Genomic DNA, 57,671 nt, shown 5'->3' with positions numbered 1-57,671 from the left:
CTGCCGCAGCAGTGATCGTCCGCGCAGGAACTCGTTGGCGCGCAACGGCCCCATGCCTTCAGCCGCGGCGTGCTCGGTGGCGTCGGCGAAGCGGGTGTCGGTGGCGTGCGCCGGGAGGACGGCGACGTGGGCGGGGTGCAGCCGCGGGCCGACGGGCACCGCCAGCACGGGTGGGGTGAGCGACGTGGTCACAGCGCCAGCCCCACCCCGCGGTCGACCAGCACCAACGCGCCGTTGGCGCCGAGCAGCCGGTCGTTCGCGTAGTTCAGCGAGGCCGATCGCAGGTCGCGGAACATCCGCTCCAGCGGCAGCGGCGCGTCGCGCAGGTAGCCGTGCCGCAGGCCGACGACCTCGACCAGCGCGTCCACGACGGCGAACGAGCGTTCGGCGGCGTGCACCTTGAGGCCGTTGAGACGCAGCTGCACGTCCGGTGCCTCCGGGTCGGGCGCGAGGCCGGTGTCCCGCACGACCTGCGCGATCAGCGCGGCCGTGGTGTCGAGGTCGAGCCGCACCCTGGCGAGCCGGGCGCGCAGCAGGTCCGAGTCGAGGTCGAACTGCTTGCGGCCGGCGGGGCTGCGCACCAGTTCGAGCACGGCCCGCAACGCCCCGCGCGCGGCGCCGAGCCAGCACGACGCCCACGCGATGTGGCCGACCGGGACGAACGTGCGCAGCGCCACCTCGCGGAACCCTCCCGCGCCGCCGACGATCGCGCTCTCGGAGACCACACCGGAGAGCTGCAGCGGGCCGCTGTGCGTCCCGCGCATGCCCATGGGGTCCCAGGAGAAGCCTTCGGCGTGCCGCACGGTCAGCTGCGCGCGGTCGGCGTAGACCAGCGACACGTCGGCCGGCTGCGCGGTGTCGGAGTCCTTCATGGTGATCAGGAAGCCGTCGGCGTCCGAGCCCCCGCTAACGATCGGCGCGTCGCGCTCCAGGTGCACCCGGTCGCCTTCGCGGCGCAGCGGCGCGTGGGCGCTGAGGAGGTGGCCGCCCTTGACCTTCTCGCTCGTGACCGAGGCGACGTACACCTGTCCCGCGGCCAGCCGGGGCAGCAGGTCCGCCCGCAGCTCCGGGCTCGCGTGCACCGCCAGCGCCGCGACCTGCTGGCAGTGCATCGCCCAGATCATGCCCGTCGACAGGCATTCGCCGGACAGCTCGGCGGCGACGCGCACGAGGTCGTCCAGGCCCCCGCCGAGGCCGCCGTGCGCCGCCGGCACGAGCAGGCCCATCAACCCGCTGTGCCGCAACGCGTCCAGCGGCGCGGTGGGGAAGACGGCGTCGGCGTCCACCTCCCGGGCGTGCTCGCGCAGCACCGGCAGCACCGCCGCGACCCGGTCGCCGATCCCCTGCCGCGCGACCGGCGGGGCCTGTGTGGCGGTCACGACATCTCCGCGGCGGGCTCGTCCACGGCCGTTCCCACGGCCCGGCGCAGGCTTTCCGCGGTCGCGAAGGTGTCGCCGGTCATCATCTCGTCCGGCAGCACGACCCCCAGTTCGTCCTCCAGGTCGAACAGCAGCTCCACGGCCTGCATCGAGTCCAGGCCGTACTTCTTGAGCGGCGCGTCCCCCGGCAGTTCCGCGTCCTCCGGCAGGTTCTTCAGGTGCCGGCGCAGCACCGAGTCGAACTCGTTGTCTTCCATGACGGATCGTCCTTTCATCCACTGTGGACAGGGAGTTGCCCGGCACCGCGCACGAGACGCAGGCGTGACACGTCGAGCACGGAGTCGCCGCGCACCACCACTTCGGCGGGAGGTGTGTGGCCCAGGAAGCCGATCAGGCTCGCGGTGAGCCCGTAGGCACCGACGTTGGGCACGACGACGAGGTCGCCGGGCCGCACGGCGGGCATCCGCAGGCCGCGGCCGAGGGTGTCGAGCGGCGTGCAGAGCGGCCCGACCAGCGTCGCGGTCACCTCGCCCGGTTCCCGGCCGCCGACGGGCACGACGTCGGGCGCGAGCCGGGGCAGGCGGCGCAGGCCGGACATGCCGCCGAGGTGGTTGACGCCCGTGTCGAGCACGACGAACAGCTCTCCCTTGGAGCGCTTGACGTCCACGACGCGGGTGACCAGGACGCCGGAGTCGCCGACGAGATGACGTCCGGACTCGAACGCGATCCGCGGCGCGCCGTCGCGCCATCCGGGCAGCCGCCGGTCCAGCAGGGCGCTGAGCCGCGCGGCCAGCCCGGGGAACCGCGGTCGCACTCCCCGGTGCGCGTAGGGCGCCCCGAACCCGCCACCGAGGTCGACCTCCTCGAACCGCCCGAGCCGGCCTGCCAGGGAGGTGGCGAGGTCGACGGCCACCTCGAACTGGCGCAGCAGCGCGTCCTCGTCGACGAAGTTGCTGCCCATGTAGAGGTGCAGGCCGGTGACGGTCGCGGCGGCGTGGCCGAGGAACGACTCCGGGTCGGCGGCGACCCACGACGCGTCGGCGCCGAACTGGGAGGCCGTGCCGGTCATGGTGAGGCCGGTGCCCGCCACACCCTCGTCCGCGTTCACCCGCAACAGGCACTTCGCCTCGACACCGTGCCGCGCCGCGCTCTCGCCGACCGCGCGCAGGTCGGTGGGCGAGTCGACGGAGAACCGGGTCACGCCGAGGCCGAGTGCGTGCTCCAGCACCGCGGCGGACTTGCCGGGGCCGGTGAGCAGCACCTGGGCCGGTGGCACGCCCGCCTGCAAGGCCGCGTCGACCTCGCCGTCCGAGCTGACCTCGGCCCGGCACCCGAGGCGGGCCAGGGTGCCGACCACGGCGGGGTGCGGGTTGGCTTTGAGGGAGTAGTAGAGGACGGATGGGTGCGGCAGGGCTCGGCGCAGGTCGGTGTGTGCGGCCTCGACTGCGTCGAGGTCGTAGACGTAGGCGGGGGTGCCGGCCAGTTCCGCGATGCGTTCGGCCAGGGGTGTGGGGTGCGGGTCGGTGGAGGGGGCCGCTGGGGTGGGGGCGGCAGCCGCCACCGAGTCGGAGGCAGTGCCCGCGGCAGTCGCCCCCGGCTCGCCGGCCGCACCTGCGACCGTCCCCGCACCCGCGGCCGTCCCCGTACCCGCGGCCGTCCCCGCGCCCCCGGTCGTCACCGCGGTCATGACGCACCGCCCTGACCGGCGAGCAGCTCCGCCAGTCCCTTCTTGTCCACCTTGCCGTTGACGCTGAGCGGCAGGGCGTCGAGCACCACGACCTGGCTCGGCAGCTTCTGCTCCTCCAGGCGGACGCCCAGCTGTTCCACCACGTACGGCACGAGCAGGTCGCCCGCGACCGCCAGCCGTGCGCCGGAGGCCTCGTCCGGGGGCAGCAGTGCGGCGAGCTCCACCCCTGGCACGTCCAGCGCCGCCGCCTCGATCTCCAGACAGCTCATCCGGATACCGCGCTGCTTGTAGATGTCGTCGTCGCGGCCGACGAAGTAGAGGTGGCCGTCCTCGTCGAAGCGGCAGCGGTCGCCGGTGTGCAGCACCGGCTGGCCGAACGCGTCGCGGCGGAAGCGGCGGGCGGTCAGGTCCGGTGCGCGCCAGTAGCCCGCCATCACGTTGGGGCCGCGCACCACCAGTTCGCCGGTCTCGCCCGCGGGCAGGCGGCGGCCGTCCTCGTCGGCGGCGTAGGCCTCGGTGCCGGGCAGCGGCAGGCCGCAGGAGCCCGGGCGGGTCAGGTCGGCGTTCGGCTCGGCGATGGAGACGCGCTTGCACTCGGTCAGCCCGAACATCGCCACCACCTCGAGCCCCGGCACGGCCTCCCGCAGCCGCACGGACGCCGTGACCGGCAGCGCGGCGCCGGTGTTGGTGACCATGCGCAGCCGCTCGGGAGGACGTCCGGCCCGGCCCACGAGCCGGCCGAGGGTGGACGCGAGGCTCGGCACCAGTGGGAAGACCGTGGTGCCGTGCTCCGTCAACCGCCGCAGCAACGTGGGTCCGGCGTCGCCGTCGTCGCCGACCACCAGGCACGCCCCGGCCCGGCAGGACAGGAACATCTGGTACTGGCCGTAGTCGAAGGACAGCGGCAGGCAGCAGAACACCACGTCGTCGGCGCGATAGCCCAGGCGGGCGTTGATGGCGGACGCGGCGAACAGCACCTGGGCGTGGGTCGAGATGACCGCCTTCGGCATGGACGTGCTGCCCGACGTGTAGATGAGGGCCACCGGGTCGGTGGCCGCGCACGGCTCGCCGACAGGCAGGGATCCGGACGGGGTCGCGGGCAGCTCTGCCAGCCGGTGCACCGGTACGTCGACCGCCAGGCCCGCTGCCTCGTCGGTGGCCAGGACGAGCCGCGGTTCGCTGTCGCCGAGGATGTGGTCCAGGTGGTACGGGCGGATGCGGTCGCTGAGCACGACGTGCAGCGCGCCGAGGCGGGAGCAAGCGTGCACGAGTGCGGTCGTCTCCAACGCGTGTGGCGCGAGCAGCAGCACCCGGTCGCCGCGCACCACGCCCTTGTCCCGCAACCACTCGGCGTAGGCGACGGACCTCGTGCGCAGCTCGCGGTAGGTCCAGGTCCGCTCGCCGCGGCGGACGGCCGGGGCGTCGGGGGTGAGCTCGGCCCGCCGGTCGAGCAGGTGGTGCAGCAGGAAGGCCGTCATCGGATCGCCTCCGGGGTCGCGCCCGCGAAGGTGGTCGCGAGCAGGTCGGTCAGCGAGTCCAGCGAGTCGAACGCCTCGGGGACGATGAGGTCCGCGGGCACCTCGACGCCCAGGTCGGTCTCGAGCCTCTCCAGCACGGCGACGACCGCGATCGAGTCGAATCCGGGCAGGTCGAACAGCGAGTGCGCCGACCGCGGTGCGCCGGGCGCCGTGCCCAGGACCGCGGCCACCGCGTGCGCGGCCCGGTCGGCGAGTTCCTGTCGTGGGGGCCGCATCAGACTTCCTTCCCGATGGAGGTGACGAGGGCGGGCAGGTCGGCGCGGGCGACCTTGCCGGTGCTGGTGCGGGGCAGGTCCGGCACGACGTGCACGGCGCCGGGCACCATGTAGCCGGGCAGCCTGGCCCGGCAGTGCGCGAGGACGTCCGCGCCGGTGAGCACGCCGCGGCCGGGCCGGGGCACGACCAGGGCGTGCAGCCGGTGGGTCAGTTCGGGGTCCGGGACGGCGACCACCACGACCTCGGCGACGTCCGGGTGGGTGCCGGCCGCCGCCTCGACGTCGCCCAGCTCGACCCGGTAACCGCGCGTCTTGACCAGTCCGTCGCGGCGGCCCAGCAGGTGCAGCAGGCCGTCGGCGTCCCGGCGGGCGATGTCGCCGGTGCGGTAGCAGCGGCGCGGTCCGCCGGGGGTGGGCAGCTCCACGATCGCGGCGGCCGTCAGGTCGGGCCGGCCCAGGTAGCCGGGGGTGACGCAGTCGCCGGCCACCACGAGTTCGCCCTCGCCCGCGCCGTCGAACGACGCGGTGCCGTCCGCGGCCAGCAGGCCGATGAGGGTGCCGCCGACCGGGCGCCCGACGGGCACGCGGGTGTCGGGGCCGGGAGGGCCGTCCAGCACGTGGCTGGTGATGACGTTGGTCTCGATCGGACCGTAGAGGTTGGCCACCGCCGCCTGCGGAAGGGCGCGCATCAGCTCCGCGAGCGCGGCGGCGCGGAACTCCTCCCCCGCGTACAGGAGGCGCCGCAGGGCGGGCAGGCCGTCGGCGCGCACCGTCGAGCGCCGCAGCAACGCGGTCAGCGCCGACGGCACCGCGTACAGGTGGGTGATCGCGCGCTCGGCGAGAAATCGTTGCAGCGCTTGGGGGAACAACGCGTGCCGCTCCGGCACGGGGTGCACTTCCGCACCCGCGCCCAGCCCGACGTAGACGTCGTAGACCGGCAGGTCGAAGTGCAGCGGCGCGTGCACCGCGACCCGGTCGCCCGGTCCCAGCGGGAACGCGGACGCGGCCCAGTCGACGAACGCCGAGGCGTTGCGGTGCGTGATCACGACGCCCTTGGGCGTGCCGGTGGAGCCGGAGGTGTAGAGGACGTACGCCTCGTCGTCGGGGCGGAGGTCCGGGAAGGCGGCTGCCGGGGTGTCCGACGCGGTGACGACGGTGGGCACGCCCAGGTCGTCACCACCGATGGCGACGGCACAGGCCGAGTCGGTCACGACGAACCGCTGCCGCCGCACCGGCGCGGACGGGTCGACCGGCACGTAGGCGCACCCGGCCCGCAGGACGGCGAGCATCGCGAGCACCGTGCCCGGCTGCTTCGTGCTGACCACGGCGATCCGGTTGCCAGGACCGACCTGGCGCAGCAGTGCCGAGGCCAGGCCGTCGACAGCGGTCGCGAGCGCGCGGTACGACGTCGTCGCACCAGCGGCGTCCACTAGGGCGACGGCGTCGGGCGTGCGCCGGGCGGCGTCCAGGACTCGGTCGAGCACGGTGGTCATCCGGAGCTCCTCGTCGTCTCGAGCACCCAGCGGGCGACGGCGGTCTCCCGCTCGGCGGCGGTGCGGACGGCGTCGAGCACCGAGCGCGGCGCGGCCCGGCCGGCGTGGACGCGGCGCGTGGCCACGTAGGCCATCTCGGACGCCTTGCGCCACGCGGGAACCAGTTCGGACTCGAACCGGCCGGGCAGGTCCTGCAAGCCCATGCGCCGCAACTCCGCACGCACGTCGACCAGCCACAGCCGGTGCAGCGCCCGGTCCCTGGCGAGCAGCCAGACCTGCAGCGCCAGGTTCTCCACGGCCTCCCTGCCGAGCCCGGCGTGCCCGTCGAGCAGCCGGGCGAACGAGCCGTCGAGCCCGGCGGCCAGGATCCCCTCCGCGTTGGTGCGGACCTGGTGCGGCACGTCGACCGGCGCGGGCTCGCCCACCCGGTCGAGCACGGCCCACGACCCCTTGCCGAGGGCGAGCGCCACGTCCGCCAGACCGACCTTGACGCTCACCGGCACGGCCCTGCCGTAGGCGGTGGCGTTGTCGTACGGGTCGACGACGTGCAGCACGGGTTCTCTGGATCCCCCCAAGGGGTCGATGCCCTCGACGACGAACCCGTGCGCCATGTGCTCGTTGCGGTGGTAAGGCAGCCACGGCATGTGGAAGGCATCGCCGACGACCACCACGGCCCGTCCCGCGTGCAGTTCGGCGTGCCACGCCAGGACTGCCGCACCGACGTCACCGCCGATCTCCCGCCAGCGAGGTGTGAACCCGGTCCGCCTCGCGAGCCACGCGTCCTGGTCGAGGGGCGGCAGGTTCAGCCGCGGCGGTCCGCTCGAGTCCTCGATCAGGCAGAACTTCCAGCGGGACGCGAACGGTGTCCGGACGTCGTCCACCCCGGCCTGCGCCAGCAGCAGCGCGAGGTCGTCGGAGACGCAGTCCAGGAAAGGTGAGTCGACCCGGCTCACCAAAGCCGCGCACGGCGCGAAAGCGAGAGAGTGAACAAATGCGACCACGCAAGTCCCCCCTAGGACGAATAACCGTCTGAGTCACACGAACAACTGGAGAGGCGAACCGAATACGTGTACACACACGGGCAAACGCCTCAAACCAATTTCCCCAGACCGGACGTGCGGACCGCTCTCTGTTTGACGGCGCTCGTTCCGGGTCTCCCGGATTACCACTGAGAGCTCATTCGTACTGCCGCCACACGGCGCACGCAAGTACGGCAACAACCGGACAGACAGGTTTACCCGGCAAACAACACCTGCAGAGAGACGTGGTCGCGAACTTAAACTGTGCCGCTTGGCGCAACACGCCGACCGACTGGCCCAACCGGGCTGAGCCCAGGCGCACGAGCGGGCCCGCAGAATTGATCCGTAGGGGTCACAGTTCTTCTTCGTCCATTTCGGACGTTCGATTTCCGATCATTTTCTCCCACCGAGTTGTGACCCGTCCGCACTTCTGCTTCCGTGAGCGAAAGCCTTTCTCGCAGATCCGGATGGAGCCATGATCGAAACCATTGTGTCGAACGCGCGCCGGGCCGCCGGTGCCGCTCCGCCGGTGGGCGACCCGGCGTACACCGCCTTCGCCGGAGTGGTCCGGAGACGGCTGGTGGAGTGCTGGGAGGAGGTGGTGGCGGCCAACGAGGCGGACGTGCGCTCCGCGCGTGACGCGGGCCTGTCGCCCGCGATGGCCGGGCGGATGGGACTGACCGCCGCGCACCGCGACGCCCTGGTCGAGCTGACCCACCGCGTCCAGGAGGACCTGCCGGGGGTGACCGCGCCGGGACCGCGGGTGCGGGGTGCCGGGCGCAGCCGGGCCCGCACGGTCGCCAGGCCGCTGGGGGTGCTGCTGATGGTCTACGAGTCGCGGCCCATGGTGACGCTCGACAGCGCCGTGCTCGCGGTGTGCACGGGCAACGCCGTGCTGCTGCGCGGAGGCAGCGAGTGCCGCGGGTGCAACACCGTGCTCGCCGGCGTCATCGCGTCGGCGCTGCGGGAGTCCGGCCTGCCGGAGCACCTGGCCCAGGTGCTGCTGGACACCGACCGCGCCGGCCTGCGCGAGTTGATGAAGCGCGACGACGCGATCGACGTCCTGCTGCCCCGCGGCGGCGCGGGTCTCGTGTCGTACTGCCGCACCGCGTCCCGGATCCCGGTGATCGCGGGCGGCGCGGGGGTGAACCACCTGTACGCGCACTCCTCCGCCGACCCGGACGAGGCGGTCCGCCTCGTGCTGGACAGCAAGCTCCCCGATCCGGCCGGGTGCACCGCGCTCGAGATGCTGCTGCTCGACGAGGACCTGGCCGACGACTTCTTCACGGCGCTGAGCGGCCGGCTCGGCGAACCGGACGTGCGCGGGCTCGTCCTGCGAGCGCCCGCCGAGGTCGCGAAGCGCCTGCCGGAGGCGCTCACCGAAGCGCTGGAGGTCCGGGAACTGGCGGAGAACGACGACGGGAGGGAGTTCCTCGACACGACGCTCGGTGTTCGCGTGGTGTCCGATGTGGACGAAGCGGTGCGGCACGTGCGGCGGTTCGGCACGGGACACACGGAAGGTGTCGTGGCGCGCTCGGCCGAGGTGGTCGACCACTTCACCGCACGCGTCGACGCGGCCGCCGTCGTGGTCAACGGCTCGTTGCGGCTGCACGACGGACCCACGATGGGCACGGGTCCGGAGATGGCGATCAGCACCGGCCGGCTGCACGTGCGCGGCCCGGTCGGCCTGGCCGCCCTGCTCACCAGGAGCTGGGTGGTCGACGGCGGCGGGACCGTCCGGTTCCGCCGTGACGGCGCGGAAGGGGAGGACCGATGACAGAGGCGGGAACGAGCACGCGCGACGAGGTGAACGCGGCGGTGAAGCGGATGGTGGTCGCCGAGTCGCGGCTCACGATCGACCCGGCGACGGTGGGCGACACCGAGCCCTTGAACGGCGAGGTGCTGCGGGTGACCTCGGTCGGTTTCCTGTCCATGCTGATCCGGCTGGAGGACGAGCTCGGCGTGACGCTGCCGGACGACCTCTTCGCGGGCCGCAGCTTCCACACCGTGGCCGACCTGGTGGACGTGGTGACGCCCACCTGCACGGGTCAGAGGGCCGGATGAGCACCCCCACCGCTCCCGAGCAGGCCGGCACGCGAGCGTTGAGCTGCTACACCGCGAACCTCGCCCGCTACCTGCTGCGCGACGACCCGGACGCGCTCGACGCCCTCGCCCGCTCGGTGCGGCTCGCCGTGCGGGTGGACCCGGCAGGGGACGCGCTCGCGGTGTCCCACCACGCCGTGCCGCTGCACGAACTGCCGCGCGACGGGGTGCTGGCACACGCCTCCGCGGCGACCGGGGAGTCCGCACTGGCGGGCGTCGCCGAGGAGTTGGACCGGCACGGCCAGGTCCTCGTCGCCGCCTCCAGCGCCGCGTTGCCGTGGTCGGTCGCCCTTCCCGAGGACAGCGCACCGCACCTGCTGCTGGTGGACGACCGCCGATCCGGCCGGTGGCACGTCGTGGACGACTTCTCGGCCCTTCTCCCCGAAGGACGGCAAGAACCGTTCGAGGGGTGGCTGGAGGACGCCGCACTGCTCTCCGCGATGGCGCCGCCCGCCGCGCCGGAACCCGAGCACCGCGTGCGCGACGAGCACCTGTTCGGCGTGCCCGTGCCGCCACCGCCCGCCGACCGCCACCGGTGGTTCGTGCTCGGCTCTCCCCGACGCCGCTCCCCCGGGCTGACCGGCGACTGGCTGCGCGGGGCCGACGCGATCGGGGCGCTGAGCGAGTTCTGGAGCGGGGTGGGCGAGCACCCCGGCCGGGCGAGGTTCCTGGACGACGTGTGGGCCGCCTCCCAGCACCACACGTTCCGCTACGCGCGGCTGCTGCACACCCGGCAGCCGTCAGGCCAGGACGCCGAGACCTTCGTCGCCGCCTCCGCCGCCTGGCGCGACCTGCCGATGGCGCTGCACTTCGCGGTGCGGTCCGCCGAACGCGGCCGGTCGCGGCCGTCCGTCGTGAAGGCGACCTTCGACCACCTGCTCGCGGTGGAAACCGCTGCCCGGCGGGTGATCGGTCACTACGGCTACCTTTCCACGACATGACGGTCGAACTCTGGATGCGCAACGAGGTGCGGGCCACCGAGCGCCGCGCGCCGATCACGCCCGCCGACGCCGCCGCGCTGGTGCGGGACGGCTTCGCCGTGACCATCGAGGAGTCCGCGCAACGCGTGTACCCGATCGGCGACTACGCCGCCGCGGGCTGCTCCGTCGCCGAGGCGGGCAGCTGGGTCGACGCGCCGGAGGACGCGGTGGTCGTCGGCCTGAAAGAGCTGCCGGAGGAACCCTTCGCGCTGCGGCACCGGCACGTGTTCTTCGGCCACGCCTACAAGCAGCAGGAGGGCGCGGAACGGTTGCTGCGCCGGTTCGACGCGGGCGGCGGCGTGCTGCTCGACCTCGAGTACCTCACCGACGACTCGGGCCGGCGGCTGGCGGCGTTCGGCTACTGGGCGGGCTACGTGGGCGCGGCGCTCGCCGTGCTGCACCACCGCGGCGTGCTCGACGCGCCGCTTCAGCCCACGTCCGTGCCCGAACTGGACGCGCGGCTGGCAGGCGGCGACCCGTTCAGCGCGGTGGTGGTCGGCGCGCTCGGCCGGTGCGGGCGCGGCGCGGACCGGGCGCTGACCGCCGCGGGCGTCACTCCGACGCGCTGGGACCTAGCGGAGACCCGCGACCTCGACCGGCCCGCGCTGCTGCGGCACGAGGTCATGGTCAACGCGGTGCTCACGTCCGAGCCGGTGCCCCCGTTCCTGCGGCCCGCCGACCTCGACGAGCCGGGCCGGGCGCTGCGGACGGTGTGCGACGTGACCTGCGACGTCGGCTCGCCGTTCAACGTCCTGCCCGTCTACGACCGCACGACCACCTGGGACGAGCCGGTGCGGGCGCTGCGCGACGAGCCGCGGCTGGACCTCATCGCGATCGACAACCTCCCGTCGCTGGTACCGCTGGAGGCCACCGACGCGTTCTCCGCCGACCTGCTGCCGCTGCTGCGGGACCTGCCGCGGGCGACCTCGCCCTGGCAGCGCGGTGAAAAGCTGTTCCACGACACCGTCACGTCCCTCAAGGAGGCCTCCCGATGACCGATCTCGTCCCGCCCACCGGCCGGGTGCACTGGATCGGCACCGGCCTGTCGACCGGCAGCGGGCTGCGGGTGCTCGCCACGGCCCACGACGTCCTGCTCTGGGCGCGCACCGAGGAGAAGGCGGAGCTGTGCCTCACCCGGCTCGGCCTGACCGGACAGGTGGGCGTGCGGCGGTTCGGCCACGACGCGCTCGCCGCCGAACTGCGCGCGGGCGACGTGGTCGTGTCGATGCTGCCCGCACCCGAGCACCCGGCGCTGGTGCGGCTCTGCCTGGACCGCGGCGCGCACTTCGCGTGCTCCAGCTACACCTCCGACGAGCTCGTGGCACTCGGGCAGCAGGCCGCGGAACGCGGTGTGGTCGTGCTGACCGAGGCGGGCCTCGACCCCGGCATCGACCACCTCTACGCACACCTGCTCATCGAGCGCGCACGGGCGGAGTTCGGGGCGGACACCCCGGCCTCGGCGGTGTTCACCTCGTACTGCGGAGGCCTCCCGGCCGAGCCGAACGACTTCCGCTACCGCTTCAGCTGGGCGCCTCGCAGCGTCCTCACCGCGCTGCGCACGCCCGCCCGGTACGTGCGGGACGGGAGCGAGCACGTCGCCGACCGGCCCTGGGAGGCGACCACGTCGCAGGACGTCGGCGGCGAGACGTTCGAGGTGTACCCCAACCGCGACAGCGTGCCGTTCGTCGAGCAGTACCAGGTCCCCGGCACGTGGCGGCTGGAGACGTTCGTCCGGGGCACCGTGCGCCTGGCCGGCTGGCGCGAGGCGTGGTCCGAGGTGTTCGCGGTGGTGCGGGACGGCGACGACGACCAGGTCACCGCGCTCGCGGCCGAACTCGCCGAGAAGTACCCGATGAGGGAGCGGGACCTGGACCGCGTCGTCCTGTCCGTGGCCCTGTCCCTGGAAGGCGGGGAAGGGCGGCGGTGGTCGGGCGAGTACGTGCTCGACCTCGTGGGCGCCCCGGAGGAGACGGCGATGGCGCGGACGGTGTCCTTGACGCTGGCCTGCGGCGTCACCGACGTCCTGGAGCGCCGCACCGCGCCGGGCCTGCACCGGGCGACGGCCGGATCCGCCGCGCGCTGGCTCGGCTTCCTGGCCGAGCACGGTGTGCGGAGCGAACTGCGGGTGCCGGCACCGTCGAATCCCTGACGCGCCCGATGGCGGCATCCGCTTTCCCGGATGCCGCCATCACCGAATTGATGTCGGGTGGATGCGTGATTACCTGCCAGTTACCGCAACCACCGTTCGAGTGAGGTGCGTGCGCGCGAATCACTCTATCTTGGACATATGATCTGCCCGAAATGTCAACACGCGATGCACACCTACAACCAGAACGGGATACACCTCGAGCAGTGTGAGAACTGCCGGGGGATCTATCTCGACGCAGGTGAGTTGCAGCAGATCCTGCTGGCCGACCGCGCACAGCAGCAGTCCGCCCAGCTGCACCAGGCCCCACCTCCCCTGTCGGCGCCGCCGCCCTACCAGCCTGCGCCGATGCAGGCACCGCACCACCCGGCGCCGCCGCCCCGCAGCACCAGGAACGACGACGACTGGGACGACGACCTCTTCGGTCCCAGCAAGAACTCCCGCGGCAAGAAAAAGAAGAAAGAGGACCGCTGGGGTTTCCTCGACGACATCTTCGGATGATCCGACTCGCCAGAACCGAACTGCCGACGGTCCACGCGGGTGTTCCCATTCCCGCCAGTCGGGTAATGACCCCCGGCACGTGGCGACCGGGTGAAGTGATGCCACCGGACTGATCGAGGTCGCGACGCCGAGCGTGGCGCGACCCCGTTCCTCAGCTCCGGAGCGATCGTCACCGCAGCCCCCATGCACACCATCCGCGACGGACGACCGAGATCCGCGCTGGAGGAGGAATGTCCGAAGTGGCGATCGACTTCTTGACAAGCAGAGGCGACGTGGGCCTCGAGTCCGAGTACAGCGACCTCGTCCCGGCTCGCGCCGGGCGCCGCGCCGAAGCGGCCGTCGCATGAGCAGCCGGGTGACGGGCTACGCGACCATCGCCGTGGCGTGCCTCGCACAGCTCATCGTCACGGTGGACATGACCGTGCTGCACCTGGCGGCGCCCGCGTTGTCCGCCCAGCTCGACGCCTCCAGCGTGACGATGCTGTGGATCGTCGACATCTACGGGCTCACGATGGCAGGCCTCCTGGTCACCCTGGGCAACCTGGGCGACCGGCTGGGGCGGCGGCGCATGCTGGTGTGGGGGGTCAGCGCGTTCGCGGTGGCCTCCGTGCTGGCGGCCTACGCGCCGAACGTCGAGATGCTGATCGTCGCGCGAGCCCTGCTGGGCGTGGCCGGAGCGGCGATCCTGCCCGCGACCACGTCGTTGCTGCGGGTCGTCTTCACCACGCAGAAGGCCCGCACGGCCGCGGTGGGCGCCAGCGCCGGCTTCTCCGCGGCGGGCTTCGCGGTCGGGCCGATCGTCGGCGGACTGCTGCTGAACCAGTTCTGGTGGGGCTCGGTGTTCCTGGTGAACGTCCCGATCCTCCTGCTGGTCCTCGCCGCGGCGAGGTTCATCCCGGAATCACGTGCGCCGCAACGACTTCCGCTGGACCTGACCAGCGTGCTGCTGTCCGTCGTCGGCGTGGTCGCGGCGGTGTACACGATCAAGGCCGTCTTCTTCGTCGGCCTGTGGCACCTGGACGTGATGACCGCCCTGGTCCTCGGAGTTGTCGCGCTGGGCCTCTTCGCCCGGCGGCAGCGACGGCTGCCCGTTCCCCTGATCGACCTGAGGCTGTTCCAGAACCGGCAGTTCTCGACGTCCGTCGGGTCGAACCTGGTCGCGGTGTTCACCCTCTCCGCGTTCGGGCTGATCATCAGCCAGTACTTCCAGGTGGTGCGCGAGTGGACGCCGCTGAACGCCGGAATCGCCTACGTGCCAGGGGCTCTGGCGGCCGTGCTGGCGGGCGGGCTGCTCGCCGCGACGACGATCAACAGGATCGGCCGCGGGTTCGCGGTGGCGCTGGGGCTGGTTCTCGCCGCGATCGGCTTCGCCCTGCTCGCGAGCGTCGAGGCGCACTCGCCGTACGGACTGGTCGTCGTCGCGCAGATCGCGGTCGGCGCGGGCGCGGGCCTCACCCTGACCGTCACCAGTGACACGATCCTCGGCACCGTTCCCCGTGATCGCGCCGGCGCGGCCGCCGCGATCTCGGTGACGGCGTACGAGCTGGGCGGTTCGCTCGGCATCGCCATCATCGGAAGCGTCCTGTCCGGCATCTACCGAGCCAAGCTCGTCCTGCCCGACGGCCTCCCGCAGGGGGTCGTGGACCAGGTCCGCGGCTCGTTCAGCGCCGCCGTCGCCAACGGCCTGCCCGAGCCGGTCGCCACAGCCGTCCGCACCGCCGCCACCGAGGCGTACCTCAGCGGCATCCGGACGAGCATGGCCTTCAGCGCCGCCATCACGGTCGTCCTCGCCCTTGTCGTCGTAAAGTTCCTGCGCGGAGTCCCCAAGGTCATCGACCAGGAGCCGGTGCACGAGCCGGATGCCGCGCGCGGCGCCTGAGCGCCCCCTCCTCCGTCGCTGGTCCGGTCTCACCTGACGACGCCACCGTGCCCGAGGGTTCGGGTTGGCGGCGCGGGTGCAGACCGCCCCAGCGACGGATCACGCCGTTCGACAGCCCTGCACCGAAGAGGGAAACCGTGCCGAAGATCGTAGTGCCCTATGAGCGGCGGAAGGTCGTGAGCGACGCGGCGGTGCGCATCATGGCCCGGACGGGGATCGAGGGCGCGTCCCTGCGCAACCTCGCGACCGAGACCGGACTCTCCATCGGGGCCATCCGGCACTACTTCGAGAGCCACGACGAACTCATGGTCTCGACGATGCGCGAACTCGGCCGCCGGATCAGGCAGCGGGTGACCACCCGCTCGGACCGCCTCCTCACCGCCGACCTCACCAGCCCCGACGCCGTCGCGGACCTCGTGGCGGAACTGCTGGCGGAACTGCTCCCCCTCGGCCCGGCGCACAGGGAGGACATGGCCGCGTGGCTGGCCTTCGTCGCCGCCGCGCGGACCCAGCCGGCGTTCCAGCTCGTGGCGGAGGAACACCACGAGCACACGCTGCGCCTGATCGCCAGGATCCTCGAAGAGGCCACCGACCGCGGCGGCCTGCCCGCCGGACTGGACCTCGGGATCGAGTGCTTCCGGCTGAGCGCCCTGCTGGACGGGCTCACCCTGCAGGCGGTCCTGCGTCCGCAGGCCGCGACCTCGGGGCTGCTGATGGACGTTCTCCGGCGGAACGCGCGCTCTTTGGCTGCGCAGAGCGGTTCTTGAGCCTCGCCTGGTGGGGTGGGAGACGTGGGTTCGGGGCCGGGGGCTTCGGTGTGGCCGAGCCTGATGTGCGGAGCGGGCCGGGAGCTGGTCACCTCACGGCGCGACCGAGCCTGACGCAGGGAGCGGGCCGAGGAGATCGCCCAGCCGCCATCACCGGCGGTGGCCCCAGACGCCTATTTCCCAGACCAGCCAGCCACTCCAGACTTCGCCACAACAAGCTTCACCATCCCGCGCACAAAGCTGAACGCCGGGCCGCGGGGGGTGGGACGCGGTCCGGCGTTCAACGTTTCCTGCGGGGTCACCCCGCCCGGCGGCCGGTGAGGTCGAGGGCCGGCCGGCTGTTCCACGCCCGTGCCCGCTCGTGCTTCGACGCACGCTCGGCGCGCGGGATCTGCTCCGCGACGACGTCGCGCACGAGCAGGTGCCGGAACCCGTACTCGATCTCGCCGGTCTCGTTGTTGCGGCCGCGGCGGCGCAGGAAGTCGCGCTGCTCCAGCAGTTCCAGCACCTGGGCGACCTCGCGGGCGTCCCGCTGGCCCGTCGCGGCCACCGCGCCCGGTGACACGAGGTCGCCGGTCAGGGCCGCGTCCTGCAGCACCGCCTTCACCTCGGTCGGCAGCGCGTCGAGCTGCGCGGTCAGCACGCCGCGCACCGAGGGCGGTACCGGGAGCGAGGCGTCGTTCTGCAGGCACACCGTGCGCGCATCCGAGACCATGCCGGCGTATTCCGTGGCGAACAGCGGGTTGCCGCTGGCGTACGACACCAGCGCCTGCCACAGTTCGGGCGACAGGTCCCGCGCGTGCAGCAGCGAGTTCAGCAGCCTGCGGGTTCCGTTGTGGGACAACGGTTCCAGGCTGATCGTGGTCGCGTTGCGCTTGCCGCCGAACCACGACGGCCTGCGCTGCAGCAGTTCCGGCCGGGCGGTGACGATCACCAGCAACGGTACGGAACCGGCCTGCTCGCCCAGTTCCTCCACGAAGTCGAGCACCACGTCGTTCGCCCAGTGCACGTCTTCGAGCAGCACGATCAGCGGCTCGGACTCCGCGGCCTCCTCCAGGAACCTCCGCCAGGCCGGGAAGTCCGGCCGGACTCCGGCACCGGGTTCGGCGAGGCAGGCCAGGCTGCTGTGCAGCCGGTCCGCCAGTTCGCCGGCGCCGACCAGTTCCCCGAGGGCGGCGCGCAGGGTCGCGAAGGGCGCGAACCCGCTCACGACGTCGGCCAGCGGCCCGTAGCCGTGGTCGTCGCCGAAGGCCGTCGCGGTGCCGCGCAGGGCGGTCGTGCCGGAGGAGGCGACTTCGTCGACCAACCGCGTCTTGCCCATGCCGGCCTCGCCGAGCACGGTCACGAAGTGCGGGCGGCGGCGCGTGCGCACCTCGTCGAGAAGTCCTTGCAGCACCAGCAGTTCACGTTCGCGTTCCACGAACGGCACGGCGGCCTGCGAGCGGCGGTTCGCACCGCGCGGGGACTCGCACGAGATCGCCTGCCAGCCTCCGGTCGGGGCGCCGTCGGACTCCCAGATCACGGAGCTCGCGGCGTCACGGGTCGAGGTGCACGCCCGCACCGCGCCCAGCGGTGCCAGCGCCATCAGCTGACGGCACCGGTCGAGCAGGACTCCGCTGGCGGTCGGCGCGCTCGACGGGGACAGGCGCACGAGGGCGTCTCCGGTCGCCACGCCGACCTGCACCTCCGCGACGGCGTCCAGCCGGTCGCGGATGGCGATCGAGGCGCGCACGGCGCGATCGGCGTCGTCCTCGGCGGTCTTGGGCACGCCGAACAACGCGAGGAACACGGAGCCGACGCTGCCGCCGACGACACCGCCCAGCCGGGACACCTCCGCGGAGACGACGGAGGCGACCTCCTGGTGCACCGCGTCGACGTCCTCCGGATCGCCGTCACCGGCCGCGAGACCGAGCTGGGCGGACACCATCACGACGCTGACGAGCTTGCGCTCCACGACCGGGGCGTCCGGCGCCTCCGCGACGACGACCGGCGGAGCGGGCTGCACGACGGGCGGCGTGATGACGACGGGTGCGGGCGCGGAGGCCTGGTCGACGGCGAGCAGGTGCCTGCGTTGCACCGACGGCGGGAGGTCCAGCGTGGGCGCGTGGTCGAGGATCGCGCGCTCGAGCTCCTGCAGTTCGCGTCCTGGTTCGAGACCGAGTTCCTCGACGAGCGCCGTCCTGGTGCGGCGGTAGACGTTCAGCGCGTCCACCTGGCGGCCGCACCGGTACAGCGCGAGCATCAACTGGCCGCCCAGCCGCTCGCGATAGGGTTCGAGCTCGATCAACGACTCGAGCTCGCCGATGATCTCCGCGTGCCGGCCGCAGGCGAGCTCCGCCTCGAAGCAGTCCTCCTGCGCGGCCGGTCTCCAGTCCTTGGTGGCCGTGAGCTCCGGCCAGTTGATCCCGGTCTCCGCGAGGTCCGCGAGCACCGGTCCGCGCCACAGGCCCAGCGCGCTGCGGAGCACCTCGGCCGCGGCGGACCAGTTGCCCGCGGCGAGCTCACGCCGGCCCTGTTCGGTCAGCCGCTGGAAGTGGAACAGGTCGAGTGAGTCCTCGTCGACGCGCAGCAGGTAGCCCGGTGCGTGGGTCAGCAGCATTGGTGACCCATCGCGATCGCCCCCGTGGGCGGAGAGAACGCCTCGCAGCCCCGAAACGGCGTTCTGGAGCATCTTGCGCGCCGTGGGAGGGACGACGTCCCGCGGCCACATCGCCTGGAGCAGCTTGCTCGTCGCCACCACTCGGTTGGCCTGCAGCAGGAGGAAACCCAGAGCCGCGCGCTGCTTGAGGCCGCCCAACGGCACGGGCAGGTCGTCGTCGAGGACTTCCAATGAGCCCAGCAGGTGGAATCGCATGGTTCTGGCCTCCAGTGAGGGTTGTCCGGACGAGTAGAGGTCAGCCCCAGGGCGTGTCGCAGCGCGACGTGCGGCCGTCGATCGGGTGGACGGGCACCGGGTGCTTGCGGCCCCACGGGGTGTCGTCGGACGTCACCGAACCCCACGGGGTGTCACCGTCGGCGGCGATTCGTGTCGCGTGGGTGTCGCACCGGTGGCCTTTGCCCCAACGGCTGTCGTCGGCCTGCGCGGTGCCGGGGAGGAACGTCATCGTCAGGACCGCCGGGATGGCGGCCAGAACCAGGGCGGCAGTCTTCTTGCGGGTCATGTCGGCTTCCTCTTGCTCGATCGGACTTTGGCTCGAGTCGTGCTGAAGACACCTTCGAGCGGCGTCTGGGGAAGAAGTTAGGACTGCGGCCCATCGTCGTTCTATCGCGAATCCACCGCGTATCGATTGGTTGCGATGGTGGCGGCCGCGACCCGATGAGACGCGCAATGACTTACTCGCCAGTCAGTTACGGCCACCGCCACGCTGAGTGATCAAGAACCGGGAATTGTTGGTTGCGGTCCGCGCAATGATTAGCGCGCGTTTAGCGACCCGAACGAACGGATTTCCCCCTTACCGCCGACCAGGTTGAGCCGTTCGGACCAGCGCGACCGCCGTCACGCGGAGCACTGCAACGCTTGTCTCTCACAACGATATTTCGCGGGCGCGCGCGAGTTTATCCCCGTCGATGCCTTCGTGGTGGCGTTCCCCAAATGAGACGAGTATTGAGGAGGAGCATTGTCTTCGATCGTACAATGATGGACAAGAAGATCTTGACAGCTTTCGCCGCCAGAGCTAACTTTGCAGAGGTCACATGCTGAACATGAAGATGCTTCATGTTGAGATCAACGTTGAGTTAATATTGCGAAGCCGCTCTGCGAAATCCCGGTCGGCCCAACTGGACAAACGCGGAAGTCACCGATTCATTGCACCGGACATAGGCACGAGGGGTCGCCCATCATGAACCCCACCCCTGACGACGAACTGATTTTCAAGCTGCTCGGCATGATCGAGATCATCGGGACCCACGAACAGGTACCGGTGCCGCCGCGGCGTCAGAGGACCGTCCTGTGCGCGTTGCTGCTCGAGGCCAACCGCGTCGTCAGCATGGAGCAGCTGATCGACGTCGTCTGGGAGCACACCCCGCCGTCGACCGCGCGAGCGCAGATCCAGATCTGCGTGTCCGCGCTCCGGCGGGAGTTCGCCAGGGGCGGCGTCGACGCCCAGATCGAGACCCGCCAGCCCGGCTACCTGCTGCGAGTCGCCGCCGACAAGATCGACGTCTTCCTCTTCGAACGCCGCGTGGCCGCCGCCGACCTCGCCGTCCGCCAGGGCCGGCTCGAGGAGGCGGCGACCGTCCTGCGCTCGGCTCTCGCCCTGTGGCGCGGACCGGCACTGAGCGCGGCCGGTCCCGCACTGCAGAGCAAGGCGCTGCGACTGGACGAAAAGCGCCTGTCCGCGCTCGAGAACTGCATAGAGGCGGAACTGTCGCTCGGCCACCACCACGCTCTCATCGGTGAATTGCAGAGCGCGGTCACCGAGAATCCGTTGCGGGAACGCCTGCGCGGCCAGTTGATGCTCGCGCTCTACCGCTGCGGCAGGCAGCCCGAAGCACTCGACGTTTATCGCGCCGGTCGCGAGCTGTTCATCGAACGCCTGGGCCTCGAACCGAGCGACCAGCTGCGCAAGCTCGAGACGGCGATCCTCATCGAGGACGAGGTGCTGCGGCTCGACCAGGACGAGCCCGTGCCGGTCGTCGTGCAGAACGTCGTGTCACCGCACCAGCTCCCGGCCACGATCTCCGACTTCATCGGCCGCCAGGACGTGGTGGCGCGGGCCGAGAACGTGCTTTCCGGCGACCACATGACGATGCATGTGGTCAACATCTCAGGCAAGGCGGGCATCGGTAAGAGCGCTCTCGCGGTCCACGTGGCCCATCGCGTCGCCGCCGAGACCTATCCGGACGGCCAGCTGTACTGCGACCTGCGCGGCACGCACGCCCAACCCGCCACGCCGACGGAGGTCCTCGGCCGATTTCTCGCCGCCCTGGGTGTCGTGGGCTCCACGTTGCCCGACAGCGTCGACGAACGCGCGGACATGTACCGCAGCATGCTCGCGAACCGGCGCGTGCTGGTCGTTCTGGACGACGCGGGCAGCGAGTCGCAGGTGCTCCAACTGCTTCCGGGCTCGCCGACCTGTGGCGTCATGGTCACGAGCAGGACCCGGTTGACCGGTCTCGCCGGATCTCATTTGGTCGACGTCGACTGCATGGACTCCGGCGATTCCCGGGAACTCCTGGCGCGCATCATCGGCCGGCAGCGCCTGGAGAACGAACCGGCCGCCGTGGAAGCGTTGGTAGATGTCGTGGGAGGGCTCCCACTGGCGCTGCGCATCATCGGCGCCCGCCTCGCCGCGCGCCCGCACTGGACCCTCGCCTCGATGGTCGGGCGCCTCGCCGACGAACGCCACCGCCTCGACGAGCTCACGCACGGTGACATGGTCGTGCGCGCCAGCCTCTCGCTCACCTACGACGGTCTCGAGCACGACGCGCGCCAGATGATGCGGCTGATGTCCTTGCTCGAAGCGGACAGCCTGCCGGTCTGGACCGCCTCCGCCCTCACCGACGGCCGCGGCCGCAGCTTCGACCTGGTGGAACGGCTGGTCGACGCGCAGCTGCTGGACGTGGTGGGCAGCGACGTCACCGGCCTGCCGCGGTACCGCTTCCACGACCTGATCCGCCTGTTCGCCAAGGAGCAGGTGGCCGAGCACGAAACCCCGGCCGTACAACTGGAATCCGTGGAGCGGGTCGCCGGTGGCTGGCTCGCGATGGCGGAACAGGCACACCGCCGGCTCTACGGCGGCGACTTCACCTTGTTGCACGGCCGGGGAAAGCGATGGCAGCCGCACGCCCACTACCTCGACGTGGTGCTGCAGGACCCGCTGGGCTGGCTGGAGAGCGAGCATCCGAACCTCTGCGCGGCCGTCGTCCAGGCCGCCGACGCGGGCCTGGACGAGCTCTGCTGGGACCTGGCGATGACGCTGGTGACGTTGTTCGAGACGCGCAGCTGCTTCGACGACTGGCAGCACACCCACGAACGCGCCCTGGAGGCCGTGCGCGAGGCGGGCAACAAGCGCGGCACCGCGGCCCTGCTGTGCTCGCTCGGTTCGCTGCACCACAGCCAACGGCGCATGGACGCCTCGCGCGCCGCGCTGGAACCGGCACTGGACCTCTTCACCGAGCTCGACGACACCCAGGGACTCGCGCTGACGCGCCGCAACCTCGGACTGCTGGAGTACAACGAGGGACGCCCCGACGTCGCACTGCCGATCTTCGAGCAGTCCTTGATCGAGTTCAGACACGTGGGCGACGTCGTCGGCCAGGCCCACGTCATGTCCCAGCTCGCCCAGCTGTCGATCGACCGCGGCGAGCACGAACTGGCGATCGCTCAGCTCAGCGACGCCCTCGGCATGTGCCGGGAGATCTCCAGCCCGCGCGTGGAAGCCCAGGTGCTGCACCGCCTCGGCGGTGCGATGCTGGTGCAGGGCCGGTACGAGCAGGCGCAGCAGCTCATCACGTCGGTGCTCGCGATGGTGCAGCGCGCCGGTGACACGGTCGGCGAGAGCTACGCGCTCCACTCGCTCGGCCTGATCCACGGCCGCATGCGCATGTTCTCCGAAGCCGGGAGGCTGCTGCGGCGCGCGATCCGGCTGTGCGAGGAGAACCTCGACCGGGTCGGGGCCGCGCGGATCCAGCTCGACCTCGCCCAGCTCGTGTCGCGGCGCGGCGACACGTTCCACGCGATCGCCATAGTGGAGCAGGCGATGATGACGTTCCAGGCGCTGCGGCTCACGTTCTGGGAGAGCAAGGCGCTGGCCGTGATGGAGAAGATCACGGCGGACAACTGGCTCTCGGCCGCGGGCACGTCGAACGGCGGCGCGGTGTAGGTGGCCGGAGGCGGGGCGCCGCCGCCGGCCGGACACGCCGGGGACGACCTCCAATCCTTCCGCGACACCCGCTGTCCAGGAATTCGCAGCACACTCCTGCAATTACCGGACAGTGGGCGTGAAGTGGGGTTTCGTGAAATACCCTGTTTCGCAATAGTCGTTCGGGAGGAGTTGTTCCGATGTCGGCAAAATTGTTCGCCCCGGATGTCACTTTCACCTTTGACGAGCTCGAGCAGCGCGCCCTCGGCGCCGCTGACGTGCTGCGCGACCTGGGGCTGGGCCTCGGCGACCGCGTGCTGCTGAAGGTCGACAATTCCGTTTCCTACCTCAGCACGCTTTTCGCGCTGATGCACGTGGGCGCATCGGTGGTGCTCGTCGACCACCAGCAGAAGGCCGACGACACGGCACAGGCCTGCGCTCTTTCTTCGGTGAAAATGGTCATCGTCGACGACGACGCCCCCATTTCGAAGGAACAGGAGACCGTCCACTGCTACGAGCTGGCGGTCGGCGCGTGCGGTCGTGAGCCGGCCGACTCGGCGCTCGACTTCTCGGCGTGGTGCGAGCTGCCGGACAGCATCATCATGTGGTCCTCCGGCTCGACCGGCGAACCGAAGGGCGTGGTCAAGAACGGCGGCCGGTTCCTCAAGAACCTGCGGCGCAACGCGGACCTCGTCGGGCACCGGTCCGACGACGTCCTGCTCCCGTTGCTGCCGTTCAACCACCAGTACGGGATCTCGATGATCCTCATCGCGTGGCTCGTGCGGTGCTCCCTGGTCATCGCCCCGTACCGCAGGCTGGACCGCGCGCTGCAGCTCGCCGGGATGGCGGGGACGACCGTGGTCGACGCGACGCCCGCCACCTACAAGAGCATCCTGAACATCGTCGACAGGCGCAGGGCGGCCGTCGGCCTCTTCGGCGAGGTCCGCATGCTGTGCAGCGGCGCCGCACCGCTCGACCCGGCCCTGTCCAGGCGGGCGGTCGAGGTGTACGGCCTGCCGCTGCTCGACTCCTACGGCAGCACCGAGATGGGCAACGTCGCGTTCGCGACGCCGGACAACCCGGTGGGCACGGGACGCCCGGTCGAGGGCATCTCCGTGCGCATCCGCGGGGAAGACGGCGCGGAGCTCCCCGCGGGCGAGATCGGGGAGATCGAGGTGCTCGACCCGGACCTCATGGAGGGCTACCTCGGCCCGGACGGCACGGTGACGCCGGTCGACCGGGACTGGTACGCCACCAACGACTTCGGCTACCTCGACGCCGACGGCAACCTGTTCATCGCCGGCCGCAAGACGGCCGTGCACCGCAACGGGTACACGCTGCACCCGGAGATCATCGAACGCACGCTCGCCGAACACGGCTGCACCACCATGATCGTGGCGTTGCCGTGCGACCGGCGCGGCTCGACGCTGGTGTTCTACGTCGAGGACGAGCAGAACGGCGACCCGGCTCGCTGGCGCGAGCTCATCAACGGCGTTCTGCCGAAGTACGAGCAGCCCAACCGGGTGAGCGTGGTCGACCGGTTCCCGTTGAACCGCAACGGCAAGCCGGACCGCAAGGAGCTGGAACGGCGGGCGCTGTCGGAAGGCCTGTAGGACTGCGCGGAGGTCCATGGACCGCCCGGCGGAAGTGCGCTCGCCGAGCGCATCGGAAATGCACGGCCGCACCGCACCGGTGTGCCAGAAAAAGCGAACTCCTCCACTCCGCACGAGACGGGAAGCGCGCCGGGCACTGAAGCGGGCCCGCTTTCCGTTCAGAACTTTACGACCAATCGAGGAATCACCCGAAGAACGCCGAGGCCGCGGTTACCACCGCCGGACCTCGGCGTGTTCCGTCGCAGGTAGCAGAGAATTCTCCCTCGACGACGCGCGGTGCCGCCCGGAGTGCAGACGTGCCGGATCCCCTCGAAACGGACAGCGTTGCGCTGTGCCGCGCCCTGCCCGTTTCGGCCGAAACCAAAGTTGCAGGTAGCCCGTTCGGGCGTGCGATGCGGTCGATTCGACCCCGCCATGGTGCGCCTTCCGGAGCAGAGCGGGCGTCACGAGCCGGGAACCGGGCGCGACTCGGGCAGGATCCGGCGAGGCCGGGGTTCCGGTTGTCACGTTTCACGGGTGTTTCATCAGAAGGTGAGCGAGAAACGGCGATCTCCGCCGCGAGAAGCCCGCACGGCCCAGGCAGTTGCGCCGCGACCACCGATCTGAATTGACCGCGGCCTCGTTTCCTGCGAGCCGCGGAACGCCGCCGGCGCTCATCGGATCGGCGTCCTCGAAACCACCCTGCCACGGAACTCGGGAGATTCGAACATGACCAGTCGTCAGGTCCAGGACGCGGAGACCGGAATCGAACCCGCGAAAGCAAGGCTCGAAGACCTGCGCAGCGCGTGCGGGTTCGTACCGGCGGCCGTCGGCCTGATGGTGGACTCCCCCGCGCTGATCAACACGTTCCTGTCCGCGTTCGGCCACTTCCAGGACGAGGGGACCTTCACCGCGGACGAGCGCCAGGTCCTGCTGCTGTCCAACGCGGTGGCGAACCGCAGCGAGTGGGCGGTCGCCTTCTACACCCTGCAGGCTCTCACCGAAGGTGTCGAGCCGTCCGTGGTGGAGGCGATCCGCCAGGGCATGCTGCCGAGGAACCACCGGCTGGCCGCGCTGTCGGCGTTCACGCAGTCGGTGATCGAGCTCCGCGGGCAGGTGGACGAGGTGGAGCTGGCGGCCTTCCAGGCGGCGGGCTTCACGAGCGAGCAGGTGCTCGAGGTGATCACCGGGGTGGCCATCTCGGCGATGACGAACTACATCGCCAACATCGCGCGTCCGCCGCTGGAGGACGCGGCGCTGCCGCACTCCTGGAACGCGCGGGAGTTGGTCGGCCTCTGAGGCCGCGCGTCCCGGGCGAGAACACGGGACGTTCAGCGGCAGGCCGGTCGTGCCCGCGTCGGTGACGGCACCTCGCGTGGTGCGCACGCCGTCACCGACGGGACCTCAGGCCGGCGCGGCCCGTGCCGCCGGGCGACGACCGGCGATCCGCTTCATTCGGCGACGCGGGTACGTCCGGTCCAGTGGAACACCAGCTCGGCGGACCCGTCGAGCGCGGAGCCGTCCCGTTCGAAGTGCTCGTGCCCGCCGTAGTGCGGGATCTTGAGCTTGCGTTCCTCGCGGTGCACCCGCTGTGCCCTGGTCTCCGCGGGCAGGTCGGCGGGGCCGCCCTGCAGCACCGCGTCGACCAGGAGGCCGACACCGCTGCCGTTCACGCTGGTGGTCTGCACGCCTTCGGTCATGGTGGATCCCTTCACTACGGGTCGTGATCGGTGTCTGGCACGTTCCTCACTGCTGCTTGCCGGAACCGGAGGCCTCGATCGGCCGGGCGACGTCGTCGGCGCACGCGACAGCGACCGAGTCCTCGGCGGAGGTGGAACTGGGGCTGGGAAACCGGCCGGCGGTTCAGCCGGCCATCCTCCGGCGGACGACCTGCATCATCTCCGCCACGCGGTCTTCCAGGTAGAAGTGGCCACCGGGATAGGTGACCAGCGCCGCATCCGTGGAGAGCTCCTGCCACGCGGCCAGTTCGACCGGGTCGGCGCGGGGGTCGTCGACCCCGCCGAACACCGTCAGGGGAATCGGCAGCGGCGGTCCGGGGACGTGCCGGTAGGTCTCGTTCACCGCCAGGTCCGCGCGGAGCAGCGGCAGGAACGACTCCAGCAGGGAGCGTTCCCGCAGCAGGATGTCCGGCAGGCCGCCGAGCGCGCGCAGTTCCTCGACGAGGTCGTCGGTGGGCAGTGCGCGCAGTTCCCTGCGCGTGTTCGGCAGTTGCGGCGCCGCCCTGCCGGACACGAACAGGTGCCGGGGCGGCGGCCCGCCCCGCTCGACGATCCGCCGGGCGACCAGGTAGGCGGTGAGGGCCCCGACGCTGTGGCCGAACAGGGCGTAGTCGCCGGTGAACTCTCGGCCCAGGCCGTCGAGCACGTCGTCGGCCAGCGCTTCCGGGTCGTGGTGCGGGACCTCCCTCCCCCGCGCCGCGCGGCCGGGGAGCTGCACCGGGCAGATCACCGGGTCGTCACCGCCGACGGCACGCCAGCCGGCGTAGACCGCGGCGCTCGCCCCCGCGTGCGGGAAGCAGAACAGCCGGGTGCCGGTGCTCGTGACCCCGTAGGGCAGCCAGGGGTGGGTGGTGCTCGCGGTGGTCATTCGACGTTCACCTCCAGGTACGCGGGAGGCGGCTGGATCTGCTCGAGGCCCGACTCCAGCACCAGGCGGTTGTCGTCGCGCTCGATCTCGCTGAAGCCCGCGAACGCGTAGGTCACGTACATGACCCGGTTCCGCCCGGTCTCGACGAAGTCGGCCCGCAACCGGGCGCCGTCCTCCTTGGCCAGCCGCATCACGTGGTTGAGCAGCACCGTCCCGACGCCGCGGGCCATGACCCGGCACGACATCAGCATCATCCGCAGGTGCCAGGCGGGCTGCCCGCGCTCCACGAGCGCGAGCCCGATCTTGCCGTAGCCGCCGTACTTGTCGGTCAGCGACGCGACCAGCAGCAGGTGGTCGGGCGAGGAGCGCAGCGCGTCGAGCTCGTCGTAGGAGTACGTGCGGCCGGTCGAGTTCAGCTGGTTGGTGCGGACGGTCAGCTCCTCCGCGCGCTGCAGGTCCTCCTGCTTGGCGCGGCTGATCGTGAACACCATGTCCAATGTGGACAGGAACGCCTCGTTGGTGCCCGTGTAGTCGAGCTCGGCCTGGTCGCGCACGGCGGCCGCGCGGTAGAGGTCGCGGCGCACGCGGGACTCGTCGGTGACGAACCTCGGCTGGAACTCCTCGGAGGCGAGCTCCTCGGCGATCCGCGCGGTGTCGACGGTCTTCACCGCGGGCAGCGCGTGCGCGACCTCCTCCAGCTCGAACGGCTGGTCGTCGACGAACGCGATCGCGTCCAGCCCGATGTTGATCTCCTTGGCGATCCGCTCGACCGACTGGGACTTGGGGTTCCAGTTGATCTGCGGGTACAGGAAGTACTCGTCGAGTCCTTCCGCCTTCAGCCGCGCCATGGCGGCGTCGTGGTCGTTGCGGCTGGCCACCGAGTGCAGGACGCCGAGGGCGTCGAGGCGCTTGATCTCCTCCACCACCTCGGGGCGCACGCGCACCGAGGCGTCCTCGAGGAGCGTGCCGTCCCACAGGGTGTTGTCCAGGTCCCACACCACGCACTTGATGCGGCCGCGCTTCGGCTTGACCGAAGCGACGACGTCCGTCTGCGTCACTGCGCCACCTCTCGATATGCCTCGGCCGCGATCGTCAGCTCCTGCACCTGGGTGCTGCCCTCGATGACCTCCATGACCTTGCTGTCCCGGTACAGCCGCGCGACCTGGTGGTCGGGGCTGAAACCGTTGGCACCGTGGATCTGCACCGCGTCGCTCGCGGCCTGCGCGGCCGCTTTCGAGGCGTGGTACTTCGCCACCCACGTCGCCATGATCGTCGCCGGGTCGCCCTCGTCGCTGAGCGCGCCCGCCCTCTGGCACAACAGCCTCGCCGCGTCGCGGGCCGTCACCATGCCGCTCATCATCTGGCGCACGTGCGGGAGGTCCCGCAGCGGAACGCCGGCGGCCGTCCTGACCGACGTGTACGCCGCGCACGCTTCGAGCGCGGCCCGGATGATGCCGAGCGAACCGCAGGCCACGCTGTAGCGGCCGAGGTTCAGGGCGTTGGTCATCACCGTGCCCGCGGCCCAGCCCGGCGGGCCGAGCAGGGCGGACGGTTCCAGGCGCACGCCGGTGAACTCGATCTCGGCGAGCATGCTCGCCGTCGTGCCCATGACGTGCGGCAGTGGAGTGACCCGCACCCCCGGCCGGTCGGCCTCGACCAGGAACGTGCTCATGCCGGTGTCCGTCGTCGCGAACACCATGAGGACGTCCGCGACCTGGCCGCCGGTGATCCACTTCTTGCGGCCGTTGAGAATCCACCCGTCCTGGTCGCGCACCGCCGTGGTGCCCTCCGCGGTGGAGTCGCTGCCGCTGTGGTCGGGTTCGGTGAGGCAGAACGCGCCGAGCTTCTCGCCGGCGGCGAACGCCCGCAGCCACTTCTCCTGCTGCGCCTGATCTCCCCAGCGGTGCACCGACGCGCTCACCATCGAGTGCACGGTCAGGAGGCTGCGCAGGGAGGAACAGCCCCGCCCGACCTCCTCGTGCACGCGGCCGAGCGCGACCATGTCCATGTCCGCGCCGCCGAACTCCGAGGGCAGGAACGGCGCCCACAGGCCGAGTTCGGCGACCCGCGACAGGACCTCCCGCGGGATCCGCTCCGCCTTCTCGAAGGCGTTGGCGTGCGGGGCGATCTCCTGGTCGACGAACCGGACGACCTCGGCGAGGCCCGCCGGCGCGCTCCGCGTCTGCGCTGTCATCGCCATCGCGGTCAGCCGACGGTCGCGGCCGACTGGCGCCGCACCAGGTCGGCCATCAGCTCCACGGAACGGAAGTTGCCCAGGTGGAGCTCCTCGTTCGGGATGCGCGTGCCGAACGCCTTCTCGATGAACATCACCAGCTCCATCGCGAACAGCGAGTTCACGAAGCCGAGCGCGAAGATGTCCTCCTCGTCGGAGAACGTCACGTCCGGGAACTTGGTCGTGATGAAGGAACGGATCTCAGTGCGGGCGTCATTCGACATTTCTGGACCTTTCTCGGCTGGAACTTCGTGAACGGGGGCGAGATCAGCCCATGCTCTGGTAGGTGTAGAAACCCTTGCCGCTCTTGCGTCCGTGCAGGCCGGCGTCGGTCATCTTCTTGAGCAGCGGGCAGGGGCGGTACTTGCTGTCGTTGAACTGCTCGTAGAGCACCTCGACGCTGTGCAGGATGGTGTCGACGCCGATGAGGTCGGCGGTCTCCAGCGGTCCCATCGGGTGGCCGAAGCAGCTGCGGAACACCTCGTCGACGGTCTTCGCGTCGGCGACGCCCTCGTGCACCAGGAAGGCCGCCTCGTTGACGGTCAGCATGAGCACGCGGTTGGACACGAACCCCGGGGCGTCGTTGACCGGGATCGACTTCTTGCCGATCGAGTCGAGCAGCGTGCGCACGACGTCCTTGGTCTGGTCACTGGTGTGGTAGCCGGGGATGAACTCGCACGCGGCCTTCATCGGCACCGGGTTCATGAAGTGCACGCCCATCACCTTGTCCGGGCGCGAGGTCAGGGCGGCGAGCTTGGTGATCGGGATCGCCGACGTGTTCGCCACGAAGACGGTGTCCGCCTTGCAGACGACGTCGAGCTGCGCGTACAGCGCGCTCTTGAGGTCCCAGTTCTCGGTGATGTTCTCGATCACCACCTCGGTCTCGGCGAGCAGCTCGAGCGAGGTGGTGGCGGTGATCAGCGCCAGCACCGCCTCGGCGTCGATCGCGGGGCCGCCGAGCATCCGGCTCATCCGGCACTCCAGCTCGATCCGGGCGAGCGCCTCGTCCAGCGCGTCCGGGTCGTTGTCCACCAGGACCACAGTGTGCCCGTGGTGGGCCAGGTCCTGTGCGACACCGGTGCCCATCACTCCGGCGCCGACAACTCCAACGTTCGTCATCGCTACTCCTCGGCTGCACTGCTCGTGGGAAAGGGAAATCGGGTCGGCCGCGGCCGGCTCCGCGCGCCGGAGGGCGCGGAGCCGGTTCGGCTGTGCGGCGTGCGGTCAGCGCGCTCGCGTGCCCCTCGGAACCTCGGTTCCGGACCCCGGGGCGGTCGGCTCGATCCAGTGGCGCTCGCGCTGGAAGGCGTACCCGGGCAGGGTCGTCTTCCTCGCTCCGCGACCGGACTGGTAGGCGCTCCAGTCGACGTCCACACCGGACAGCCAGAGCCTGCCGAGCGCGTCGGTCACCGATTCGGTGTCCTGCCGGGGATCCGCCTCACCGGGGAGCGTGGACACGAGGAGGGACCAGGACTTCTGCGGGAAGTCCGGGTGCCCGCGGAACATCGCGCCCATCGACTGCCCCGCACCGAGTTCGACGAACGCGGTGTCCGGCCGTTCCGCGGCCAGGTGGGCGATCATGGTGGCGAACTGCACCGGGCGGCACATGTGCTCGGCCCAGTAACCGGGGTCCTTCAGCTGCTTCTCGGTGATCGGCAGCCCGGTGACGTTGGACAGGTACGGCGTCTCGGGAGCGCGGGGGCTGAGGTTCAGCCGCGCCCACGCGGTGAGCTCCGCCGCCACGGGCCGCAGCGAACGCGAGTGGAACGCGTGCGTGGTCCGCAGCGACCGGGCGGGCACCCCCTCGGCGGCGAGCTTCTCGGTGAGCTGGACGACGCCCTCGGGCGCACCCGACACGACGATCATGCGGGGACCGTTGACGGCGGCGACGTCGAGGCCGAAGACCCCGAGATCACCGACCAGCGCGGTCAGCTCGCTCTCCGACAGCGGCACGGCGGCCATCGACCCGGCCGGCAGCCGCGAGATCAGCTTCGCCCTCGTGGCGACCAGGGCGGTGGCCTCCTGCAGCGTCAGAGCGCCCGCGAGCGCCGCCGTGGCGAACTCGCCGACGCTGTACCCGGCGAGGACCGAGGGCTCGACGCCCCACGCGGTCATCAGCCTGCCGAGCGCGTAGTCGACCGCGAAGACGCCGGGCTGGACGACGACCGTGTCCGCGGGCCCGCCACCGGCGGCGTCGGCCTCCGGAGCGCGACCGAGCAGGGCGGCCAGACCGCCTCCACCGGCCGTCCTGGCACCGACGAGGCGGGCGACCGGGTCGAAGCCGAGGTGCTCGCGGAACAGCGCGGCGCACTCGTCGATCGCCGCGCGGAACACCGGTTCGGAGGCGTACAGGCCGCCGGCCATGCCGTCGTACTGCTCCCCCACCCCGGCGAGCAGGAAACCCGCTCGCCGCGTGCTCACACCGGTTTCGGCGAGGACGCGGGCCGGGGAGGTCAGCGCCCGCACCGCGTCGGCGCTCGACGAGACGACGGCCATCCGCCTGTCCCCGAACGCCTTGCGGCCGCACTGCAGCGTGTAGGCGGCGTCCGCCGGGTTCGTCCACCGCGCGGCGTCCGCGGCGAGCCTCGTGGTCGCGGCATCGGCGGCCTCCGCCGTGCGAGCCGACCAGACCAGCAGCTGGTGCGGACGCGCGGGCGGGCGTTCGGCGTCCTCGGCCGGTGCCTCCTCGATGATCACGTGCACGTCCGCGCCGCCGTAGCCGTGCGCGTTGACGCCGGCCAGGCGCGGGCGTTCGCCCCGCGGCCAGTCGGTCAGCTCCGTGGGGACCTGGAGCCTGTCGCCGGCGGTGGCGAGCCGCGAGTTCGGTTCGGCGAAGTGCACGGCGGGCGGCAGCTTCTCGTGGTGCAGCGCGAGAGCCGCCTTGATCAGGCGGGCGATCCCACCGGCCTGGTTGATGTGGCCGAGGTTGCCGTCGGTCGAGCCGAGCGTGACCCGCTCGACGCCGTCGACGCCGAAGACCTCCTGCAGCGCCATGACCTCCACGGCGTCACCGAAGGGCGTGCCCATCGCGGTCACCTCGACGTGGTCGATCTCGGCGGGGTCGACGCCCGCGACGGCCATCGCCTCGGCCATCACGGCGGTCTGGCCCGGCACACCGGGCACGCCGAACCCCTGGCGGCCGTGGCGGCCCTCGTGCAGCGCCGCCCAGCCGCGGATGACCGCGTAGATCCGGTCGCCGTCGGCCTGCGCGTCCTCGAGCCTGCGCAGCACGACCACGCCGAGGCCGTCACCGGGGATCTTGCCGTTGGCGTCGGCGGCGAGGACGCGGCTGACGCCGTCCGGGGAGAACTCACCGCCCTCGTGGTAGAGGTAGCCGGGGTGCTGCGGGACGATCACCGACACCGCCCCCGCGACGACCACGTCCGACTCGCCGGCGAGCAGGCTGCCGCACCCGGCGGCGACCGCGGCGAGCGCGGTCGAGCTGCAGCTCTGCACGCTCACCGACGGACCGGTGAGGTCGAGCGCGTAGGACACCCGTGACGGCAGCAGGTCCTTCTCGTTCTGCAGGACGAGGTGGTCGGGCCCGTGGGTGAGCACGGCCTCCTCGTTCTGCAGCAGGTTGGACAGCAGGTAGGTGCTCGGCGCACCGCCCGCGAACACCCCGACCAGGCCGTCGAAGCGGCCGGGGTCGATGCCCGCGTCCTCGAGGGCGTGCCAGGAGCACTCCAGGAACAGGCGGTGCTGCGGGTCGGCCACCTCGGCGTCACGTGCGCTGAGGCCGAAGAGCTCCGCGTCGAAGCGGTCCACATCGGACAGCAGGCCCGACGCGGCGACGAACGCGGGATCGTCCACCAGCTCCTGCGGCACGCCGGACGCGAGCAGCTCGGCCGGGCTCATCCTCGTGATCCCGTCCCGCCCCGCGCACAGCTCGGCCCAGAACGTGCCGATGTCAGGAGCGCCGGGGAAGTTCCCGGCCATGCCCACGATCGCGATGTCGTGGCTCGTGTCGCGTTCTCGCGTGGTCACTGGGTCCTCACCTTCGGGTTCCGGTCTGGCGCCTGCGCAGGTTCCCGGCGCGGGCACGGCGGCGTTCGCCGCGGGCGGAGGCGTCCCCTGCCACGTCCGCGAGGTCCGGCGACGCCGCCTCCGGCTGGGCAAGCAGGGTCGCGAACTCGGCGATGGTCGGCTTCTCGAACAGCGTCGCCGGGGCCAGCTCGACGCCGAGTTCCTTGGCGATGCGGCCGATCACGACCAGGCCGATCAGCGAGGTGCCGCCGAGGTCGAAGAACTTGTCGTGCACGCCCGCCTGCTCGAGCCCGAGGCAGGCCTGCCAGATCTCGGCCACCTGCTGCTCGGCCGGCGTGCTCGGAGCGACGTAGGGGGTGCGCAGTTCCGGACGCGGGTAGCGCTTGCCGTCGGTCAGGTCGACGCCCGCGCCGCCCACCAGGGCTTCGAGGGAGTCGAGCTGGGCCAGCGCGGCCATGGCCTCGGAGACCTCGAGCGGCAGCACCGCCACGTTGGTCTCGCCCGAGGCCACGATGCGCGACAGCAGCTCGGTGCCCTCCTCGGTGGGGATGCCGAACTCCTCGCGGAACCGCTTGGAGCCGTCCTGCATCTCCGCCGAGCCCGCGAGGCCGGCCGTCGTCCACGGGTCGAGCTGCCACGGGCCCCACGCCACCGAGACGACGCGCTTGGCGACCCCGCCGGTGTTGGCCTCCACGACCGCGAAGGAGTCGAGGAACGCGTTGGCCGCCGCGTAGTCGGTGGCGCCGACGCCGACGGTCAGGCTCGCCACGGACGAGTAGAGCACCAGCAGTTCCACCGGGTCGGAGCGCAACGCCTCGGCCAGGGCGAGCGTGCCCGCCACCTTCGGCGCGAGCACCGCGGCCGCCTGCTCCTCGGTCTTGGTCTGCAACAGGCCTCCGCCCGCGACACCGGCCGCGTGCACGACGCCGTGCAGCTCGCCGAAGTGCGCGCGGACGTCCCGCACCAGCGAGGCGACCTGGTCGGGAACGCTGACGTCGGCCTGGGCGACGAACACCTCGGCGCCCAGGGCGCGCAGCTCCCGCACGGCCATCAGCACGCCGCTGGTCTTGTCGTTGACGCCCTTCTCCGCGATCCAGGCGTCCCAGGTGTCCTCGGGCGGCAGGCCCTTGCGGCCCGCCAGCGCGAGCCTGGTGCCGAGCGGGGCCAGGCGTCGTGCCAGTGCCAGGCCGAGCTCGCCCAGACCGCCGGTGATGAGGTAGACGCCGCCGGGCCGCCACGCCTGCGCGTCGTCGACCTCCGGCAGCGCGACCACCTCGAAGGCGCGGATCCAGCGGCGGCCGTGCCGCCACGCGCCCACGGCGACACCGTCCGCGGTGTCCGAAGTGGACGCCGCGAGCCCGTCGAGCTCGCGCAGCGCCTGCCGGGCGTGGTCGCCATCGGGTCCGAGGTCGGCGTACTGCGACCGGACCAGCGGGTACTCCGCGGCGATGGCGCTGGTGATGGCCGCGATGGTCGCGGCGTGCGGGTTCTTCGCGTCACCGTCGAGGACCTCGAAACCGGTGGCGGCCAGCGTGATCAGCTCGACGCGGCGGTTTGCGCACTCCGTGCCGATGGCCTTGCCGAGGCGCATGAGGTCGTAGAAGCCGCTCTCCTGACCGGTCTCGGTCAGGCCGCGGGCGTGCACGATCCGCACCGGCTCGCCGGCGGTGCCCGCCAGCAGGGCGCGGTAGGCCTCCTGGTCCAGCGGCCCGGTGGGCGCGAGGACGACGTCGTGCCCTGCTTCCGTTGCCAGCGCGGTGAACCTGTCGGCGAACTCGCCCGGTGCGGCGAGGAGCACGAGTGGTCCCGCGGTGGCGGGTGCCGGACGGCTGTTGTCCCGGCGCCAGGTGGGCACGTTGGCCTTCAGGCCGTCGTACACCGGCATTTCGGTGTTCGCCGCGCCGGTGGTGGCCGCCGGACCGGTGGGGGCGGCGAGCTCCGGCCAGTAGCGGGTGCGCTGGAAGCGGTAGGAGGGCAGCGAGACGAACACGCGGTCCGCCCCGGCGCCGCTCGCCCAGTCGACCGGCACGCCCTGCTCCCACAGCGCACCGAGCGCGGCGAGCCACGACCGGCGGTTCGGTTCCAGCGAGGTCCGGGGTCCGCCCGCGGCGTTCGGGCCCAGCTCGACGAGCACCTCCGCGTGCCGGCCCAGGATCAGCAGGCCGTCCTCGGTCCGGTCGGACCCGTCCGCCCAGTGGGCGGCGTCCGCCACCTCGGCCGCGGTCAGCACGGTTCCGGTGCGCGAGGACACGACGGTGACCGCGGGCTCGGTGGCCGTGGCCGGGACGGTCCCGTCCAGGGCCAGCGCGAGACCGTCGGCCGGGGCGAGCATGCCGCTGACGACCGCGGCGACGCACTCGCCGACCCCGGAGCCCAGCACCACGGCGGGAACGAGGTTCCACGCCTCGAGCAACCGGGTCAGGCCGTACTCGACCGCGAACACGACGGCCTGCTCGTCGGCCTCCGCCTCGCCGTGCAGCGCTCCCAGCAGGTCCGCCCGCCCGTGGAGGAGACCCGCGCACTCGTCGATCGCGGCGCTGAACGCCGGTTCGGTGCGGTACAGCTCCTCCGCGGTGCCGCGCAGGTCGCCGAGGGTCGCGGGGAGGACGAGACCGAAGCGGCGCTTGTCCTCGACCACCGCACCGGTGACGCCGGCCCGCAGCGACGCGATGGCGTCGGCGATGTCGCGTACCGGCAGAGCGGACCGCACCGGCAGCGCGCTGCGGCCGGACTGCGTGGTGTGCGCGACGTCGGCCAGTTCCAGCTCCGGGTGGGTCTCCAGGTGGTCGGCCAGCGCCGCCGCGTTCGCGCGCAGGCTGGACTCGCTGTGCCCGGACAGCGTGAGCAGCTGCCAGGACGCCCCCGCACGGGACACCGGGCCCCGCGGCGCCTGCTCCAGTACGAAGTGGACGTTCGACCCGGACCAGCCGAACGAGCTGACGCCCGCCCGCAGCACGCCGTCGGCGTCCGCGGGGAACGGCCGCACGGTCTGCACGGGCCGGACGGGCCCGTCCAGGGTGACGACCGAGTTGGGGTTCGTCATGTTCAGGTTGGCCGGGATCCGGCCGTGTTCCAGGGCGAGCACGGTCTTGACCAGACCGGCCATGCCGGCGGCGGCCAGCGTGTGGCCGACGTTGGACTTGACCGCGCCGACGTACAGCGGTTCCGGCGCGGAACGCTCGCCGAAGACCTCCTGCAGGGCGGTGAACTCGATGGCGTCGCCGAGCTGCGTGCCGGAGCCGTGCGCCTCGACGTAGCCGATGTCGTCCGTCCGCACGCCAGCATCGGCGTGGGCGGCGCGGATGACCGCGATCTGCGCGGCCCGGTTGGGCGCGGTGAGGCCGTTGCTGCGACCGTCCTGGTTGGTCGCCGTGCCGCGGATCAGCGCGCGGACGCGCTGCCCCGGTGCGACGTCCTGGACGCGGCGCAGGACGACCACGCCGCCGCCCTCACCGATGACGTAGCCGTCGGCGGACTCGTCGAAGGTCTTCGTGCGGCCGTCGGCGGCGAGCATGCTCATCTTGCAGGACTGGACGAACACCTCCGGGTTGATCATCGTGGAGGACGCGCCGACGATCGCGATGTCGCACTCGCCGCGGCGCAGGCTCTGCACGGCCAGGTGCATGGCGCTGAGCGCGGAGGAGCACGCGGTGTCGATGGTGATGCACGGGCCGCGCAGGTCGAGCTGGTGCGCGATCCGGCCGGCGGCCGCGGACAGCGAGCTGCCCAGGCCGAAGTACGGGTCGTCCCCGGCCTCGGCGCCGTCGACCTCCAGCTGCCGCATGCTGTACTGGATGGTGTCGATCAGGCCGGCGAACACGCCGGTGCGGCTGCCGCGCAGTTCCTCCGCCGTCAGCGAGGAGTCCTCGAGCGCCTCCCAGACCAGTTCCATCAGCAGCCGGAAGCTGGGGTCGGTGCGGCGCGCCTCCTGCGGCGAGAGCCCGAAGAACGCGGCGTCCCAGCCAGCGATGTCGGTGACGAAGGCACCGTGCTGCGTGTAGGCCTTGCCCGGCGCGGTGCGGTCGAGGTCGAGGTAGTCGGCGGCGATCCACCGGTTCTCCGGCGCGAGGCTGACGAGATCCTTGCCCTGCAGCAGGTTCTGCCAGTACTCGTCGATCGTGTCGCTGCCGCCCGCGAAGCGGCAGGACATGCCGGTCACGGCGATCTCCTGGCCCTGCGGGGTGTTCGCGCGCACGACGGCCTTCGCCGTCGAGGGCCGCTCCTGCGGGCCGAGTTCGGCGAGCAGGTGCGCCACGAGGGCGGCCGGGCTCGGGTGGTCGAAGACGACGGTGGGCGGCAGCGCGAGGCCGGTCTCGGCGTTGAGGCGCCCGCGCAGCTCGACCGCGGTGAGCGAGTCGATGCCCAGCTTGGTGAACAGCTGCTGGGCGCTGACCTCGTCCTCGTGGCCCAGCACGGCGGAGGTGTGGGAGACCACGAGGTGCTGCAGCACGCGTTCGCGCTCGGCCTGGGGCATGCCCGCGAGCCGCGTCCGCCACGCGGTGGTGACCTCGGCGCCCTCCTCGGCGCGCCGCGCGTCGGCCTCGGCGATCGCCAGGACCTCGGGCAGGTCGGCGAGCAGGGGGCTCGGGCGCAGTGCCGCGAACGGGGGCGCGAACTTCGCCCACTCGAACGCCGCCACCGTGAGCGAGACCTCCTCGCGGCCGAGCGCACGCCGCAGCGCGGCCACGCCCAGCTCCGGTGCCATGGTCGGCACGCCGAGGTCGCCGAGCAGCTCGTCGGCCTGTCCCGTGACGCCCATGCCGACCTCGCCCCAGCGGCCCCAGGCGACCGAGGTGGCGGGCAGGCCGCGGAACCGGCGCTGCTGGGCGACGGCCTCCAGGTGAGCGTTCGCGGCGCCGTACACGCTCTGCGCGGGGTTGCCGACGGAGGCGGCGATCGACGAGAACAGCACGAAGGCGTCCAGGTCGAGCCCGTCGGTGAGCTCTTCGAGGTTCCGGGTTCCGGCGACCTTGGGACGCAGCGCGCCGGTGTAGGACGCCCGGTCGACCGTCTCGATCTGCCCGATCTCGAGGACTCCGGCGAGGTGGAACACGGCGCGCAGGTCGTCGCGGACCGCGTCGACGACCTCCGCGAACGCGGCGCGGTCGGCGACGTCGCAGGCGGCGATGGTGACCTTGGCGCCGAGCTCCTCGCGCAGGGACCGCGCGCCAGGGGCGTTCTCACCGGAGCGGGAGACGAGGACCACGTGGTCCGCGCCCGCCTCGACGAGCCAGCGGGCGACGACCCCGCCGAGGCCGCCGGTGCCGCCGGTCACGAGAACGGTGCCGCGCGGCTTCCAGGGGCGCACCGGCTCGGCGTTGCCCGCGTGGGTGAGGCGACGGCCGAACGCGCCCGCCGCGCGGATCGCGACCTGGTCCTCGCCGCGAGGTCCCGTGACCACGGCGCCGAGCAGCGCGCTGACGCGGTCGGACGGCTCGGCCGGGACGTCGACCAGTCCACCCCACAGGCGAGGGTGTTCCAGCGCGGCGGCCCTGCCGAAGCCCCAGAGCTGGGACTGGACCGCGGAGGCGGGCGCCTCGTGCGGGCCGGTGGCCACGGCCTGCCGGGTCAGCGTCCACAGCGGAGCGGTGACCTCGCGGGCCGCGAGCTCCTGCACCAGCGACAGGGTCGCTTCGGCGCCGAAGGACAGCCCGTCGTCCTCGTGCTCGTCCAGTGCGACAAGGGAAAGCACACCGTCGAAAGCCTGGACACCGTCCAACGCGGTGGCCACGGAGGCCCGGTCGGGTGCGGTGAGCACCACGCGTTCGACGTCGGCTCCGCGCAGTGCCGCCGCGGCGGCCTCGGTCCAGTCGGAGGACCGCGGTGAGGACACCAGCAGCCACCGCCCGGACGCCACCGCGTTCTTCGGCGTGAACGGCTTCCAGTCCACGCGGTACCCCAGAGCGTCCACTTCGGACTCGCTCGCGCGGGAGGCGTGCCAGCGCGCCAGGGCCGGGAGGACGTCGCCGAGGGGGACCTGCGCGTGCGGCAGCTCCAGCTCGGCGGCCAGCTCCTCGGCGTCACCGCCCGCCACGACCGACCAGAACCGGGCGTCCTCGCCACCGGTGCCGGCCGTGCCGTCGGCGGCGTCCTCCAGCCAGTAGTGCTTGCGCTGGAACGGGTACGTGGGCAGGGAGACGGTGCGGGCACCGGTGCCGCCGAGGTAGGCGGCCCAGTCGACGCTGACGCCGTGGACGTGCAACGAGGCGAGCGCGCGGACGAGCACCTCGACCGGGTCGCGGTCCTTGCGCTGGGCGGCGACGAACACGGGGCCGTCCCCGAGCGCGGCGCCGCCCAGGGCGGTCAGCGGGGCGTCCGGTCCCAGTTCGAGGAACGCGGTCGCGCCGCGCTGGTGCAGGGTGTCGAGGGCGTCGGCGAACCGGACCGCCTCGCGGGCGTGCTCGACCCAGTAGCCGGGGTCGGTCAGCCGGTCGGCGAGCCGCCCGGTGAGCGTGGAGACGACCGGGATGGCGGGCTCGGCGTAGGTGATCGCGCGGGCGATCTCCGCGAACTCCGCCAGCATCGGGTCCATGAGGCTGGAGTGGAAGGCGTGCGAGACCTTCAGCCGCGTGGTGCGGCGGTCGGCGAACCGCTCGGCCACCGCGAGAACGGCCTTCTCGGTGCCCGACAGGACCACCGCACGAGGGCCGTTGACCGCGGCCAGGCACACGTCGTCGCCGAGGTGGGGACGGACCTCGTCCTCGGTCGCCTCGACGGCCACCATCGCGCCACCGGCCGGCAGCGCCTGCATCAGCCTGCCGCGGGCCAGCACCAGCCGAGCCGCGTCCTGCAGGGACAGCACACCGGCGACGTGGGCGGCGGCGAACTCGCCGATCGAGTGGCCTGCGAGGAGGTCGGGGACAACGCCCCAGGAGGTGATCAGGCGGAACAGCGCCACCTCGAAGGCGAACAGCGCGGGCTGGGCGAACTCGGTGCGGTTCAGCCGCTCGGCGTCGTCACCGAACACGACGTCGCGCACACCCGGCAGGTGCTCGCAGGCCTCGTCGAACGCGGTGGCGAAGACGGGGAAGGCCCCGTGCAGCTCGCGGCCCATGCCGAGGCGCTGCGAACCCTGGCCGCTGAACAGCACGGCCAGCTTCCCGGTGGTGGCGAACCCCGTGATCGTCCCGGCGCCGCCGTCGGCCACCGCGCGCAGTCCGGCGGCCAGCTCATCGGGGCCGGCGCCGACGACGACCGCGCGGTGGTCCATCGCCGCACGGGTGGTGGCCAGGGACAGGGCGACGTCCACGGGTTCGTGGTCGATCCCGGTCAGCAGCGCGGCGGCCTGTGCGCGGACGGCGGCCGGAGACGCTCCCGACAGGACGTAGGGCACCGCGGCCGGGGCCTGGACCTCCCGCGGCGGCAACGGCTCTTCCGGCGCCTGCTCCAGGATGACGTGGGCGTTGGTGCCGCTGATGCCGAACGACGAGACGCCCGCGCGGCGCGGCCTGTCCGTCTCCGGCCACGGACGCTGCTCGGCGAGCAGCGAGACGGCTCCGGCCTCCCAGTCGACGTGGTCGGACGGCCGGTCGACGTGCAGGCTCGCCGGCAGGACGCCGTGCCTCATCGCCTCGACCATCTTGATCACGCCGGCGACGCCCGCGGCGCACTGCGTGTGCCCGATGTTGGACTTGACCGACCCGATCCACAGCGGCTCGGTGCGGTTCTGGCCGTAGGTGGCCAGCAGGGCCTGCGCCTCGATCGGGTCGCCGAGCTTGGTGCCGGTGCCGTGCGCCTCGACCGCGTCCACGTCCGAAGTGGACAGTCGCGCGGCGGCCAGCGCCTGGCGGATCACCCGTTGCTGTGACGGGCCGTTCGGGGCGGTCAGGCCGTGGGACGCGCCGTCGGAGTTGACCGCGCTGCCGCGGATCACCGCGAGCACCGGGTGGCCGTGGCGGCGGGCGTCGGACAACCGCTCCAGCACCAGCACGCCGACGCCCTCGGCCCAGTTCGTGCCGTCGGCGCCGTCGGCGAACGGCTTGCAGCGGCCGTTCGCGGCGAGCCCGCGCTGGCGGGAGAACTCGACGAACGGGCCGGGGCCCGACATGACCGTCACGCCACCGGCCAGGGCGAGGGTGGACTCCCCCGTCCGCAGCGAGTGGGCCGCCAGGTGCATCGCCACCAGCGAGGACGAGCAGGCCGTGTCGATCGAGACCGACGGCCCCTGCAGGCCCAGCGCGTAGGAGATCCGGCCGGACACCACGCTGCCCAGGGTTCCGGTGGCGAGGTAGCCCTCGTACTCGTCCGGCACCGCGTTCAGCCGCGAGGCGTAGTCGGTGTACGTGACGCCCGCGAAGACACCGGTCGCGCTGCCCACGAGCGAGGTCGGGTCGATGCCGGCGCTCTCGACGGCCTCCCACGCGGTCTCCAGCAGGAGCCGCTGCTGCGGGTCGGTCGCCTCGGCCTCGCGCGGCGAGATGCCGAACAGCTCGGCGTCGAACTCCCCCGCGTCGTGCAGGAACCCGCCCTCGCGGACGTAGCTCGTGCCCGGCCGGTCCGGGTCCGGGTCGTAGAGGCCCTCGAGGTCCCAGCCGCGGTTGGTGGGGAACGGCGAGACGGCGTCTCCCCCGCTGCTGACGAGGTCCCACAGCTGTTGCGGGGAGCGGATCTCGCCGGGGTAGCGGCAGCTCATCGCGACGATCGCGATCGGCTCGGCGTGGCGTTCCTCGGACTCCCGCAGCAGCCGACGGCTTTCCCGCAGGTCAGTCGCCATTCGCTTGAGGTAGTCGACGTACTGCTCTTCGGTGGGCATCGGTCATGGCTCCTATGACGGCCGGGCTGGTCAGCGCGTGCCGAACTCGTGGTCGATCAGCGCGAGGATGGTGTCCGGGGTCGCGATGTCGAGATCGGTTCCCGTCGTGTCCGAGCGCTTGGCCGTCCAGTCGGACAGCAGGCGCTGCAGACGCCGGTCGACCTCGGTGTCGTCCGGATCGGTGCTGGCGAGCATCGCCTCCAGCCGGTTGATCTGCTCGATCAGCGCGGTGCCGGAGGGTTCGGCGTCACCGGCCAGTTCGGTGTGCAGGAACGCGGCCAGCGCGGCCGGGCTCGGGTAGTCGAAGACGAGCGTGGAGGGCAGCCGCACACCGGTGGCGGCGCTCAGGCGGTTGCGGAACTCGACCGACGTCAGCGAGTCGAAGCCGAGGTCGCTGAAACCGCGGGCGGGGTCGACGCTGTCGGCGCCCGTCCTGCCGAGCACCAGCGCGGCCTCCCGCCGGACCAGGTCGAGCAGGAACTCACCCCGCTGGGCCGCGGTCATCCCGGCGATCCTGCGGAGCAGTTCGCCGTCCTGCTGCGCGGTCGCCGCCCTGGCCCTGGCGCGGCCGGGGACGCCGACCAGCCCGCGCAGCAACGGCGACATCGACGTCTCCGAGGCGTGGGCGCGGACGGTGGCGCGGTCGACCTTCAGCGCGAGCAGGACCGGGTGCTCCGTGCCGACGGCGACGTCGAACATCTCCATGCCCTCGGCGGACGTGATGGGCGGGAAACCGCTGCGGCGCAGGCGTTCCTCGCCCTCCTCACCGAGCCGGCCGCCCATGCCTCCCGACCACAGGCCCCACGCGATCGAGTGGGCGGCCAGGCCTTCGGCGCGCCGGCGGGCCGCCAGCGCGTCGAGGAAGCTGTTGGCCGCGGCGTAGTTGGCCTGTCCCGCGTTGCCGAGCACGCCGGCGGCCGAGGAGAACAGGACGAACCAGCGCAGCGGCAGGTGCCGGGTCAGCTCGTGCAGGTGCCAGGCGGCGGCGACCTTGGGGCCGAAGACGCGGTCCACCCGCTGCGGGGTCAGCGCGTCGACGAGACCGTCGTCCAGAACGCCCGCCGCGTGCACGACACCGGTCAGCGGGTGCTCCGCCGGGACGGTGGCGAGCAGGTCCGCCACGGCGTCTCGGGAGGCGGCGTCGCAGGCGACGACCGTGACGTCGGCGCCCAGGCCCGTCAGGTCCGCGACCAGCTCGGCCGCACCCGGTGCGTCCGGGCCTCGCCTGCTGGTCAGCAGCAGGTGTCGGACGCCGTGCTCGGTCACCAGGTGCCGGGCGAGCGCCCCGCCGAGGTCGCCGGTGCCACCGGTGATCAGCACGGTGCCGTCCGGCTCGGGACCGGCGGGGATCGTCAGCACCAGCTTGCCGATGTGCTTTGCCTGGCTGAAGAAGCGGAACGCCTCGGGGGCGCGCCGCACGTCCCAGACGCGGGTCGGCAGAGGGGTGAGGACACCGCTGTCGAACAGCGCGACGACCTCGGCCCACATCCGGGAGACGAGCTCCAGCTCGGCCTCGACCAGGTCGAAGGGCTGGTAGACGACTCCCTCGTGACGCGCGGCGACCTCCCGCGGGTCGCGCAGGCCCGCCTTGCCCATCTCCATGAACCGGCCGCCGCGCGGGAGCAGCCGCAGCGAGGCGTCGACGAAGTCGCCGGTCAGCGCATCCAGCACGACGTCGACGCCACGACCGCCGGTGGTGGCCGTGAAGTGCTGCTCGAAGTCGAGCGTGCGGGAGTCGGCGATGTGGTCGTCGTCGAGCCCCGCGTCCCGCAGGACGTGCTGCTTGCCGGTGCTCGCGGTGGCGTAGACCTCCGCGCCGAGGTGCTTCGCGATCTGCAGGGCGGCCATGCCGACGCCTCCGGCACCGGCGTGGACCAGCACCGACTCGCCCGCGCGGAGCCCGGCCAGTTCCTTGAGCCCGTAGTAGGCGGTCAGGAACACGAGCGGGACCGAGGCCGCGGTCTCGAACGACCAGCCGTCGGGAATCCGCGTCACGTAGGCGCGGGGCGCGGTGGCGATCGTGCCCAGGCCGCCGTCCGTCACGCCCATCACGGCCTCGCCGACGGCCAGGTCCGTCACCCCGGACCCGACCTCGAGCACCACGCCCGCCACCTCCTTGCCGAGGTGGCCGGGCTCGCCCTCGAACATGCCGAGCACGTTCAGCACGTCGCGGAAGTTGAGGCCCGCCGCCGCGACGGCGATCCGGACGTCGTGCGGTGCCAGCGGTTCCAGCACCTGCGGGTACGGCTCCAGGCGCAGGTTGTCCAGCGTGCCGCGACCGGTCATGCCCAGTCCCCAGGCCGCCGCGGCCGGCGGGACGAGCTCGTCGGTGCCCGGCAGCGAGGCCAGGTGCGGCACGGCGAACCCACCGTCGCGGGAGAGCAGCTGCGGCTCCCCGGTCGCCAGGGCCGCCCCGAGCTCCGCGGAGGTCGGTGCGTCGGCGTCGGTGTCGATCAGCACGTACCGGCCTGGGTGCTCGGACTGGGCCGAGCGCACGAGGCCCCAGACGGCGGCGGCCGCCGGGTCGATCCGGTCCGTGCCGGCCGCGTCCCGGGTCAGCACGACCAGCGTGGTGCCGTCCAGGCGCTCGTCGGTGCCCCACCGCTGGAGCACGGAGAGGACCCGGTTGGTCTCCGCCAGTGCGGTGCCCGCCACGTCCTCGGCCTGGGTGCGCACCGGGAGCACGACGACCGGCGGGGGCGGGACGTCGTCGTCCAGGTCGTCGAGGAAGGCCCACTCGACTTCGTTCCCACCAGAATTGGTAAGCGCTTTCCACTCGATGCGGTACAGGGAGTCCGGGCCCTCGGGTTCGGCCGTCCTGAACTGGTCCGCGCTGATCTGGCGCAGCAGCAGCGCGCCGATGGTGGCCACCGGAGCGCCGACGCCGTCCGCGACCCGGAGCGTGACGGCGTCCGACTGGCCGGGGGTGAGCCGCAACCGCAGCGTGGTGGCGCCGACCGCGTGCAGGGCGACGTCCTGCCACAGGTAGGGGATCCGGGGACCGGAGTCCTCGTCGGCGGTGAGACCGATGGCGTGCAGGCAGGAGTCGAGCAGTGCCGGGTGCAGGCCGAACGCCTCCGCGTCCTTCTGCGCGTCGCCCTCCTCGGGCAGGCGCAGTTCGGCGTAGACCTCGTCGCCGAGGCGCCAGGCCGCTCGCAGGCCGCGGAACACCGTCCCGTACTCCAGGCCGTTGCGGGCGAAGGCTTCGTAGACGTCACCGAGGTCGACCGCTTCGGCACCGCGCGGGGGCCACTCGGCGAGGTCGAAGTCGGGTGCCGCGGCCGCGGGGGTCAACGTGCCGGAGGCGTGCTGGGTCCAGGCGCCCTCGCCGGTGCGGGAGTGCAGGGACACCGGCCGGCGGCCCGCCTCGTCCGGAGCGGCCAGCACGACCTGGAGGTCGCGCGGACCGTCCAGGAACACCGGTTCGAACAGGGTGAGCTCTTCCAGGTGCGGGCATCCGGCCTCGTCGCCCGCGCGCAGCGCCAGTTCGACCAGGGCCGTGCCCGGCAGGAGCGCGGTGCCCGCGACGACGTGGTCCGCGAGCCACGGGTGCGTCGACAGCGAGACCTTGCCGGTGAGGACGAGCCCGGAGTCGTCGGCCAGTGCCACCGAGGCACCGAGCAGCGGGTGGCGGGCGTCGGTCAGGCCCAGCCCGGCCGGGTCTCCCGCGCCGCCGGCGGACTGCAGCCAGTAGCTGTCGTGCTGGAACGCGTAGGTGGGCAGCTCCGCCGCACGGGCTCCGGTGCCCTCGTAGAACCTTCGCCAGTCCACGCGGCCGCCGCGCACGTGCAGTGCGGCGAGGGCGGTCGTCGCGGTCACCGGTTCCGGACGGCCGGCGCGCAGCATCGGCACGGCGAGCACGTCCTCGTCGGGCAGGACGCGCGCGACCAGGGCGGTCAGCACCGAGTCGGGTCCCAGCTCGACGAACCGCGAGACCCCTTCGGAGCGCAGCCAGGTGATGGCGTCGGAGAACCGGACGGCCTGGCGGACGTGCCGCGGCCAGTAGCCCGGCGCGGTGACCTCGTCGGTGCCGGCCAGTTTGCCGGACACGTTCGACACCACCGGAATGGTCGCGGCGGAGTAGGAGACGCTCTCCGCGACCGCGGCGAACTCGGCGAGCATGCCGTCCATCCGCGCCGAGTGGCACGCGTGCGTCATGCGCAGCCGCTTGGTCTTGCGGCCCCGCGCGGCGAACGACTCCGCCACCACGAGGACCGCGTCCTCGTCACCGGACAGCACCACGGCGTCGGGGCCGTTGACGGCACCGATCTCGACGCCGCGGGTGAGCACGGCGCGCACCTCGTCCTCGGCGGCCTGGACGCTGACCATCGCGCCGCCGGCGGGCAGCGACTCCATGAGCCTGCCGCGCGCGGCGACCATCTTCGCGGCGTCCGCCAGCGTCCAGACACCGGCCACGTGCGCGGCGGTGAGCTCACCGATGGAGTGGCCGCCGACGAAGTCCGGACGGGCGCCCCAGGACTCCAGCAGCCGGTACAGCGCCACCTCGACGGCGAACAGCGCCGGCTGCAGGTAGGTCATCCGGTCCAGGAGGTCCTGGTCGTCGCCGAACACCACGCCGGCGAGCGGCCGGTCGAGGTGCTCGTCGAGTGCCGCCGCCACCGCGTCGAACGCCGCGGCGTAGGCGGGAAAGGCCTGATACAGCTCGCGGCCCATGCCGCAGCGCTGGCTGCTCTGCCCGGTGAACAGGAACGCCGTGCGCCCGATCAGCGGGGTGCCCTCGACCACGGCGGGCGAGGGCGTGCCCTGCGCCAGCGCGGTGAGCCCGGCGACGAGGTCGTCGCGGGTCGAGCCGACGACCGCGGCACGCCGGTCGAGCGCGGCCCGGCCGGTCGCCAGGGAGTAGGAGAAGTCGAGCGGAGCGATCCCGTCCACCGCGTCGAGGGCGCGGGAGGCCTGTGCCCGCAGGGCGTTCCCGGTCTTGGCCGAGAGCACCCACGGCAGCACCGCGGGAGACGTCCGTTCGACGTCCTCCTGCTCCTCCACGACCTGTTCGAGGATGACGTGGGCGTTGGTGCCGCTCAGGCCGAACGACGACACCGCGCCGCGGCGGGGCCGGTCGACGGCGGGCCAGGGGCGCTGCTCGGTGAGCAGTTCCACCGCGCCCGCCGACCAGTCGACGTGGGGCGACGGCTCGTCGACGTGGAGCGTGCGCGGCAGCACGCCGTGCCTCATGGCCTCGACGACCTTGATGATCCCGGCGACGCCCGCGGCCGCCTGGGAGTGACCGATGTTGGACTTGATGGAACCCAGGTACAGCGGCTCGTCGCGGTCCTGGCCGTAGGTCGCGAGCACCGCCTGCGCCTCGATCGGGTCGCCGAGACGGGTGCCCGTGCCGTGCGCCTCCACGAAGTCGACGTCCGAAGTGGACAGACGGGCGTTCGCCAGCGCCTGGCGGATCACCCGTTGCTGGGACGGGCCGCTGGGAGCGGTCAGGCCGTTGGAGGCCCCGTCCTGGTTGACCGCCGAACCGCGGACGACCGCCAGGACGCGGTGCCCGTTGCGGCGGGCGTCCGACAGCTTCTCCAGCAGGAGCACACCGGCACCCTCGGCCCACCCGGTGCCGTCGGCCGCGGCGGCGAAGGCCTTGCACCGCCCGTCGACGGCCAGCCCGCGCTGGCGGGAGAACTCGACGAACGTCTCCGGCGTGGACATAACGGTGACGCCGCCGACCAGGGCGAGCGAGCACTCACCGGTGCGCAGGGCGTGCCCGGCCAGGTGTAGAGCGACCAAAGAGGACGAGCACGCGGTGTCGATGGTGACCGCGGGCCCTTCCAGGCCGAAGGTGTAGGAGACCCGGCCGGACAGCACGCTGTTGGACGAGCCCGTGCCCACGAAGCCTTCGACGTCCTCGGACACCGACGTCAGCCCGGACACGTACTCCGTGCGCATCGCGCCGGCGAACACACCGGTGGCACTCCCCCGCAGCGAGGCGGGGGTGATCCCGGCCCGCTCCAGCGCCTCCCACGTGACCTCCAGCAGCAAGCGCTGCTGCGGGTCCATGGCCAGCGCCTCGCGGGGCGAGATCCCGAACAGCTCCGCGTCGAACCTGTCGGCGTCGTGCAGGAACCCGCCCGCGGTGGTGTAGGTGGTGCCGCGGTGGTCGGGGTCGGGGTGGTAGAGCGAGGCGGCGTCCCAGCCCCGGTTGTCCGGGAAGGTGGTCACGCCGTCCTCGCCCTGCTCCACCAGTCGCCAGAGGTCCTCCGGCGAGTTCACCCCGCCGGGGTACCGGCAGGCCATCCCGATGACGGCCAGCGGCTCGGACGCGCTCTCCTGCACCGCGTCCAGGCGGCGCCTGGTGTCGCGGAGCTCGGTCGTCAACCGCTTCAAGTAGTCGAGCGTCCGGTCGTCGCTGGTCATGCCGATTCCTCCTCGTGGCAGCGTCCAGTGCGGACGCTGCCACCAACGCAAAAGGTGGAAGTGGGTCAGAGTTCGTTGTCGAGCAGGGAGAACATGTCGTCCAAAGTGGCCGATTCGAGGTCCGCCCGGTCGTCCGAGCCCGCGCCGGTCTTGTCCCGCCACAGCGCGACCAGCTGGCGCAGCCTCGTTTCCACGCGTGCCCCGTCGGTGGTCGCCGGGTCCAGCGCCGACAGCGCCGTCTCCAGCCGGCCGATCTCACCGTCCACACCGGACGACTCGGCGGCGGCCGCGGGGACCACCTCCGCCTGGAGGAACTCCGACATGGCGTCCGGAGTCGGGTAGTCGAAGATCAGCGTCGCCGGCAGGCGCAGGCCGGTGGCCTCGCCGAGCCGGTTGCGCAGCTCGACCGCGGTCAGCGAGTCGAAGCCCAGGTCGGTGAACGCCCGGTCGGGCTCGACCACGCCCGGTCCGGAGTGACCGAGCACCGCCGCCGCCTGCGTGCGCACCACGTCGAGCAGTGCCTGCCGGGCGTCGGCCTGGGACAGACCGGTCAGCCGCCGCTTCAGCTCCTCCGCCTGTCCCGCGGCGTCGGCCGAGGCCGACCGGCGGGCCCGCTGCGGCGGCACGAGCGCCCGCAGCAGCGGTGGCACGGAAGAGGTCTGGGCGTGCGCCCTCAGCCCGGCCAGATCCAGCTTCACCGGCACCGTCACCGGTGCCGCCATGGACGTCGCCAGGTCGAAGAGCGCCAGCCCCTCGTCCGGGGTGAGCGCACCGACGCCGTCGCGTGCCATCCGGCCGCCGTCCGTCGCCTCGCCCATGCCGTCGGCCCAGAGACCGTAGGCGAGGGACGAGGCGGGCAGACCCAGCGAGCGCCGGTGTTCCGCGAGTGCGTCGAGGAACGTGTTCGCCGCGGCGTAGTTCGCCTGGCCCGGTGCGCCCAGGACGCCCGCGGCCGAGGAGAACAGGACGAACATCGCCAGGTCTCGTCCTCGCGTGAGCTCGTGCAGGTTCCAGGCCGCGTCCACCTTGGGGCGCAGCACCTTCTCGAGCCGCTGCGGGGTGAGCGAGGTGAACACGCCGTCGTCGAGCACGCCGGCGGCGTGCACGACACCGGTGAGCACCGGGATGCTCTCCAGCAGGTCCTGCAGGGCGGACCGGTCGGCCACGTCGCACGCGGCGACGCGGACCTCGGCGCCCAGCCCGGTCAGTTCGGCGGCCAGTTCCCGCGCACCCGGCGCGTTCACACCGCGCCGGCCCACGAGAACGAGGTCCCGCACGCCGCGGGTGGTGACGAGGTGCCGGGCCACGACGGCGCCGAGACCACCGGTACCGCCGGTCACGAGGACCGTGCCGCGCACGTCCAGTGCCCGCGGCACGGTCAGGACGACCTTGCCGGTGTGCCGGGCCTCGGAGAGGTGGCGGAGCGCCTCGGGAGCCTCGCGGACGTCCCAGGAGCGGACCGGCAGCGGGGTGAGCGCACCCGACTCGAACATCGTGATCAGCTCCTCCCACATCGTCGCGATCCGGTCGGCGCCCGCGTCGTCCAGATCGAGCGCCCGGTAAGTCACACCTGGATACTGCCCTGCGAAATCGCTGATTTGGCGAAGATCGCCGTTCCCCATTTCCACGAACCGCCCACCGCGCGGCAACAGCCGCATCGACGCGTCGGTGAACTCGCCCGGCAGACCGCCGAGGACGACGTCGACACCGCGGCCGTGGGTGGAGGCCAGGAACTCCTCCGCGAAGCCGGGGGTGCGCGAGGAGGCGATGCGGCTGTCGGGCATGCCCGCCACCCGCAGGACGTCCCGCTCGTCGTCACCGGCCGTGCCGTAGACCTCCGCACCGAGGTGGCGGGCGATCTGGGTGGCGGCCATGCCCACGTCGCCGGCCGCGGCGTGGATGAGCACCGACTCCCCGGTGGACACCCCCGCCAGGTCCTTGAGCGCGTACCAGGCGGTCAGGAACGCCAGCGGCACGGAGGCCGCCTGCTCGAACGTCCACTGGTGGGGCACCTTGGTGACGAGCGCGCGCTCGGCGCGGACGACCGGCCCGACACCGCCGGACACCAGGCCCATCACCGGATCGCCGACGCGGAGGTCCGTGACGCCCTCCCCCAGCTCCAGCACGACGCCCGCGACTTCGCGGCCGAACAGCCCGGCGTCACCGGAGCGGCCGCCCGGGGCGGTGAGCACGTCCTGGGAACTCGCTCCCGCGGCGCGGACGCCGATCCGCACCTCGTGTGCGGCCAGGAGCGCGGCGGCCTCCGGGAAGGGTTGGAGCGTGAAGCGGTCCGGGTCCGCTCCTCCCGGGGAGTCCACCCGCCAGGTGTCCTCGCCAGGCGGGGGCACCAGTTCCGGCGCACTGCTCGCGGGCAGCAACCGGCAGGCGTGCACGACGCCGTCGCGCACCGCCAGTTGCGTCTCCTCGCCGAGGTTCGCGAGCGCCAGGTCCACGTCGTCCCCGGAGGCGTCGAGCAGCACCAGCCGGCCCGGGTTCTCCGCCTGGGCACTGCGGACGAGGCCCCAGAGCGAGGCCGTGACCGGGTCGACGGCGTCGGAACGGCGTGCCCGCACCGCGTCGCGGGTGAGCACGACGAGCCTGCCGTCCGCGTTGCGCTCGTCCGCCAGCCAGTCCTGGACGGTGGCGAGGGTGCTCACCAGCACGGCGTGCACGGCCTGCGGGACCGGCTGTTCGGGCGCCCCCACCCTGAGCACCGCCACCGGCGGCGCGGTGTCACCGGCCTCGTCGAGGTACGACCAGGCGACCGGGTCGACGCCGCCCGCCACCGGGACCCACTCCGTCCGGAACAGACTGTCCGAAGTGGACGGACTGGTGTCGAGCTGCTCGGCCGAGACCTCGCGCAGCACCAGGGATCCGACGGTGAGCACCGGTGCACCCGCGGTGTCGGTGAGCTCCAGCCGGACCGTGTTGGCGTCGGTCGGGGTCACCGTCACGCGCACGGCGGTCGCGTTCGTGGCGTGCAGCGAGACGTCGCGCCACAGGAACGGCAGGAGCGCGGTCGTGTCACCGGCGAACCCGAGCAGCCCGATCGGGTGCAGGGCCGCGTCGAGCATCGCCGGGTGGATGCCGAACCGCGCCACGTCCCCGTGCGCCGCCTCCGGCAGCACCACGTCGGCGAAGATCTGCTCGTCGTGCAGCCAGGCGGAGGTGACGCCCTGGAACACGGGGCCGTAGCCCAGGCCCGTGGCCGCCAGGTCGGCGTAGAGGCCCTCCAGGTCGAGGACCTCCGCTCCTGCGGGCGGCCATGCGCCGGCCGCCGCCGGGAGGGGTTCCTCGTCGGGCATGAGCACGCCTGCCGCGTGCTGCGTCCACGGTTCCCCGACGGAGGCGTCGGCCTGCCTCGAGTACACCGCGACCTCGCGCCCGCCGTCCGCGGCCGCGGCGCCGACCACGACCTGCACGGCCAGCCCGCCGTGGTCGGGCAGCACCATGGGCGCCGCGAGGGTCAGTTCGGCCACCCTCGCGCAGCCGAGCTCGTCGCCCGCGCGGACGGCCATCTCGACCAGGGCCGCGCCGGGGACCAGCACGGTGCCGAGCACGGTGTGGTCCAGGAGCCACGGCTGGGTGGAGCGCGACAGCCTGCCGAAGCAGATCAGCCCGTCCCCGTTCGGCGTCGTCGCGGTCGCGCCGAGCAACGGGTGCTCGGTCGTCGACAGTCCGAGCCCGGCGGCGTCACCGGTCGCCTGACCGCTCTCGAGCCAGTAGCGCTCGCGCTGGAACGCGTAGGTCGGGAGCTCGGTGCGCCGCGCTCCGGTACCGGCGAAGAACGCCTCCCAGTCCACGGCCACGCCCGCCGCCACCAGACGGCTGAAGGCGCTCGTCGCGGACTGCGGCTCGCCGCGGTCCTTGCGCAGCAACGGGACGAACACCGCGCCGTCGCCCACACAACCGTGCCCCATCGCGGACAGCACGCCGTCCGGACCCAGCTCGGCGAACTTGGTGACGCCCGCGGCCTCCAGCGCGCGCATCCCGTCGGCGAACCGGACGGTGTCGCGGACGTGCCGGACCCAGTACTCCGGGTCGGTCAGCTCGGTCGCGAGCTCGCCGGTCACGTTCGACACCACCGGCAGCACGGGCTCCCGGTAGTCGAGCGACCGCGCGACTTCGGCGAACTCGGCGAGCATCGGTTCCATCAACGCCGAGTGGAAGGCGTGCGAGACCTCCAGCCGCCTGGTCCGGCGGCCGCGTGCGCGGAACACCTCGGCCACGGCCAGCGTCGGGGCCTCCGCACCGGACAGCACGACGGCGGACGGGCCGTTGACGGCGGCCAGGCCCACCTCGGCGGTGAGGTGCTCGCGCACCTCGTCCTCGGTGGCCTCGACGGCCACCATCGCGCCTCCGGCGGGCAGTGCCTGCATCAGCCGCCCGCGCGCCTCGACCAGCGTGACCGCGTCCCGCAGGGACAGCACCCCGGCGACGTGCGCCGCGCTCAGCTCACCGATGGAGTGCCCGGCCAGGAAGTCCGGCCGCACACCCCACGACTCGACCAGCCGGTACAGCGCGACCTCCAGCGCGAACAGCGCCGGTTGCGCGGTGCCCGTGCGGTTCAGGACCGCCGCGTCGGCGATGTCCCGGATCCCCGGCAGCAGCGCCGCGATCTCGTCGTAGGCCTCGGCGAACACGGGGAACGCCGCGTGCAGCTCACGTCCCATGCCCAGCCGCTGGGAACCCTGACCCGTGAACAGCACGGCGAGCTTGCCCGGGACGGCACGGCCGGTCGTCACGTTCGCCGCCGTCACACCGTCCGCCAGGGCGGCGAGCCCGGCGCGCACGTCGGCGGGGCTGCCGGTCACGACCGCGCTGCGCTCGTGCGCGGCACGCGTGGTGACCAAGGAGTACGCGACGTCCACCGGTTCGGCGAGCTCCGCGTTGAGCAGACGCGCCGCCTGCTCGCGCAGCGCGTTCTCGGTCCGTCCGGAGAGGACGTACGGCAGCAGCGCCGGCGTCCTGACCTCGCGCGGGGCCACCGGGACGTCCGGTCCCTGTTCGAGGATCACGTGGGCGTTGGTGCCGCTGATGCCGAACGCCGAGACAGCCGCCCGGCGCGGACGGTCGCGCTTCACCCACAGCCGGGCCTCGGTCGCCAGTTCGACCGCACCCCCGGCCCAGTCCACGTGCGGGGACGGCGAGTCGATGTGCAGGCTCGCCGGGACGACGCCGTGCCGCATCGCCTCGACCATCTTGATGATCCCGGCGACGCCGGCCGCGGCCTGGGTGTGGCCGATGTTGGACTTCACCGAGCCGAGCACCAGCGGCACGTCCCGGTCCTGGCCGTAGGTGGCCAGCAGCGCCTGCGCCTCGATCGGATCGCCCAGCGCGGTGCCGGTGCCGTGCGCCTCGACCGCGTCCACGTCCGAAGTGGACAGTTGGGCGGCGGCGAGGGCCTGGCGGATCACCCGGACCTGGGACGGGCCGTTCGGCGCGGTGAGGCCGTTCGACGCGCCGTCCTGGTTCACCGCGGAACCCCGGACCACCGCGAGGACGCGGTGACCGTGGCGCTGGGCGTCGGACAACCGCTCCAGGAGCAGGAAGCCCGCGCCCTCCGACCAGCCGGTGCCGTCCGCCGCCGCGGCGAACGGCTTGCACCGGCCGTCGGCGGCCAGACCGCGCTGCCGCGAGAACTCGATGAACGGGTTCGGCGTGGCCATCACCGTCGCACCGCCCGCCAGCGCCAGGTCGCAGTCGCCCGACCGCAGGGCCTGTGCCGCGAGGTGCAGTGCGACCAGCGACGACGAGCACGCCGTGTCGACCGAGACGGCGGGCCCCTCCAGCCCGAAGGTGTAGGACACGCGGCCGGACAGCACGCTGTTCGCGCTGCCGGTGCCGAGCAGGCCCTCGAACCCGTCGGGAGTGCTCGTCAGGCGGGAGGCGTAGTCGTTGTACATCACGCCGGCGAACACACCGGTGGGGCTGCCCTTGAGCGTCGCCGGGTCGATCCCGGCGCGCTCGAAGGCCTCCTGCGCGGTCTCGAGCAGCAGGCGCTGCTGCGGGTCGACGGTCATCGCCTCGCGCGGCGAGATGCCGAAGAACTCGGCGTCGAAGTCCGCCGCGTCGAGCAGGAACCCGCCCTCGCGGGCGTAGCTCGTCCCGGTGTGGTCGGGGTCCGGGTGGTACAGGCCGTCGAGGTCCCAGCCGCGGTCGGCGGGGAACGGCGTGATGGCGTCGGTGCCCTCCGCGACCAACCGCCAGAGGTCCTCCGGCGAGCGGACGCCTCCGGGGTAGCGGCAGCTCATCGCGATGATCGCGATCGGCTCGTCCGGGGCGGCGGACCGCACCGGCACCACCGCGGCGGTCTCCGTCGCGCCCAGGAGCTCGGTGCGGACGTAGTCGGCCAGCGCCCGGGGCGTCGGGTAGTCGAAGATCAGCGTCGCCGGCAGGCGCAGGCCGGTGGCCTCGCCGAGCCGGTTGCGCAGCTCGACCGCCGTGAGCGAGTCGAAGCCCAGCTCGGTGAACGCGCGCCCCACCTCCACCGCGGCCGTGCCGCTGTGGCCCAGCACCTCGGCGACGCGCACCCGGACGAGGTCCGTCACGTGCGCCTGCTGGTCGGCCGCGGAGAGCCTCGACAGCGTTTCCAGCAGCGCCGACACCGCCTGGGCGTTCACGGCGCTGCGCAGGCGCGGCACCCGGACCAGGCCGCGCAGCACGGCCGGGATCGGCGACGTGCGGGCGTGCACCTGCAACGTCGCGAGGTCCAGCTTCACCGGCACCGGCACCGCCGTCTCCGCCGCGAGCGCGGAGTCGAACAGCGCCAGACCCTCCTCTTCGGACAGTGCGCCGAAACCGTCACGGCCCAACCGGTCCACGTCGGACCCGTCGCCCATTCCGTCGGCCCACAGGCCGTAGGCCAGGGACCGGGCGGGCAGCCCCGCGGCGACCCGCTGCCCGGCCAGTGCGTCGAGGACCGCGTTCGCCGCGGCGTAGTTCGCCTGCCCGGGACCGCCGAGGATGCCGGAGACCGAGGAGAGCAGGACGAACTGGCTCAGCGGACGATCCCGCGTCAGCTCGTGCAGCGTCACGGCCGCGTCGGCCTTGGGACGCAGCACGGTGTCGACCCGGTCCGGCGTCAAAGCCGTGACCACGCCGTCGTCGAGCACACCGGCGGCGTGCACGACCCCGGTCAGGTCGGGGATCGAGTCCAGCAACGCTGCCAGGGCATCCCCGTCCGCGACGTCGCACGCCTCGACCCGCGCGCCCAGTTCCGCGGCGAGGTCGGCCGCTCCGGGCGCTTCGAGGCCACGACGGCTGGTCAGCACCAGCTTCGTGACGCCGTGCACCCGCGCGAGGTGCCGGGCGACGGCGGCGCCGATCCCGCCCGTGCCACCGGTCACGAGGACGGTGCCCTCGCCCCACGCGGCCGGCTCTGCGGTACGTGCCCGGACGAGCCGGGGTGCCAGCGTCTGTCCCTTGTGGACGCGAACCTGCGGTTCGCCGGTCGCCAGCGCCGCGTCGACGTCGTCGCCTTCGACGATGACGAACCGGCCGGGGTTCTCGGACTCCGCGCTGCGGACCAGGCCGCGCACCGCCGCACCGGCCAGCGAGTCGTCGGTCACGACGACCAGCCGTGCGTCGGAGAACCGCTCCTCGGCGAGGAAACCCTGGATCTCCGTCAGGGTGCTGTGCAGCACGTCCCGGTAGTCGCCCGCGGGGACGTCCAGGACCAGCGCCGCGGGAACGTCGTCGCCGACCTCCCGCAACGGCAGGTGCTCGACCGGGGTCTCCTGTGCGGGCACGGGAACCCACGTCAGCTCGTACAGCGGCTCGTCGGTCGTGCGCAGCTGCTCCGCGGAGGCGGCGCGGACGACCAGGGAGCCGATCGTGGCGACGGGCACGCCGGTGCTGTCGGCGACGAGCACCGAGACCCGGTCGGCGCCGGTCGAGGTGACCCGGACGCGCAGGGTGGTCGCGCCGGTCGCGTGCAGGGTCACCGAGCCGAACGAGAACGGCAGGCGAGTCCCCTCCCCCGCGATCAGCCCGATCGTGTGCAGCGCCGCGTCGAGCAGCGCGGGGTGCAGGCCGAACCGGCCGGCCTGGTCGTGCTCCGACTCGGGCAGCGCGACCTCGGCCCAGACGTCGTCGCCGGCGCGCCAGGCGGCCCGCAGGCCCTGGAAGACCGGCCCGTAGCTCAGCCCGGCGGCCTCGAAGTCCTCGTAGAGCCCGTCGAGCTCCACCGCCTCGCCCGCGGGCGGCCAGGCCGCCAGGTCGAACGCCGGCGCGGACGTCGCGGGCGACAACGTGCCCGCCGCGTGCTCGGTCCACGATCCGTGCGCCCCGCGGGTGTGCACCGACACCGGTCGCCGCCCGGCGCCGTCGGCCGCGCCGACGAGCACCTGGACGTCCAGCGAACCGGACGCCGGCAGCAGCAGCGGCGCCTGCACCGTCAGCTCCTCGACCGCGGCACAGCCGGCTTCCTCGCCGGCGCGCACGACCAGTTCCAGGAGCCCGGTCCCGGGCAGGAGCACGGTGCCCAGCGCGGCGTGGTCCGCGAGCCACGGGTGCGTGGCCAGGGACAGCCTGCCGGTGAGCGCCCAGCCGTCACCGTCGGCGAACGGCACGGCGGCACCGAGCAGCGGGTGCTCGGTGGGCACGAGACCGACGGACGAGACGTCCGCGCCCGCGCCGGACGAGGCGAGCCAGAACCTCTGGTGCTGGAACGCCGAGGTCGGCAGGTCGACGACCCGTGCGCCGGTCCCGGCGAACACCGCGGACCAGTCGACCTGCTCCCCGCTCGTGTACGAGGCGGCGAGTCCGGTCAGCGCGGACGTAGCCTCGTCGCGGTCCTTGCGCAGGAACGAGGTGAAGAGGCCGTCGGCGCTGTCGGCACCCATCGCCGACAGCACGCCGTCCGGGCCGACCTCGAGGAACCGCGTGACGCCCTTGTCCCCCAGCCAGGAGACGGCGTCGGCGAAGCGCACGGTCGCCCGGACGTGCTCGACCCAGTGGCCGGAATCGGTCAGCCGGTCGGTGACGAGCTCCCCGGTGACCGTGGAGACGACCGGGATCGACGGCGCCGTGTAGGTCAGCGATCGCGCGACCTCGCCGAACTCGGCGAGCATGGGCTCCATGAGCGCCGAGTGGAAGGCGTGTGAGACCGCCAGCCGCTTGGTGCGGCGGCCGAGCTCCTCGAACCTCGCGGCGACCTCGAGGGTCGGCGAGGCGGCACCGGAGAGCACCACGGCGTTCGGGCCGTTGACCGCGGCCAGGGACACCTCGGGCGACAGGAACTCCTGGACCTCGGCCTCGGTCGCCTGGACGGCGACCATCGCGCCGCCCTCGGGCAGCGCCTGCATCAGCCGGCCCCGCGCCGACACCAGCTTCGCCGCGTCCTCCAGCGACAGGACACCGGCGACGTGCGCCGCCGCGATCTCACCGATCGAATGCCCGGCAACGAAGTCCGGCGTGACGCCCCACGAACTCACCAGGCGGAACAACGCCACTTCCAGCGCGAAGATCGCCGGCTGCGCGTTGCTCGTCCGAGCGAGCACGTCGGCGTCGGAGATGTCCCTGATGCCGGGCAGGAGTGCGCAGACCTCGTCGTAGGCCCGGGCGAAGACCGGGAAGGCCTCGTACAGCCCGGAACCCATGCCGGGTCGC

Annotated in this window: 31 protein-coding genes (2 of these 31 only partly in view); 11 read left to right on the top strand and 20 right to left on the bottom strand. The window is 72.5% G+C overall.

Features of this window, described 5'->3' with window-relative positions:
• The 8 genes in view from ND450_RS06340 to ND450_RS06305 are tightly spaced (at most 14 nt apart) and all read right to left on the bottom strand, a layout consistent with a single transcriptional unit that may run on beyond the window.
• Positions 1-192, bottom strand: the 5' end (the start) of a protein-coding gene (locus ND450_RS06340) for a 4'-phosphopantetheinyl transferase superfamily protein (RefSeq protein ID WP_253325217.1). The gene continues 459 nt to the left of window position 1, outside the view; the window shows 192 of its 651 coding nt (coding positions 1-192); it begins with the start codon at positions 190-192; its stop codon lies off the left edge, out of view.
• Complete coding sequence (locus ND450_RS06335) at positions 189-1,379, bottom strand: acyl-CoA dehydrogenase family protein (RefSeq protein WP_253325216.1); 1,191 nt, start codon at positions 1,377-1,379, stop codon at positions 189-191. Before ND450_RS06335 ends, ND450_RS06340 begins: the two co-directional genes overlap by 4 nt.
• Positions 1,376-1,636 (bottom strand): phosphopantetheine-binding protein, encoded by a 261-nt coding sequence (locus ND450_RS06330; protein ID WP_089922597.1) that lies wholly within the window; start codon positions 1,634-1,636, stop codon positions 1,376-1,378. Before ND450_RS06330 ends, ND450_RS06335 begins: the two co-directional genes overlap by 4 nt.
• A 14-nt stretch (positions 1,637-1,650) precedes the next feature.
• On the bottom strand, positions 1,651-3,066 hold the full coding sequence (locus ND450_RS06325) for a type III PLP-dependent enzyme (protein ID WP_253325215.1): 1,416 nt from the start codon (positions 3,064-3,066) through the stop codon (positions 1,651-1,653).
• Positions 3,063-4,544, bottom strand: a complete 1,482-nt coding sequence (locus ND450_RS06320) for a class I adenylate-forming enzyme family protein (protein ID WP_253325214.1) — start codon at positions 4,542-4,544, stop codon at positions 3,063-3,065. Before ND450_RS06320 ends, ND450_RS06325 begins: the two co-directional genes overlap by 4 nt.
• Positions 4,541-4,819, bottom strand: a complete 279-nt coding sequence (locus ND450_RS06315; RefSeq protein WP_253325213.1) for an acyl carrier protein — start codon at positions 4,817-4,819, stop codon at positions 4,541-4,543. The genes ND450_RS06320 and ND450_RS06315 overlap by 4 nt, the downstream gene beginning before the upstream one ends.
• Positions 4,819-6,312, bottom strand: coding sequence for an amino acid adenylation domain-containing protein (locus ND450_RS06310; RefSeq protein WP_253325212.1), 1,494 nt, complete (start codon positions 6,310-6,312; stop codon positions 4,819-4,821). Before ND450_RS06310 ends, ND450_RS06315 begins: the two co-directional genes overlap by 1 nt.
• Positions 6,309-7,265: a BtrH N-terminal domain-containing protein gene (locus ND450_RS06305; RefSeq protein ID WP_253325211.1), complete on the bottom strand. Its 957-nt coding sequence runs from the start codon at positions 7,263-7,265 to the stop codon at positions 6,309-6,311. The genes ND450_RS06310 and ND450_RS06305 overlap by 4 nt, the downstream gene beginning before the upstream one ends.
• Positions 7,266-7,806: 541 nt before the next feature.
• Between ND450_RS06305 and ND450_RS06300 the strand changes: the two genes are divergently transcribed.
• From ND450_RS06300 to ND450_RS06265, 8 genes are all read left to right on the top strand, one after another.
• On the top strand, positions 7,807-9,108 hold the full coding sequence (locus tag ND450_RS06300; RefSeq protein WP_253325210.1) for a glutamate-5-semialdehyde dehydrogenase: 1,302 nt from the start codon (positions 7,807-7,809) through the stop codon (positions 9,106-9,108).
• Complete coding sequence (locus ND450_RS06295; protein ID WP_089922614.1) at positions 9,105-9,395, top strand: acyl carrier protein; 291 nt, start codon at positions 9,105-9,107, stop codon at positions 9,393-9,395. The genes ND450_RS06300 and ND450_RS06295 overlap by 4 nt, the downstream gene beginning before the upstream one ends.
• Positions 9,392-10,375 (top strand): hypothetical protein, encoded by a 984-nt coding sequence (locus ND450_RS06290; protein ID WP_253325209.1) that lies wholly within the window; start codon positions 9,392-9,394, stop codon positions 10,373-10,375. Before ND450_RS06295 ends, ND450_RS06290 begins: the two co-directional genes overlap by 4 nt.
• Positions 10,372-11,409: a saccharopine dehydrogenase gene (locus ND450_RS06285; RefSeq protein WP_253325208.1), complete on the top strand. Its 1,038-nt coding sequence runs from the start codon at positions 10,372-10,374 to the stop codon at positions 11,407-11,409. Before ND450_RS06290 ends, ND450_RS06285 begins: the two co-directional genes overlap by 4 nt.
• The gene (locus ND450_RS06280) at positions 11,406-12,563 is read left to right on the top strand and encodes a saccharopine dehydrogenase family protein (protein ID WP_253325207.1); all 1,158 of its coding nucleotides are present in this window, start codon (positions 11,406-11,408) and stop codon (positions 12,561-12,563) included. Before ND450_RS06285 ends, ND450_RS06280 begins: the two co-directional genes overlap by 4 nt.
• 138 nt (positions 12,564-12,701) lie before the next feature.
• Positions 12,702-13,061, top strand: coding sequence for a zf-TFIIB domain-containing protein (locus ND450_RS06275; RefSeq protein ID WP_256557548.1), 360 nt, complete (start codon positions 12,702-12,704; stop codon positions 13,059-13,061).
• A gap of 343 nt (positions 13,062-13,404) precedes the next feature.
• Positions 13,405-14,940, top strand: coding sequence for an MFS transporter (locus tag ND450_RS06270; protein ID WP_253325205.1), 1,536 nt, complete (start codon positions 13,405-13,407; stop codon positions 14,938-14,940).
• A 137-nt stretch (positions 14,941-15,077) separates the two neighbouring features.
• Positions 15,078-15,707, top strand: coding sequence for a TetR/AcrR family transcriptional regulator (locus ND450_RS06265; protein ID WP_253325204.1), 630 nt, complete (start codon positions 15,078-15,080; stop codon positions 15,705-15,707).
• 298 nt (positions 15,708-16,005) lie between these two features.
• On the opposite strand, the gene ND450_RS06260 is transcribed toward ND450_RS06265, so the two are convergent.
• Positions 16,006-18,561 carry a BTAD domain-containing putative transcriptional regulator gene (locus tag ND450_RS06260; RefSeq protein ID WP_253325203.1) on the bottom strand — a complete coding sequence of 852 codons (2,556 nt, stop codon included), beginning with the start codon at positions 18,559-18,561 and terminating at the stop codon, positions 16,006-16,008.
• 40 nt (positions 18,562-18,601) lie between these two features.
• A complete protein-coding gene (locus ND450_RS06255) occupies positions 18,602-18,868 on the bottom strand; it encodes a hypothetical protein (protein ID WP_253325202.1) in 267 nt (88 codons plus the stop codon).
• 678 nt (positions 18,869-19,546) lie between these two features.
• Here ND450_RS06255 and ND450_RS06250 point away from each other — a divergent pair.
• The 3 genes from ND450_RS06250 to ND450_RS06240 all read left to right on the top strand — a co-directional run bounded on the left by ND450_RS06250 (position 19,547) and on the right by ND450_RS06240 (position 25,401).
• Entirely contained in the window at positions 19,547-22,531 is a 2,985-nt protein-coding gene (locus ND450_RS06250) for a BTAD domain-containing putative transcriptional regulator (RefSeq protein WP_253325201.1), read from the top strand.
• Positions 22,532-22,710: 179 nt separating this feature from the next.
• On the top strand, positions 22,711-24,123 hold the full coding sequence (locus ND450_RS06245; protein ID WP_253325200.1) for a class I adenylate-forming enzyme family protein: 1,413 nt from the start codon (positions 22,711-22,713) through the stop codon (positions 24,121-24,123).
• A 708-nt stretch (positions 24,124-24,831) separates the two neighbouring features.
• Positions 24,832-25,401, top strand: a complete 570-nt coding sequence (locus ND450_RS06240) for a carboxymuconolactone decarboxylase family protein (protein ID WP_253325199.1) — start codon at positions 24,832-24,834, stop codon at positions 25,399-25,401.
• Between the two features lie 152 nt (positions 25,402-25,553).
• Here ND450_RS06240 and ND450_RS06235 read toward each other — a convergent pair whose 3' ends face one another.
• From ND450_RS06235 to ND450_RS06190, 10 genes are all read right to left on the bottom strand, one after another.
• Positions 25,554-25,802: a DUF5988 family protein gene (locus tag ND450_RS06235; RefSeq protein WP_089922640.1), complete on the bottom strand. Its 249-nt coding sequence runs from the start codon at positions 25,800-25,802 to the stop codon at positions 25,554-25,556.
• Between the two features lie 163 nt (positions 25,803-25,965).
• Positions 25,966-26,709 carry a thioesterase II family protein gene (locus tag ND450_RS06230; protein ID WP_253325198.1) on the bottom strand — a complete coding sequence of 248 codons (744 nt, stop codon included), beginning with the start codon at positions 26,707-26,709 and terminating at the stop codon, positions 25,966-25,968.
• Positions 26,706-27,767 carry an HAD family hydrolase gene (locus tag ND450_RS06225; protein ID WP_253325197.1) on the bottom strand — a complete coding sequence of 354 codons (1,062 nt, stop codon included), beginning with the start codon at positions 27,765-27,767 and terminating at the stop codon, positions 26,706-26,708. Before ND450_RS06225 ends, ND450_RS06230 begins: the two co-directional genes overlap by 4 nt.
• Positions 27,764-28,903, bottom strand: coding sequence for an acyl-CoA dehydrogenase family protein (locus tag ND450_RS06220; RefSeq protein WP_253325196.1), 1,140 nt, complete (start codon positions 28,901-28,903; stop codon positions 27,764-27,766). Before ND450_RS06220 ends, ND450_RS06225 begins: the two co-directional genes overlap by 4 nt.
• Before the next feature lie 11 nt (positions 28,904-28,914).
• Entirely contained in the window at positions 28,915-29,166 is a 252-nt protein-coding gene (locus ND450_RS06215; protein WP_089922647.1) for an acyl carrier protein, read from the bottom strand.
• A gap of 43 nt (positions 29,167-29,209) precedes the next feature.
• Positions 29,210-30,061, bottom strand: coding sequence for a 3-hydroxyacyl-CoA dehydrogenase family protein (locus tag ND450_RS06210; protein ID WP_253325195.1), 852 nt, complete (start codon positions 30,059-30,061; stop codon positions 29,210-29,212).
• A 105-nt stretch (positions 30,062-30,166) separates the two neighbouring features.
• Entirely contained in the window at positions 30,167-32,929 is a 2,763-nt protein-coding gene (locus ND450_RS06205) for a type I polyketide synthase (protein ID WP_253325194.1), read from the bottom strand.
• A gap of 7 nt (positions 32,930-32,936) precedes the next feature.
• The gene (locus ND450_RS06200; RefSeq protein ID WP_253325193.1) at positions 32,937-41,681 is read right to left on the bottom strand and encodes a type I polyketide synthase; all 8,745 of its coding nucleotides are present in this window, start codon (positions 41,679-41,681) and stop codon (positions 32,937-32,939) included.
• Positions 41,682-41,711: 30 nt separating this feature from the next.
• The gene (locus ND450_RS06195; protein ID WP_253325192.1) at positions 41,712-48,059 is read right to left on the bottom strand and encodes a type I polyketide synthase; all 6,348 of its coding nucleotides are present in this window, start codon (positions 48,057-48,059) and stop codon (positions 41,712-41,714) included.
• Positions 48,060-48,124: 65 nt separating this feature from the next.
• Positions 48,125-57,671 carry the 3' portion of an SDR family NAD(P)-dependent oxidoreductase gene (locus tag ND450_RS06190; protein ID WP_371927670.1) on the bottom strand. Its footprint extends 12,581 nt past the window's final position, so 9,547 of the gene's 22,128 nt are visible here — the last part of the coding sequence; its start codon lies beyond the right edge, outside the window — the gene reads right to left on this strand; its stop codon occupies positions 48,125-48,127.

It is taken from the genome of Lentzea sp. HUAS12 (assembly GCF_024125735.1).
Lineage (GTDB): Bacteria > Actinomycetota > Actinomycetes > Mycobacteriales > Pseudonocardiaceae > Lentzea > Lentzea albida.
The sequence above is the reverse complement of the archived record's forward strand: the minus strand, read 5'-3'. Positions and strand labels throughout refer to the sequence as shown.

What these genes read in the sequence shown, in the direction of transcription:
- ND450_RS06330 (WP_089922597.1), bottom strand. Translation starts at nt 1,636, where the DNA reads ATGGAAGACAACGAGTTCGACTCGGTGCTGCGCCGGCACCTGAAGAAC.
- ND450_RS06325 (WP_253325215.1), bottom strand. Translation starts at nt 3,066, where the DNA reads ATGACCGCGGTGACGACCGGGGGCGCGGGGACGGCCGCGGGTACGGGG.
- ND450_RS06320 (WP_253325214.1), bottom strand. Translation starts at nt 4,544, where the DNA reads ATGACGGCCTTCCTGCTGCACCACCTGCTCGACCGGCGGGCCGAGCTC.
- ND450_RS06315 (WP_253325213.1), bottom strand. Translation starts at nt 4,819, where the DNA reads ATGCGGCCCCCACGACAGGAACTCGCCGACCGGGCCGCGCACGCGGTG.
- ND450_RS06310 (WP_253325212.1), bottom strand. Translation starts at nt 6,312, where the DNA reads ATGACCACCGTGCTCGACCGAGTCCTGGACGCCGCCCGGCGCACGCCC.
- ND450_RS06300 (WP_253325210.1), top strand. Translation starts at nt 7,807, where the DNA reads ATGATCGAAACCATTGTGTCGAACGCGCGCCGGGCCGCCGGTGCCGCT.
- ND450_RS06295 (WP_089922614.1), top strand. Translation starts at nt 9,105, where the DNA reads ATGACAGAGGCGGGAACGAGCACGCGCGACGAGGTGAACGCGGCGGTG.
- ND450_RS06290 (WP_253325209.1), top strand. Translation starts at nt 9,392, where the DNA reads ATGAGCACCCCCACCGCTCCCGAGCAGGCCGGCACGCGAGCGTTGAGC.
- ND450_RS06285 (WP_253325208.1), top strand. Translation starts at nt 10,372, where the DNA reads ATGACGGTCGAACTCTGGATGCGCAACGAGGTGCGGGCCACCGAGCGC.
- ND450_RS06280 (WP_253325207.1), top strand. Translation starts at nt 11,406, where the DNA reads ATGACCGATCTCGTCCCGCCCACCGGCCGGGTGCACTGGATCGGCACC.
- ND450_RS06275 (WP_256557548.1), top strand. Translation starts at nt 12,702, where the DNA reads ATGATCTGCCCGAAATGTCAACACGCGATGCACACCTACAACCAGAAC.
- ND450_RS06270 (WP_253325205.1), top strand. Translation starts at nt 13,405, where the DNA reads ATGAGCAGCCGGGTGACGGGCTACGCGACCATCGCCGTGGCGTGCCTC.
- ND450_RS06260 (WP_253325203.1), bottom strand. Translation starts at nt 18,561, where the DNA reads ATGCGATTCCACCTGCTGGGCTCATTGGAAGTCCTCGACGACGACCTG.
- ND450_RS06255 (WP_253325202.1), bottom strand. Translation starts at nt 18,868, where the DNA reads ATGACCCGCAAGAAGACTGCCGCCCTGGTTCTGGCCGCCATCCCGGCG.
- ND450_RS06250 (WP_253325201.1), top strand. Translation starts at nt 19,547, where the DNA reads ATGAACCCCACCCCTGACGACGAACTGATTTTCAAGCTGCTCGGCATG.
- ND450_RS06245 (WP_253325200.1), top strand. Translation starts at nt 22,711, where the DNA reads ATGTCGGCAAAATTGTTCGCCCCGGATGTCACTTTCACCTTTGACGAG.
- ND450_RS06240 (WP_253325199.1), top strand. Translation starts at nt 24,832, where the DNA reads ATGACCAGTCGTCAGGTCCAGGACGCGGAGACCGGAATCGAACCCGCG.
- ND450_RS06235 (WP_089922640.1), bottom strand. Translation starts at nt 25,802, where the DNA reads ATGACCGAAGGCGTGCAGACCACCAGCGTGAACGGCAGCGGTGTCGGC.
- ND450_RS06230 (WP_253325198.1), bottom strand. Translation starts at nt 26,709, where the DNA reads ATGACCACCGCGAGCACCACCCACCCCTGGCTGCCCTACGGGGTCACG.
- ND450_RS06220 (WP_253325196.1), bottom strand. Translation starts at nt 28,903, where the DNA reads ATGACAGCGCAGACGCGGAGCGCGCCGGCGGGCCTCGCCGAGGTCGTC.
- ND450_RS06215 (WP_089922647.1), bottom strand. Translation starts at nt 29,166, where the DNA reads ATGTCGAATGACGCCCGCACTGAGATCCGTTCCTTCATCACGACCAAG.
- ND450_RS06210 (WP_253325195.1), bottom strand. Translation starts at nt 30,061, where the DNA reads ATGACGAACGTTGGAGTTGTCGGCGCCGGAGTGATGGGCACCGGTGTC.
- ND450_RS06200 (WP_253325193.1), bottom strand. Translation starts at nt 41,681, where the DNA reads ATGCCCACCGAAGAGCAGTACGTCGACTACCTCAAGCGAATGGCGACT.
- ND450_RS06195 (WP_253325192.1), bottom strand. Translation starts at nt 48,059, where the DNA reads ATGACCAGCGACGACCGGACGCTCGACTACTTGAAGCGGTTGACGACC.